The following is a 54,692-nucleotide window of genomic DNA, read 5'->3' as shown; positions in this document are numbered from 1 at the left end:
TTCGTCGATATCCAGAATCATCACTTCCACTTCGTCGCCAACTTGTACGACTTTAGAGGGGTGGATGTTCTTGTTGGTCCAATCCATTTCGGAAACGTGTACCAGACCTTCAACACCTTCTTCGATCTCAGCGAAGCAGCCGTAGTCAGTCAGGTTAGTCACTTTGGCTTTTACGCGGCTGTTCTCGGGGTAACGGGTTTTGATTGCCACCCAGGGATCTTCGCCCAGTTGCTTCAGGCCCAGTGAAACACGGTTGCGCTCACGGTCGAACTTCAGAATGCGAACGTCGATTTCGTCGCCAACATTCACAATTTCGCTCGGGTGCTTGATGCGCTTCCACGCCATGTCAGTGATGTGCAGCAGGCCGTCGATGCCACCCAGGTCTACGAATGCACCGTAGTCGGTCAGGTTCTTAACGATACCTTTAACAGACTGACCTTCCTGCAGGTTAGCCAGCAGTTCTTCGCGTTCCTGGCTGTTAGCAGCTTCCAGAACGGCACGACGGGAAACCACAACGTTGTTACGTTTGGCATCCAGTTTGATAACTTTAAATTCCAGCTCTTTACCTTCCAGGTGAGCGGTATCACGTACAGGACGTACGTCAACCAGAGAACCTGGCAGGAAGGCACGGATGTTTTTCAGATCAACAGTGAAGCCACCTTTGACTTTACCGTTGATGATACCCATAACCATTTCATCAGCTTCGAAAGCTTTTTCCAGCTCTTTCCAGCTTTCAGCGCGCTTGGCTTTTTCACGGGACAGCTTGGTTTCACCGAAACCGTCTTCTACAGCTTCCAGAGACACCTGAGTCTCGTCGCCTACGGCTACTTCCAGCTCACCTTTTTCGTTCAGGAACTGGCTGCGTGGGATAACAGCTTCTGATTTCAGACCAGCGTTTACGGTTACCCAGTCACTGTCTATATCAACAACGATACCAGACACGATGGAACCGGTTTGCATATCCAGTTCTTTAAGGGATTCTTCAAAGAGGGCTTCAAAGCTTTCGCTCATGCGTATTTCCTGTGGTTACGGCGGGTCTCCGGGGTTGATTAAGTGGAGACGCACACCTGCCAGATGGCCAGACATCTGGGGTTAGTCAGTTTTAAAAGTGGCCGTTCCCTCCCCTCGTAAGGAGCTGACGGAAACGCCGCTTTGATCTCAGATCAGTCCTGCTTCACGGACGAGACTCAGTACCTGATCGCACACTTCGTCAATGTTCATTGACGTGCTGTCGATCAGCACAGCATCCTCTGCCGGCTTCAACGGAGCCACTGCACGGTTGCTGTCCCGCTCATCACGAGCGCGGATGTCTTCGATAAGGGCGGGCAAACTAGCACTTATGCCTTTATCAGTCAACTGTTTGTATCGTCTGCGACCACGTTCCTCAGCACTGGCGGTAAGAAACACTTTCACCGGTGCATCGGTGAACACCACTGTGCCCATATCGCGGCCATCGGCAATCAGTCCCGGAGCAGCACGAAAATCACGCTGGCGCTGCAGAAGCGCTTCACGCACGGCCGGCAAGGCAGCGACCTGTGACGCCAGACTGCCGACGTCTTCAGTGCGTATTGTGGTAGTGACGTCATCACCTTCCAGGATCACCTGCACACCGACAGATGTTGGTTCAAAACGCACATCCAGAGCCGCAGCAACCGCTGCGACTTCAGCTTCGTTATCCAGTGCGATCTTTTTACGGTCAGCAGCCAGTCCGGTAATACGGTATAAGGCGCCGCTGTCGAGCAGCTGCCAGCCCAGAGTTTCAGCCAGACGGGCACATACGGTGCCCTTACCGGCACCGGACGGTCCATCAATGGTGATAACAGCTGCTGTGGAAGTCGTCATAAGCTTACCCTTCACTGACTTCAATATTCAGACCAGCGTTATTCGCCAGCTCAACGAAGCCTGGGAAAGAGGTGGCTACGTTAGCGCAGTCAAGAATACGGATGGTGCCACTGCCACGCAGAGAGGCCATGGCAAAACTCATGGCGATGCGATGATCGTGATGGGTCACAATATCGCCTTCACCAAACTTACCGTCTTTACCCATCCCTTTGATAACAGCACCATCTTCAGTACCTTTCGCATCCACACCCAGTGTTACCAGACCATCAACCATGGCCTGAATGCGGTCACTTTCTTTTACACGCAGCTCTTCAGCACCGGTCAGAACGGTTTCACCTTCAGCACAGGCCGCAGCCACAAACAGCGCCGGAAATTCATCAATCGCCAGCGGCACCTGATCTTCCGGAATATGAATACCCTTCAGCTGCGCGCTGCGCACGCGAATGTCGGCCACCGGCTCACCACCGACTTCACGTTCATTCAGAATTTCAATATTACCGCCCATGGCTTTGAGAATATTGATCACACCAACACGGGTTGGGTTAATGCCGACGTGCTCCAGAGTGATATCCGAACCTTCGGCGATACTGGCACCAACCATGTAAAAGGCCGCAGAAGAAATGTCCGACGGCACATCAATACTGGTTGCTGTCAACTCACCACCGGATTGAATACGCACGGTGCTGCCGTCGACCTCAACGTTATAACCAAAACCTTTCAGCATACGCTCGGTATGGTCGCGGGTCGGTGCAGGCTCAGTTACCGAGGTTTCGCCTTCGGCATACAGCCCTGCCAGCAGAACACAGCTCTTAACCTGAGCACTGGCCATCGGCAGATCGTAATGAATGCCTTTCAGTTTATTGGCACCGTAGACTTTCATCGGCGGACGACCACCTTCCGCAGTATCCACTTTGGCGCCCATTAAACGCAGTGGATCGGCTACACGGCCCATCGGACGCTTGGACAGAGACTCATCGCCACTCATTTCCACGTCGAAGCTCTGTCCGGCCATCAGGCCCGCCAGCAGACGCATGGAGGTACCGGAGTTACCTACATACAGCGTATTTGGTGGAGCCTGCAGACCATGCAGCCCTACCCCATGAATGGTCACCCGGCCCCGGTGCGGGCCTTCGATAACAACGCCCATATCACGGAAGGCCTGCAGTGTAGCCAGGCTGTCTTCCCCTTCCAGGAAACCACTGACTTCCGTGGTGCCGTTGGCCAGCGAGCCAAGCATGATGGAACGGTGAGAAATGGATTTATCTCCCGGAACACGGAAGCTGCCGGACAGCGCACCACCCGGTGCGGCCAGATAATTAACGGAGGCTGTTTTCATAGAATCAACATAGGCCCTGCGGGCGAGAATTTTAGAAAAATGGTCGCGCGCCACTTTAGCACGGGTTAACACGCCCATCACCGTGGTTGTGTCGTCCTGTTCAATGGCTGAGCGCAGAAAAGCAAGGTCATGCGTAAACAGATCCAGCGTACGCAGAATCTGCTCTTTATTGGCGGAAAAAATATCCCGCCACATCACCGGGCTGCTGGCTGCAATACGGGTAAAATCGCGGAAGCCGCCGGCAGCATAGTTAAAAATTTCTTTATTTTCGTGACGATTGGCCAGCGTATCCACCAGAGAATAGGCCAGCAAGTGTGGCAGGTGGCTGGTTGCTGACAGAACCTCGTCGTGAAAGCTGACGGACATTTCTTCAACGTCCGCTTCCACCGCCAACCAGGCGTTTTTCACCAGCTCAATAGCTTGCGGCGATGTGTTGTCGGTTGGTGTCAGAATCACTTTATGATGAACATAAAGATTTTCATCGGCAGCGGTAACGCCGCTGCGTTCTGAGCCGGCAATCGGATGCCCCAGTACAAAACGCTCAAAATGTTCGCCAAATACCGCTTTTACATCGCGCTCAACCGACCCTTTTACCGAGCCAACATCGGTCAGCACAGTATGGTCAGACAAGCCAGGTTTCAGATCTTCCAGCACCTGACGCACAGACAGGATCGGCACTGAAATAATCACCAGATCGGCGTCTTTCACCACGCTGGCAATGTCGGTGCTGAAATCATCAACCAGTCCGACTCTCAGCGCTTCCTGCATGGAGTCAAGGTTGCGGTCATAGCCAACGACGGTCCGCAGGCAGTTTCTTGCCCGCAGGCCTTTCACCCAGGAGCAGCCGATCAGACCCAGTCCGATCACTGCAATTCTGGCAATATGAAAAGATTTACCGGCGCTCAAGACAGTACCGTTTTCAGTGCTTCAATGAATTTAGCATTCTGCGGTTCAGTACCCACAGTAACGCGCAGGTATCCCGGCATATCGTAATTACCAACCGGACGGATAATAACGCCCTGCTGCAGCATGCTCTGGTAAACGGTATTTTCATCGGTATTTTCCGGCACTTTGAATGCAATAAAGTTACCGACGGATGGAATAAAGCTCAGACCAAGTTCTTTAAAGGCCGCTTCCAGCTGCATCAGACCTGCGCGGTTTACGGCCAGAGTGCTGGCAACATAATCATCGTCCGTTAATGCGGCTGCAGCCGCTGCCAGCGCCTGAGAATTCACGTTAAACGGAGGACGTACACGATTCAGCAGGTCCGCAATCTGTGGACCTGATACAGAATATCCGACACGCAGTGCCGCCAGTCCGTACGCTTTTGAGAAAGTACGGGCAACGACCAGGTTCGGATAATCTGCGAGCAGAGAAATACCGTCCGGGTACTCTTCTTCAGCAACAAACTCGAAATACGCTTCGTCCAGTAAGACCAGCACATGCTCAGGCACGCTATTCAGGAAGGACACCAGTTCACTGCGCGTCAGCCAGGTACCGGTTGGATTATTTGGATTGGTAATGAAAACGATTTTAGTGCGCTCATTAATAGCAGCAGCCATTGCTTTCAGATCATGGCCAAAATCCACAGCCGGCACCTGAATGCAGTCAGCGCCCACCATTTTGGCAACCAATCCATAAATCGCAAACGAATGCTGAGAGACAACAATGTTATCGCCGTCATTCACAAACACCCGCACAATAAAATCCAGAATATCGCTGGAACCATTGCCCAGAGTGATCTGCTCAGGTTTGATACCGAGTTTTTCGCACAAGGCTTTTTTCAGCTCAAAACCGGCTCCATCCGGATACAGAGTTACGTCCTGCAGCGACGCCTCAATGGCGGCCAGCGCCTTAGGCCCCGGACCCATCGGGTTTTCGTTACTTGCGAGCTTAACGATATCAGATTCATTGAGACCCAGCTCACGGGCCAGCTCATCAATAGGCTTGCCCGGCTGATAAGGACGCAGCGCCTGAACACCAGGTACCGCCAGTTGCAGAAAATCGACTGCCATGTGTTGCCTCTATATTCCCCTCAGGGAAGAATGCGTTGTCAGAGCACTGCTCTGGGATAGGAGCCAAGCCATTTAAAATCCAGCGCCACTTTACGCAACTCATCCATCACAGGCGCAATATGCTGGTCTTTAATATGACCTTCAAAATCAATAAAAAATACGTAATTCCAGGTGCCACTGCGCGCTGGCCGTGTCTCAATGCGCGTCAGACTGATCCCTGCCTGATGGAATGGTTCCAATACCTCGTAAAGCGCACCCGGTTTATCGCGGTTAGCGACCAGAATTGATGTTTTATCGTTCGCCGAAGGTTCGGTTTCTTCGCGCCCGATTATCAGAAAACGCGTGGTATTATCCGGACGATCTTCGATATTGGCAGAGCGGATAGTCAGTGCATACAGATCCGCTGCAACATCACCGGCAATGGCCGCAGAATCCGTTTCCTGACTGGCACGTCTTGCCGCTTCAGCGTTTGAGCTGACAGCGATGCGTTCAATGCCCGGATAATGCTGATCCAGCCATAAACGGCACTGCCCCAATGACTGGGCGTGAGAATAAATCCGGTTGACCGCCTGCGCGGGATCTTTTACCAGCAGATGGTGATGAATGCGCAGCGTCACCTCACCACAGACTTTCAGGTTTGAATCAAAAAAGCTGTCATGGGTATGTGTTACTACACCTTCCGTGGAGTTTTCTACCGGCACGACGCCATAATTGGCCGCGCCACTTTCAACTTCACGGAATACATCGGCAATAGAAACCTCGCCACGACAATGCACGGCATGGCCAAAATGCTTAACCGCTGCCTGCTGAGTGAAGGTGCCTTCCGGGCCGAGATAAGCCACTTCCAGTGGCTCTTCCAGCGCCAGACACTGCGACATGATTTCACGGAACAGTCGCGCCATGGATTCATCAGGCAATGGTCCTTCATTGCGATCCATGACTTTACGCAGCACCTGCGCTTCGCGCTCGGGGCGGTAGAAAGAAACCTTATTACCCGGCGCAGCATAGCGTTGCTTAACTTCTGCAACATCCTGAGCACAGCGGGCTCTCTGGTTGATCAATAACTGAATCTGCTGATCCAGCGAATCAATCTGCTGTCTCAGTTCATCCAGTTCCTGTGCTTCTGTGCGCCCGTCAGCCATAGTGCCTGATGCCTTCTGTAACCTGAATATTTACCTGATTAATTGCCTGAGCATCAGCCATATTTTTTAGCAAAATCGCTCATAAACGCGATCAATGCATCAACGGCTTCTTCTGAGACAGCGTTGTAGATGGATGCACGCATACCACCGACACTGCGATGACCAGCCAGATTCAACAGGCCAGCTTCTTCGCTTTCAGTCAGGAAGAGTTTATCCAGGGATGCGTCTGCCAACGTAAACGGCACATTCATTTTTGAACGGTTATTAATGGCAACCGGGTTGGCGTAAAAATCATTGCCGTCGATAAAACCGTACAGCTTATTGGCTTTGCGCTGATTCAGCTCCGCCATCGCCTTAACACCACCCTGCTCTTTCAGCCATTCAAACACCAGACCCGCCAGATACCAGCTATAGGTCGGTGGCGTGTTGTACATAGAGGCGTTATCAGCAGCAACCTTGTAATCAAACATGGTTGGCGTGCCCGGAATCGTCTGACCAAGCAAATCTTCACGCACAATCACCACACACAGGCCGGCTGGACCGATATTCTTCTGCGCACCCGCATAGATCAGACCAAATTTTGAAACATCCAACGGCTCTGACAGAATGCAGGAAGAAAAATCGGCCGCTAATGGCTTATCACCCACATCAGGAATGTAATCGAATGCCACGCCACCGATGGTTTCGTTCGGGGTATAGTGCACATAGGATGCTTCTGCCGATAACTTCAGATCACCTTGTGCTGGCGCCGAGGTAAAATTATCAGCCTCGGTTGATGCAGCGACATTGACCTTACCGAATCGTTTCGCTTCGGCGATCGCTTTTTTCGACCATTGTCCGGTGTTGATGTAATCCGCACAGAACTGATCAGCAGAGCCACGGAACAGGTTCATAGGCACCATAGTGAACTGACTGCTGGCACCGCCCTGCATAAAAAGAACTTTGTAATTTGCCGGAATATCCAGCAGATCGCGTAAGTCCTGCTCTGCTTTTTCTGCAACCGATACATATTCCTTACTGCGGTGGCTCATCTCCATAATGGACAGGCCCTTACCGTGCCAGTCAGCCATTTCCGCACGTGCGCGCTCCAGAACTGCAGTTGGTAAAGCAGCTGGACCGGCACAGAAATTAAAAATTCGACTCATGATTTTTCCAGGTAATACAGATAATTATGCGCGTTCAGAGCGTCTGCGGTGACGACTGGAAGCAGCAGCCAGCAATGCGGCCAGAACACCAAGCACCAAACCACCAACGCCACCTGCGGCAACGATCAAAGCTTTACGCGGTTTAACCGGCTTCAGTGGTAATAAAGCAGCCTGGTCAATCTCAACCAGATCCACACCTGACCAGTCCACGGAGACACCCTCGAGGGCAGCAATGTAATTGTTGATAGCGGACAGTCCTGCAACGAACACATCTTCCGATGTTTTTCCGGAGCGGCTTTTCAACAGCTCAGCCTCACGCCGTAACGCAGTTTCGCCCATCATATACAGCGGTGGCTCACTGCTGACGACGATATCGTTAGAATTATAGAAAGGACGGGTCTGGCCAATACTTTTGGCGATATCCGCCGCTTCTTCCAGTGTCGCTATTCGTCTGGCTTTATCCGCTTCATACTCGGTACGGAAGTTCTGCGCCCAGGTTCTGGTCAGATCCAGCTCGGCATTTACCTTCTGATCAAACTCGCCATGTACACGCTTTTTGTTCAGAGCCAGCGCAAAATCGACGTATTTATTCAGTACATCCCGCGCCAGCTGAGAGCTGCTCTCCAGCTCAAAACGTATAGAGAGATACGTATCTGCACCGTCGTTTTTACCTGGATCGGTAAAACTGAAGCGCTGAAGAAAATAGGCCAGATTCTGTTCTTCTGTAAGATCAGCCGAAAAAATAAGCGCCATCAGCTCGGGAGCATTCTCCTTCAGCAATTCACTGTAGAAAGCCTTGCGCGTTGATGCGGAGCGTATCACTGAGCGGGCACTGCTGAATGCTGTTTCCGGATCCAGCTGGAACACCGCCTCGTCTGTCAACATGACCGACTTATCGTCATTACCACTAACCGCTTTATCCTGCACCGAACCCGTCAGACTGAGCGTGCTGCGCAAAGCCGGCTGATTAAATGCCAGCAATTTCGACGGCGGTACATCGGTGATAATGGCTTCCGTCTGATAAACAGGTGTAGCGACGTATGCGTAAACAACGGCAAGCACTAAAGTGATCAGAAAAGCACCAAGCGCCCAATACCACTTATCCTGCAAGTCATCCAGCAAATCAAACAGATCAACTTCGTCAGCCGCAGCAACCGCGCGCTCCGGCGCGTTATTTTCTAAAGGACTCATTACTCTTCCGTTTCCTGACCATCTTCACCATCATCGACACTGGTATCGGCATCCATATTTGCATCAGCTGCTGCATCGGTATCTGCCTCCAGACCTTCAGACACAACCGCTTCCAGGCTTTCGTCATCGTCTTCACAAATACGCTCAACACCGACCAGTTTTTCTTTCTCAGCCACTTTAATCAGCGTAACGCCCTGAGTATTACGTCCCAGTACCGATACGCCTTTCACCGGTGTACGGACCAGTGTGCCCTGATCGCTGATCAGCATCACTTCGTCTTCTTCGAATACCTGTACGGCACCGACCAACGGCCCATTACGCTCACTGGTCACCATGGCAATAACGCCCTGAGTACCACGACCTTTGGTCGGGAATTCAGTCACTTCGGTACGCTTACCAAAACCACGCTGTGATGCAGTCAGTACAGTACCGCCCTCAGCAGGGATAATCAGCGAGATAACCTTCTGACCTTCGCCCAGTTTGATACCACGCACACCGCGGGCTGTACGGCCCATAGCACGCACATCGGACTCTTTAAAGCGTACCGCTTTACCGGCATCCGACAGCATCAGAATGTCCTGGCTGCCATCAGTAATAGCAACGCCTACCAGCCAATCGCCTTCATCCAGCTCACAGGCAATCAGGCCTGAAGAACGCGGACGACTGAACTGATCCAGAGTGGTTTTCTTCACGGTACCGTTGGCAGTCGCCATAAAGACAAACTGATCTTCGCGGTATTCATCCACTGGCAGAATACTGGTGATGCGCTCACCTTCCGACAGGTTCAGCACGTTCACAATCGGACGGCCTTTAGCGTTACGGCCAGCCTGCGGAATATCGTAAACCGTCAGCCAGTAAACCTTACCGGCATCGGTGAAACACAGTACGGTATCGTGGCTGTTCACCACCAGCATACGTTCAACGAAATCTTCGTCTTTAACGGCGGTCGCGGATTTACCCTTACCACCACGGCGCTGGGCCTGATAGGTATCCATCGGCTGGGTCTTGGCGTAACCGCCGTGACTCAGTGTCAGCACCAGAGTTTCTTCCGGAATCAGGTCGGCCATGGTCAGGTCGCGTTTCTGCGCGATGATTTCAGTACGACGCTCATCACCGTACTCTTCACGGATGGCTTCCAGCTCTTCACGGATCACCTGCATCAGGCGCTCGGAACTGCCCAGGATTTCCAGGTATTCAGCAATTTCTTCCAGCTTCAGCTGATATTCTTCAATCAGCTTTTCATGCTCCAGACCGGTCAGCTTCTGCAGACGCAGATCCAGAATGGCCTGCGCCTGCGCAGGAGACAGATGGTAAATACCATCACGGAATCCATACTCTTCCGGCAGATCGTCCGGACGGCAGGCATCTTCGCCAGCACGCTCCAGCATATCCAGCACATCGCCCGGCGCCCAAGGTGTAGCGACTAAGCGCTCTTTCGCTTCGGCAGCAGTCGGAGATTTTTTAATCAGTTCAATAACCGGGTCGATATTGGCCAGCGCCAGCGCCAGACCTTCCAGAATGTGGCCACGCTCACGGGCTTTACGCAGATCGTAAATGGTACGACGGGTCACAACTTCACGACGGTGCGTGACAAAGGCTTCGAGCAGCTGCTTGAGGTTCAGAATCTTAGGCTGGCCATCGACCAATGCCACAGTATTGATACCGAACACACCCTGCAACTGGGTTTGTGCGAACAGATTGTTCAGAATAACTTCCGGCACTTCACCGCGACGCAGGTCGACAACGATACGCATACCGTCTTTATCGGATTCATCACGCAGCTCGCTGATGCCTTCCAGTTTTTTCTCTTTTACCAGCTCAGCAATTTTTTCAATCAGGCGGGCCTTGTTCACCATGTATGGGATTTCGGTGAACACGATACTGACACGGCCGGTCTTTTCATGCTCTTCGAAAATATGACGGGCACGCAGATAAATACGGCCACGACCGGTACGGTAAGCCTCAATAATGCCTTCACGGCCATTGATGAACGCGCCGGTCGGGAAATCCGGACCCGGGATATATTCCATCAGTGCATCGACATCCAGATCGGGATTATCGATCAGCGCCAGACAGCCGGTCAGTACTTCGCGCAGGTTGTGCGGCGGAATGTTGGTCGCCATACCCACGGCAATACCGGAGGAGCCGTTGACCAACAGGTTCGGTACACGGGTTGGCAGAACTTCCGGAATCTGTTCCGTGCCATCGTAGTTAGGCACCCAGTCGACGGTTTCTTTGTCGATATCCGCCAGCATCTCATGGGCGATCTTTTCCATGCGCACTTCGGTGTAACGCATCGCTGCGGCGGAGTCACCGTCAATGGAACCGAAGTTACCCTGACCGTCCACCAGCGTGTAACGCATGGAGAAGTCCTGCGCCATACGCACGATGGTGTCGTATACCGCGGAGTCACCGTGCGGGTGATATTTACCGATCACGTCACCGACCACACGGGCAGACTTTTTATAGGCCTTGTTCCAGTCATTGCCAAGCACGTTCATCGCGTGCAGAACCCGGCGGTGAACCGGCTTCAGACCGTCGCGAACGTCTGGCAGCGCCCGCCCCACGATTACGCTCATGGCGTAGTCGAGATACGATTGCTGCAGTTCGTCTTCAATATTAATCGGAAGAACTTCTTTGGCTAACTCACCCATAGATTTTCGGCCTGTACTGTACGGATCACCCGGTTATTTTGGGGCACGGATGATTCTGTCCTTGTGATTGTCGGGCCGGCCACAACCAGCCCCTGAATAAACCGCCGAATCATACCATAAATCAACAAGATACCTAACAGGCCTGAACAGACTCTGCGGGATGATTGATCCGGGACACCAGCACCCCGTGCGTTTATAATCCCAGCCAAAGCAATCGCACAGGAATACGACGAATGCAGGCAGACCTGAGGCTCAATGCACGCTGGGTCATTCCCATGACAGACGACACCGCGTCTGTACTGGAACATCAGTCCGTCTATATCCGGGACGGCAGGATTCTGGCCATTCAGCCCGCTGACGAACCCGGCCCGGACGCCGCTCAGACACTGGAATTGCCTGATCAGGTGGTGTTGCCCGGCTACATCAATGCCCATGGTCATGCCGCCATGTCACTGTTCCGGGGCATGGCTGACGATCTGGCCCTGATGACCTGGCTGCAGGAGCATATCTGGCCGGCGGAAGGCCGCTGGGTAGATGAAGCTTTCGCGGCTGCCGGCACCCGCCTGGCGATCAGTGAAATGCTGAAATGTGGTACCACAACCTACGCTGACATGTATTTTTACCCGGCCCCGGCGGCAGACGTTGCCCTGCAAGCTGCCATCCGTCACGTCAGCTTTACGCCGATTCTGGACTTCCCGACCAATTTTGCTCAGAACGCCGACGAGTACATCAAGAAGGCGCTGTCTGTACACGACCGCTACAAGCATCACGACCTGCTGACCTTCGGTCTCGGTCCCCACGCGCCTTATACAGTTTCCAACGGCCCGCTGCGGCAAATCAAAACCTTAGCTGACCAGCTCAATATGCCGGTACAGATTCACCTTCACGAAACGGCCTTTGAAGTAGCGGAAAGCATGGATAAATTCGGCTGCCGCCCGGTCAAACGCCTCGCTGACCTTGGCTTTATGACGGATAACCTGAGCTGCGTGCATATGACGCAAATCAACGAGGAAGATATCGCCATACTGCAACATAGCGGCGCCTCGGTTGTCCACTGCCCGGAATCCAACCTGAAACTGGCCAGTGGCTTCTGCCCCGCGCACCAGCTGCTGAGCAGCGATATCAACGTCGCACTGGGTACCGACGGCGCTGCCAGCAACAACGACCTCAATATTCAGGGCGAAATGAAAACCGCCGCCATGCTGGCTAAAGCCGTCGCCGCAGATGCCGCAGCAGTGCCAGCGGCCAAAGCACTTTATATGGCGACCATGGGTGGCGCCCGGGCACTGTGCCTGGAAGATCAGACCGGCTCACTGGAGCCGGGCAAATGGGCCGATATTCAGGCAGTATCGCTGAGCGATATCGCCCAACAGCCGCTCTACGATCCGGTGTCCCAGCTGGTTTATACCGACAGCAGCCGCCACGTAAGCCATGTATGGGTCGCGGGTAAACTGCTGCTGAAAGATGGCCAGCTGACCACATTGAATGAAGCTGAGATCCGCGCTGAAGCCGGTATCTGGGCAACCAAAATCAAAGCAGGCTGAAGCCCGCTGTTTATACGAAACGATTCAGGAAACACTATGCAACAGAATCACAGCACCAACGTTGACCAGGCAGAAATCGCCAAGTTCGAGAGCGCTGCAACCCGTTGGTGGGATACTGAAAGCGAGTTTAAGCCGCTGCACGAAATCAACCCGCTGCGTACCAACTACGTCGACAGCATTGCTCCTCTGGCAGGCAAAAAAGTGCTCGATGTTGGCTGTGGCGGCGGCATTCTCAGTGAAGGTATGGCTCAGCGCGGCGCCGACGTCACCGGCATCGATATGGGCGAAGCCAACCTCACCACCGCTAAACTGCATGCGCTGGAATCCGGCGTTAAAGTGGATTACCGCCACATTACTGTGGAACAGCTGGCCAGCGAACAGCCGCAGAGCTATGACGTGGTCACCTGCCTGGAAATGCTCGAACATGTGCCGGATCCGGAATCCATCATCCGCGCCTGCTATCAGCTGGTGAAACCAGGCGGCCACATATTCTTCTCGACCATCAACCGCAATCCAAAGGCCTATGCCTTTGCCATTATCGGCGCGGAATATCTGATGAAGATGCTGACCCCGGGCACCCACGACTATCACAAATTCATCAAACCAAGCGAGCTGACCCGCTGGTGTCGTGGCGCTGGCCTGCAGGTTACCGATATGACCGGCATGGTGTACAACCCGCTGACCAAAATCTACAGTCTGAAAGACCACGACGTCAGCGTGAACTACCTGATGGCCACAGTTAAACCGGCTGAGTAAGCGGATATTTTCATGCAAAAACCTGCAGCGATTCTGTTTGATCTCGACGGCACCCTGGCTGATACCGCTCCGGACTTTATCGATGTGGTAAACAGCCTGCGTCAGGACGACGACCTGCCACCACTCACTGATGATGCCATCCGCCAACAGGTCAGCAACGGTGGACTCGCCCTTGCCTGCCTGACATGGAACGTAGCCAGCGATGACCCGCAGGCCTGGCCACTGCGCCAACGTCTGCTTGACCGTTATGAACAGCTGATCGGTCAGCGCGCCCGCCTGTTTCCGGGCTTTGAAACCCTGCTGCCAGCTCTCGAACAACAACAGATCCGCTGGGCCATCGTCACCAACAAACCGCGTCTCTATACCGACCTGTTACTGCCTCGTATCAGCGTTCACTGCGATGTTGTTGTCTGCCCGGAAGACGTAGAACACCGTAAGCCGGCACCGGACGCCCTGCTGAAAGCTGCCCATGATCTCGGCCTGAGCGCAGAACAATGCTGGTATGTTGGTGATCATATTCGCGATATCGAAGCCGCCCGTGCAGCCGGCATGCTAAGTATCGCAGCCACCTTCGGCTACATAGAAGACGGTGATGATCCGGCCAGCTGGCAGGCTGACCGTTATATTGCCACGCCCCAGGCGTTATTATCCCTGCTGCCCGAATAACCCGGCGGCAAAGCGGCAACCAGAGTTTGCCGCTTTGCCGTTCAGCCATTGCAAACCCGTGCCTGAAATGGCCGGATTCTGTCAGACAAAAGGTAACAACATGGTAGAAAACACCCAGCAACTCCAGGAACGCGTCATTTTAGTGACAGGTGCCGGTTACGGCATCGGACGCACCGCCGCCCTGACCTATGCCCGCGCCGGTGCCACAGTGATTCTGCTGGGCCGTACCCAGGAAGCCCTGAATGACACCTACGATCTGATCGAAGCCGAAAACCTGCCGCAGCCTGCTGTGCTGCCGTTTGATCTGGAAGAAACCGACGAAGAAAAATTCCGCCAACTGGCACAGGCCATTGAAGAGAATTTTGGTCATCTGGACGGTGTTCTGCTCAATGCCGGTGTTCTGGGTCAACGCGCACCGCTGCAGACATACCACTGGGATACCTGGCAGAAAGTTATGCAGATCAACGTCAACGGCCAGTTCTGCCTGATGAAACACCTGCTGCCGCTGTTACAGGCTGCACCGGCGGATGCTTCTGTTATCTTCACCAGCAGCTCAGTGGGCCGTGAAGGCCGTGCTTACTGGGGCGCTTACTCAGTTTCGAAATTCGCCACCGAAGGCCTGATGCAGGTTCTGGCTGATGAGCTGGAGAACACCAGCCAGGTGCGTGTGAACAGTCTCAATCCGGGTGGCACCCGCACCAGCATGCGTGCCATGGCCTATCCGGCAGAAGATCCGGCCAGTGTGCCTGAAGCGGAAAGCATCATGCCGGCCTATCTGTATCTGATGAGCCCTGCTTCCATTGGCACCACAGGTCAGGCGCTGAATGCCAGAGATCTGGCAGAAACCGTCAGCAAATAACAGTCAGCACTCACTGAACAGCCCCTCGACGCTCAGTTAGCTGTCAGCAGCCCGTCTGCTGACAGCCACTTCCAAGCCATTTTCTTGGCGATTTCAAAAAACAGTCGTTCGTCAAATAGTCAACAAACTGCTCCCCAGCCCGTATGAATCCCACTAACTAATTGATTTAAATAGACTTTTTAATAAATTAAACTCTGGCACAGAAATCGCTTATTACCCGTCAGGTAATGTTTTCGCAGGACGAGGTAAGCCATGGTCAGTCCGTTACACAGCAACGGTCGTGCAGAACTGCAGGACGATAAGGTCGTTACATCCTTTGGTGAGATGGCGACAAGGCCGGATATCCGGCCCGAGCTACTGCTGCGTCTGGCAGGTAAGCTGCAAACAACGCTGGAACTGTCGCAACTGCTGGAAATCTTCTTCAATGAGATTCAGCAGGCGGTACTGGTGGACGGTATGAGTTTCACCCACACCGGTAACAATCTGCTGATCAGCTTTGGCCGTACCAGCGTGCACAGCGCCAGCTACCGATTACAGACCCATCAGGATTATATGGGCGATCTGGTTTTCCATCGTTCGACCCGCTTCCGCGAGCATGAGCTGGCCAACATAGAGGGGCTGCTGTCGACATTGGTGTATCCGATGCGCAATGCCCTGCGTTACCACGAAGCTCTGGCTGCATCCTTCCGCGATCCGCTGACCGGCGCCGGTAACCGGGTTGCCCTGGACCGCACCCTGAACCGCGAGCTGGAACTGGCCAAACGCCATTCTCAAAACCTGTCGATCCTGATGCTGGACCTTGACCATTTTAAACTGGTCAACGATGAATACGGCCACAGCATGGGCGATCAGGTACTGAAAGAAGCAGCCATGTGCATGACCAATTGCATCCGTCAGACCGACATGTGCTTCCGCTATGGCGGCGAAGAATTTCTGATTCTGCTCAGTAACGCTGAAAGTGCCGGCGCCCTGCGTATTGCCGAACGTATCCGTAAAAGCATCGGCGCACTGGAATTCAGCAACAGCAAAGGGACACTGCAGATCAGCTGCAGCATTGGTTGTGCTACCATGAATCTAGATGACAACACCGACACTCTGATACAGCGCGCAGATGACGCCCTCTATCTGGCAAAACGCAACGGCCGTAACCGCGTGGTGTGTGACACTGATGAGTTTGAGTTGCCGCCACAGCCAACGGCCAAAAACCTGCGCTGAGCGTTGATTTTCATCCGCAACACATTACCCATAAAAAAACACCGGCAGTAGCCGGTGTTTTTGTTTGCGTCTGTTATCTGCAAAGCCTGTTTTTCAAAGCCCGGTTTCTGCAAAGCCTCTTTTCTGCAAAACCAGTCCTGATGACCCGTGCCAAAGGATGGGCAGAGAAAGATCAGATTTTCTTTTTCTGTCTTTCTTTTGGCTTGGTCGTGCGTTTCGCCGTTACGCTCTGACGCACTTTCTGACGCTTGGCCACACGCTGGAACTGTTCCTTTTCGCGGCCAACCATGCGCTTGGTTTTCTTGCGTTCCATACCAACCAGATCCGACAGGTCGTTCACTTCACGCTGGCTCAGTTCAACCCAGGTTCCGACCGGCACATTGGATGGCAGGAAAATACAACCATAACGCACGCGCTTCAGACGACTTACCGCAACGTTCTGGCTTTCCCACAAGCGACGCACTTCGCGGTTTTTGCCTTCCATCAGTACCACGTGATACCACTTATTCTGACCTTCGCCATCAAAGAAGCGCACATCGGTAAATTTGGCCAGACCGTCTTCCAGCAGCACGCCTTCTTTCAGACGTTCAATCATGGCTTCATCCACATCGCCACGGATACGCACTGCGTATTCACGGTCGACGCCAGAGGATGGGTGCATCAGCTTGTTAGCCAGATCACCGTCGGTGGTGAACAACAGCAGACCACTGGTGTTGATGTCCAGACGGCCGATGTTAATCCAGCGCTCACCTTTGGTTTTTGGCAGGTGGTCAAACACCGTTGGACGACCTTCCGGGTCGTTACGGGTACAGACTTCACCGACTGGCTTGTTGTACACCAGCACGCGGCGGCTGGTGCCGGCATCTTCCAGATTGATAACGCGGCCTTCCACACGGATCTCATCGAAACGCGTAGCGCGGTCGCCCAGCTGAGCTTTTTTACCATTAACGGTAACAAGGCCGTCAGCAATCCAGCGTTCCACTTCCCGACGGGAAGCCACACCAGCTACGGCCAGTAATTTTTGAATACGTTCGTTCATCAGGTTCGTTCTTCCTCACCTGTCTCTGCGTCGTCATCTTCCGACGATGCGGCACCAGAGCTCTGGTTACTGTCTTCCGTACCCGACATAACATCGTCAGCGGTACGGGATTCTTCATTGGGCGCGACACTGCCAAACATGGATGGCGCTGTGCCTGCCACACTGTAACCGGACGTACGATCATCATCCGCACTGCCCGATAATTCTGTTTCGGGTTCCATACCCACGGTTTCTGGACCGGTTTCTGGGCTTCCTTCCGGGCTGCTTTCACTGTCTTCGTCGGAATCCTCTACAGATTCCTGCTCAGACTCGGCCCCCGACTCTCCCCCAAACCCAGGCCCGAAGCCCGGTTCTGACTCAATACCCGATATTTCAGTCAGCCTGGAATCAGAAGGGGCGCCATCATACGCTTCAGCATCGTCATCCGACAGTACAGATTCGTTGTGCAGCGATTTTTCATCATCAGCCGGCGCAACATCCTCAGACTCTGACGCCTGCTCAGTTTCACTGCCAGCTTGCTGATCATCCTGCGAATCAGCTGTCGCATCTGGAAGAGAATCAGCCACCTCACCGGACTCATCCTTGTATTGAGGTGGATTGTCTTGTGGCGGATTTTCAGCAGCCTCTTCCTGAGCGGACTTTTCCAGTCTTGCCAGCAGATCACCAATGCTGCGGCCAGCGCGTTTTTCGCCGCCTTCACCAGCCCCGGCATCCTCTTCATCGTCATCGCGATGAAACAGGTTTTTCTCCACCCGGTCGACCATGGATTTGGCCGCTGCCAGATCGTCTTCGGTTTCCGCCAGTACGTCCGCACCACGTTGTGCGACTTCTTCGTCCGTGCGGAATTCGTATTCCTTATCCGGTTCTTTACGCGCCTCCGCGTCGTCGCCAAGCTCCAGTTTACGGTTAGCGTCGTCCAGCTCGCGGATTTCCATTAAGGATGGCAGATCTTCCAGACTTTTCAGGCCGAAATAATCGAGAAATTCTTTGGTGGTGGCATACATGGCCGGGCGTCCGGGTACATCACGATGGCCGACCACCCGTACCCATTCACGTTCCAGCAGAGTTTTCATAATACCTGAGCTGACAACAACGCCACGGACGTCTTCGATATCGCCCCGGGTGATCGGCTGGCGATAGGCAATCAGCGCCAGCGTTTCCAGCAATGCCCGGGAATAACGCTGCGGACGCTCATCCCACAGTTTCGCCACCCAGGGAGCGACCTCGGTACGCACCTGAAAACGAAAGCCGGAGGCGACTTCCGTCAGTTCAATACCGCGCCCCAGCAGGTCATTTTTCAGTTCGGTCAGAGCGTCACGGATTGCCTGCGGCGCCGGAATGTCATCCTCTTCGAACAATGACTGCATGCGTTCGAGGGATAATGGCCCACCAGCAGCCATCAGAGCGGCTTCAAGAATATTTTTTAACGGTTGCGTCATTCCTTCACTCCGCCTTCTTCCACATCCTGGCCATTGCCCTGGCCGTCGCTGCTGTGAGTCATAAATTCGTTATAGGACGGGCCATCTGCTGTCTTGGTGTCACGGGCTCTGACATGAATAAGGCCAAAGGTTTCCTGCTGCACAATATCAATCAGCTGTTCTTTCACCAGCTCAAGAATGGCCAGGAAAGTCACCACTACGCCCAGTTTGCCTTCAGACGGATCAAACAAGGCGCGGAAAGCCATAAAATTACCGCCCTTCAGGCGCTCCAGCACATCGCTCATACGCTCACGCGTGGACAGCTGTTCGCGCTGAATTTCGTGGTGCTCAAAACGCTCAGCGCGGCGCAATACGGCAGCGAATGCCAGCATGAGTTCTTTCATTTCCACTTCCGGATGTACCCGTTCCTGAATACGGTCAGGTGCATCCACATCCGCCAGCCAGGTATCACGTTCCAGCCGCGGCATAGAGTCGATGTCTTCCGCCGCAGTTTTAAAGCGCTCGTATTCCTGCAGGCGACGGATCAGTTCTGCGCGTGGATCTTCTTCTTCGCCCTCTTCCCCGTCTTCGCGGTTACGTGGCAGCAGAACGCGGCTTTTGATCTCCGCCAGCATGGCAGCCATCACCAGATACTCACCCGCCAGCTCCAGCTGCATGGCCTGCATCATATTGATGTATTCCATGTACTGATCGACGATTTCCGAGACGTTCACCTCAAGAATGTCGAGGTTCTGTTTACGGATCAGGTACAACAACAGATCAAGCGGTCCTTCGAACTGCTCGAGAATCACTTCCAGCGCATCCGGCGGAATATAAAGATCCAGTGGCAGCTGCGTCATCGGCTGCCCTTGCACCAGGGCAAATGGCATTTCCTGCTGACCGCTTAACCCGGACATACGCGCAAACGCCGCCGCGGCCTGAGCTTTTTCAGCATCAGCCTGGGTCTCTTCTGGCTGAGCCTCTTCTGGCTGAGTCTCTTCCGCCTGAACCGCTTGTACTGCAGCATCTTCCGCCTGCTGCGGACTGTTGTCGTCGCGCTGATCCGTCATATCAGATTCCTGTCAGCCCCATGGCTTCACGCACTTCCCTGAGAGTGGCACGTACTTCATCGCGGGCCTGTTCTGTCCCTTCGCTGAGAATACGCTGCAGCAGCTCCGGGTTTTCTTCGTACTGAGCAGCACGCTCATGAATCGGCGCCTGCTCAGCAATAATGGCTTCCGCCACCGGCTGCTTACATTCCACACAGCCCCAGCCGGCATTACGACATTTGTTCTGTACCTGCTGCTGTGCATCGTCATCCGAATACAACAGGTGCAGCTCCCACACAGGGCAACGCTCCGGTTCACCCGGGTCCGACAGACGGATACGCGCCGGGTCGGTCTGCATGGTACGGATTTTACGTTCGACTTCGGCCGGGTCTTCACGCAGACGGATAATATTGTTGCCGGAGTTGGACATCTTTTCGCCATCCAGACCCGGCATGCGCGCGGTATCCGTGAGGATAGAATGCGGCTCCGTCAGAATGGTTTTGCCCAATCCTTCCAGATAGCCCAGCAGACGTTCTTTCTCCGCCAGTGTCAGACGGCCCCGTTCACGTACAAGCGCTCTTGCTGTTTCCAGCGCGTCTTCATCGCCGTGAGTCTGATGAGCATCCAGCAACTGGCGATACAGCGCACTGCTCTTCTTGCCCAGCTTGTGGATGGCGGCTTCTGCCTGAGCTTCAAAGCCTTCGTCACGGCCGTAGAGGTAGTTGAAGCGACGGGCAACTTCCCGCGCCATTTCTACGTGCGGCTCCTGATCAGCTCCAACCGGCACGACACCGGCACGGAAGGCCATAATATCGGCACCCTGCAACAGCGGATAACCGAGGAAGCCGTAAGTGCCCTGGCTGCGGTCGTGCAGTTTATCCTGCATTTCCTTATAGCCCGGCACCCGTTCCAGCCAGGCGGTCGGCGTTACCATGGAAAGCAGCAGATGCAGCTCAGCCAGCTCCGGAATCTGACTTTGTACAAACAACGTGGCTGAGCCCGGATTAACCCCGGCCGCCAGCCAGTCAATCAGCATGCGCCGTGATGATTCACGGATATTGCCAACGTCTTCGTAGTCCGTGGTCAGCGCATGCCAGTCAGCGATAAAGAAGTAACACTCGTACTCATATTGCATGCGCACCCAGTTTTTCAGTACGCCGTGATAATGACCAAGGTGAATACTGCCGGTCGGGCGCATGCCCGACACTACCCGTCTGTGTGGTTCCACTTATCGGCTCCGCATCAGGCCAGTTTGAAAATGCCAACGGCTTCGCGTACCTGCTCCAGCAAAGGCTTGCTGATGGCACGGGCTTTTTCAGCGCCTTTCTGCAGCTCGGCTTCAATATCCGCCGGACGCGCCAGCAGATCGTTGTAGCGCTCACGGGCTTCGCCGATTTCTTCGTTGATCAGGGCAAACAGTTTTTTCTTGGCATCGCCCCAGCCAATGCCGTCAGCAAATGCCTGACGCATTTCCGCCGTCTGTTCTGCATTGGCAAATGCTTTCCAGATCTGGAACACCACGGAATCGTCCGGATCTTTCGGCTCGCCGGGTTCCAGCAGGTTGGTTTTGATCTTGTTAATGTGCTTCTGCAGCTGCTTTTCCGTCAGAAACAGCGGAATGGTATTGCCGTAACTCTTACTCATCTTACGGCCGTCCAGCCCCTGCAGAACGGCGACGTTATCGTCGACCTGATAATCCGGCAGAGTCAGCAGCGGCTGTTTTTTGCAGAAAATATGGTTAAAGCGCTGAGCGATGTCACGGGCCATTTCCACGTGCTGGATCTGATCCTTGCCGACCGGCACCACGTTGGCACCAAACATCAGGATGTCAGCAGCCATCAGTACCGGGTAGCTGAACAGCCCCATGGTGATTGCTTTATCGGCATCTTCGCCTTCAGCAAGGTTGGCATCCACTGAGGCTTTGTAAGCGTGCGCGCGGTTCATCAGACCTTTGGCACAGACACAGTTGAGTATCCAGGTCAGTTCCGGAATTTCGTGGACATCCGACTGACGATAAAAGGTGGAGTTATCGGTATCCAGTCCGAGTGCCAGCCAGGTAGCAGCGATTTCTTTGCCGGACTGGTGCACAGCGGCAGGATCCTGACTCTTGATCAGAGCATGGTAATCGGCGAGGAAATAAAAGGTTTCGTTGCTGGTATCACGGCTGGCTTCGATGGCCGGGCGAATGGCACCAACATAGTTACCGAGATGGGGGGTGCCTGTGGTTGTGATCCCGGTTAAAACGCGCTTCTTGCTCATACTGGTTACTACTCGTAGATCGTAAAGCGCGAATAATACCGTTTTTGGCCTCAGGTTTCAGTCCTGGGTGGGAATCAGGGGCAAATTTCCTGCCCCTGAAAGCTGCCTTTGGCAGAAGAATGTTTGCCGGTTATGCTCTGAACCGGCACACGACTCAGAGAAAGGCCGAAGCGTCGCCTACGCCCTGACGCGTCACCAGCGGCACTTCATCGGTCATATCAACCACGGTTGTGGCTTCAAAACCGCAGTAACCGCCATCAATCACCAGATCCACATGGTGCTCCAGCGTATCGCGGATATCGTAAGGGTCCGACAGTGGCATATCGTCACCGGGCATAATCAGCGAGCTGGTCATCAGCGGCTCGTTCATTTCTTCCAGCAGAGCCATGGCGATGGCATTTTCCGGCACACGGATACCGATAGTGCGCTTCTTCGGATGCATCAGCAGACGTGGCACTTCACGGGTGGCCGGCAGAATAAAGGTGAAAGCACCCGGCGTGTGCGCTTTCAGCAGGCGATACTGAGTGTTATCGACTTTGGCAAAGGTGGACAACTCCGACAGGTCACGACACAGCAGAGTAAAGTTGTGCTTCGGCCCTAACTGACGCAGGCGCTGAACACGCTCAGTAGCGCTTTTATCGCCAATGCGGCAGGCCAGCGCATAAGCGCAATCGGTGGGAACAACACCCAGCCCACCCTGACGGATGATGTCGGCTGCCTGTTTGATCAGACGGCTTTGCGGGGTTTCGGGGTGAATCTGAAAAAACTGGCTCACAATAGCTCCTTACACCGCTCATCAGTGAACGGCAGATATCCGGCACACAGCAGAATCAGACGGCGTCCTGCCAGCTGTGCCAGACGGGGGTAATCTCTTTCGGGAATGACGGCATCACGCCCAGATCCAGACCAAAACGGTTGGGGCCGTGAAAATCACTGCCACAGGAACCCATCAGCCCGAATTCTTTCGCCAGCTGGCTCATCTGGCCACGCTGGTTATTATCCATCTGACCATAGGCGACTTCGATCGCCCGCCCGCCGGCGTCGATAAAGTCAGTCAGACAGTGACGTAATTTGGTACGCGTCATTTTATACAGATGCGCATGGGCAACAACAGGAATACCGCCAGCCTGAACAATCCATTCCACCGCATCCGCCAGTTCCGGCCAGCCGGTCTTAACATCACCTGGTTTGCCAGCGCCCAGATACTTACTGAAGGCGATGTTCATGGATGGCACTAATTCGCGGTCAATCAGATATTGGGCAAAATGTGGGCGTCCGACCTGGTCACCACCGGCATAAGCCTGCACGTCAGCCAGATTGATCTCATGCTTCAGTCGCTTACTCAGACGTTCAGTAATCACTTCAGAGCGTTTAGCGCGGGCATCAGCCTGAATCGCTTCGGCTTTTTGCATCGCCTCACTGTCCGGATCGAAATTCAGCCCGACCAGATGCACAGTAATACCACCCCAGACGCAGGACAATTCGATGCCAGGTATGAGACGAACATCAAGTTCTCTGGCTTTGCTTTGTGCGCGGCGGAACCCCTCGGCGGTATCGTGGTCGGTAATCGCCAGAGTGCGGATGCCACGCTCGGCTGCACGCGCTACCAGATCTTCCGGCGCTAATTTGCCGTCAGATGCGGTGGAATGGCAATGCAGATCAATATCGGATATCACGTGGACGCTATCTCCCGGTTACGCCATAATCTCTCACCATTGTAATAAGAGTGAAGCCACTAAGCGAATGAAGTTACTCATTGATTTTCTGCCTATTGTTATCTTTTTCCTTGTCTACAAATGGGCACCTGAATTGATCAGCGCTGTCTCGCCACTGCTGTCACCTGAGATGGTGGCAACACTGGAAGCGACCAAACCCATTGTTATCGCCACGGGCGTGCTTATTCCGGCGACCATTATTCAGGTGATTTATCTGCGTGTTACCACCGGCAAAGTGGAAAAAATGCACCTTGTTACCCTGGCACTGGTGGTTATTCTGGGTGGCGCCACCCTGATATCCCAGAACGCAGAATTTCTGATGTGGAAACCAACCATCGTTAACTGGCTGTTTGCTGCGGCATTTCTTGGCACGCAATGGTTCACAGAAAAATCGCTTATCCAGCGTATGATGGAACAGGCTATGACCTTACCTGATCACGTCTGGACACGCCTCAGCTATGCCTGGGTTGCCTTCTTTGTGGTCAGTGGTCTGGCCAATCTGTACGTTGCCTATACTTTTTCAGAAGAATTATGGGTCGATTTCAAACTCTTTGGTTTGCTCGGACTGACCATCCTTTTTATTATCGGCCAGTCTTTATTTTTGTACCGCTATATGAATCATGAGGAGCAGTAAGCATGTGGTATGCGATTATCAGCCAGGACGTTCCCGGCTCTCTTGAACAACGTAAATCAGCACGCCCTGCGCACCTTGAACGCCTGCAGATTTTATCCGATGCCGGCCGCCTGCTGTTGGCCGGGCCACACCCGGCCATTGATTCAGAAGATCCGGGCGAAGCCGGATTTACCGGCAGCCTGGTCGTTGCCGAATTTGCCTCACTGCAGGAAGCACAGAGCTGGGCTGACGAAGATCCGTATGTCGCTGCCGGTGTTTACCAGCAGGTCATCGTGAAGCCGTTCAAAAAAGTATTCTGAGGGAGTTTATCGTGAAAAAACTGTTCATTGTTTTCGCCCTGGTACTCACCTCTGCTGCCGCTCAGGCGGTGGAAAAACGCTATGTCACCGATACTCTGTGGCTGCAGCTGCGCTCTGGCCCAAGTCAGGAATACCGTATCCTTAAAGCCCTGCAAAGCGGCGAGCATCTGATTTTTATTTCTGAAGATGAAGCCACCGGTTACACCAAAGTGAAAACCGATAAAGGCATCGAAGGCTGGGTTCTGACCCGTTTCCTGGAAACTGAACCGGTGGCAAAAGAAAAACTGATTCTGGCCAACCGTGAACTGGAAAAGCTGCAGGCTGAACTGGAAACCGCGCAGAATCAGAAAGCAGAATTTCAGGCCGAAGTGGAACGCCTGAAAAGCGAACGCTCTGGTCTTGGTCGTGAGAACTCAGATCTGGAACAGCAACTGGAACGCATCACCAACATTTCTGAAAATGCCCTGACCCTGGATGAGAAGGTGAAAAAACTCACTCAGCGCAATCAGGATCTGGAAATCCGTCTGGAAACACTGACCGCAGAAAACGAAAGCCTGTCCGATCACCGTCAGCGCACTTTCCTGCTGTATGGTGGCGGCCTTGTGGTGCTGGGTATTATTGCCGGCCTGATTCTGCCTTCCATCCGCGGACGTAAAAACAGCGGCTGGTCCTGAGTATCAGCGATTGAATACGGGGGAGCATAGCTCCCCTTTTTACTGGCCGCAAACCCTGCTGTAATCACTCAGGATTACCAGCGCGGCCAACATAATGAACGGAGAACAGCATGCTCGGTAAAACCTTAAAATCTGTCGCTATCACCATTGCCACCAGCGTTGCCATCGCATTATCGATGCTGCCATCGGCACAGGCTGAAGACGCCGACACAGTGACCATTCTGATGGACACCAGCGCCGGTGACATTGAACTGCAGCTGGATCGCAGCAAAGCCCCCATCACCGTCGACAACTTCCTGACCTATGTCGAAAGCAAACACTATGACGGCACGATATTTCACCGGGTAATTAAAGACTTTATGATTCAGGGCGGTGGTTTTACCCCGGACATGCGTCAGAAAGCTACCCTACCACCGATTAAAAACGAAGCCGACAATGGCCTGAAGAATCTGCGCGGCACCATTTCCATGGCCCGTACCCGCAGCGTTGACAGCGCCACCAGCCAGTTTTTTATTAACGTAAAAGACAACCGTTTCCTGGACAATGGCGTGCGTGACTTTGGTTACGCGGTGTTCGGTAAGGTGACCAAAGGCATGGACGTTGTCGACGCGATCGCCACCACGGCCACCGGCCCGCGCGATCAACCTATGGAAGATATCGTTATTAACGCCGTGACCGTCGTTGAACCTGCCGAATAATCACCACGGACACAAATAAGAACAAAAACGCTTTAAGCGCTTACAACGGTTCAAAGAAGATACAGTAACAAAAGCGGAACCGTGGCAAACGACATCAGCGTCGACATCACTACCATGCCTGCCACGGCTTCCGGCTGACGCTGATAACGCTCGGCAAACAGGTAATTAAATACCGCCACCGGCATGGATGCCTGAATCAGCACAATACCGCGGCCTACGCCCTGCATATCCAGCAACCACACCACAAACAAGCCCACCAACAGACCGCCACCGATTCGCAGCACACTGTACGCCAGCGCCTGTTTCCATTGTTTGACCTGCAGCCTTTGCAAAGACACGCCCAGCGTAATCAACATCAGCGGAATGGTCATACCACCGATCAGCCTGACCGAATTTTCAATCGGTGGCGGCAAACGCCAGCCCTGCCACAACAGAAGCAGGCCGATAAAAATGGCATACAGCACCGGCATTTTAAACAGGCCCGCCACCCCACCAGCCGAACGCCCGCCCGCCAATAATATTCCGGCAGGAAAATGCGCAATCGACAGCACCATAAAAAATGCCAGTGCCAGCGCCAGACCTTCATCACCAAACGCCAGCATACAAACCGGCAGGCCCATATTACCGACGTTAGGAAAAACAAAAGATGGCAGATATGCCCGCACGTCGTGACCCGCCATACGGGGAATCACAACACCAAGCAGGGCCATCATCAGCGCCACCAGAACGCAGGCCAGCGCCGTTTGACGGAAGGCAGTAAGGTCAATTTCCACCGAGCTTAACACCGACAGCATAAGAGCCGGGGCGCCGACATTCAGCACTAAGCGGGAAATAAATTCGGCATCAAAGCCATGGCCGCGACGGGCCCAGAAAAAACCAATGCAGGCACAGACCAACACCGGCGCCATAATGGCAAAAATTTCGGTTATCATGCGCTCATCATACATGCAGCTGCCGGAGTTTACCTTGCCCGACCCGCTTTCTTTCCCCCAGGCACCCGAGCTGAGCTGGCGCGACGATGGCCAGCCGGTTTCGGTTGAATTTGACGATCCCTATTTTTCTGTCGAAAACGGACTGGAAGAAAGCCGTTACGTCTTTCTGCAGCATAATGGTTTGCCTGAACGCTGGGCTGATTGGCAAGGCAGCTTCTGTATCACTGAAACCGGATTCGGCACCGGGCTGAATTTCCTCATGACCTGGCAAAGCTGGCGCCAACATCAGAACCACAAAGATGAGCACCGCTGGCTGCACTTCACCAGCATTGAAAAATTCCCCATGACCCGGGAACAGCTGCAACAGGCGCTGGCGCTCTGGCCTGAACTGCAGGAACTGAGCAGCAAACTGGCCGAACAATATCCGTTACCGGTCGCAGGATTTCATGTACTGCAATGGCCGGAAGAACGCATCAGCCTGACTCTGATCTTCGATGACGTAAAAAGCGCCCTGGCACAACTCACCGGCCCGGTTCACGCCTGGTATCTGGATGGCTTTGCCCCATCCAAAAACCCAACGATGTGGAATGAAGAGCTGTTCGCGGGCATGCGCCGCCTGAGCCTGTTAACAAGCCCGGCCGCGCACAGACATGATCCGCTGACACTGACCAGCGTCGCCACCTTCACCGCTGCCGGTCTGGTGCGCCGTGGTCTGCTGGGCGCAGGCTTTGGTGTAAAACGGGTAAAAGGGTATGGGCGTAAACGCGAAATGGTGTGTGGCTATTACAATCGCCGCAATGGGCCGGAACAGCCGGCCGAAGCCGTTATTCGCCCATGGCAACTCGCGCCGGCGATTCAGCGCGGGCATCGTATTGCGGTTATTGGCGCGGGTCTGGCGGGCGCTACGACCGCGCGCGCTCTGGCTGACCGTGGCTTTGAGGTGACCGTGTTTGATCAGCGCGGCATTGCTCAGGCGGCGTCCGGTAACCCCCAGGGCGGTCTTTACGTCAAACTGGCGGCCAATGATCAGGCCATTCATACCGATTTTTATCTGCAGGCATTTCAGCTGGCGGTGAATACCATGAGCCGCATTCTTGGTCGTGGCGATAGTAATAACCCATACTGGCAGCAATGCGGTGTGCTGCAGCTGGCGTACGACGACAAAGAACAGCAGCGCCAACAGAAATTCAGTACTGCCCGGGCCATGCCGCAAGAGCTGGTTTATGCCCTTGATCAGCAGCAGGCATCAAAGCTGGCCGGCAGCGAACAGAAGCGCGGCGGTCTCTTCTTTCCACAGGCCGGCTGGGTCAGCCCCGCAGACCTTTGCCAAACCCTGCTGCAGCACAGCGGTATCCGTTTTGTGCAGGGCCAGGTATCCGGCCTGAAAAAAGCTGAACACGGCTGGCAGTTTGCAGCGGCAGCAGAAGCCTCTGATGACCGCACGGTCACAGAGCGAAGCCAACAATGGACCTTTGATCAACTGGTTATCTGTACCGCCGCAGATGCGCAGTCACTTTTACCTGACGCCTACCTGCCGGTGAAAACTATTCGCGGCCAGCTGAGCTATCTCAGACCAGAGCTGACCCCTGCTCTGAATACCGTCTTGTGTGGCCGCAGTTATATGGCCCCGGCGCAAAACGGCCGGCTGGTTCTCGGAGCAACCTATAACCTGCGCGATGATGAAAACAGCCTGCGTGACACGGATCATCAGACCAATCTGAATCACCTGAGTGATTTCGGTCCGCAATGGCAGCAATTGGCTGACAATTCCCGGCTGGATGCCGTTCAGGGCGGCCGCGTTGGCTTCCGCTGTACCACGCCGGACTATCTGCCCATGACAGGTCCAGTGCCCGATACCCGGGCCTTTATCCGCACCTATTCGCCCATGGTGCAGAACGCCAAACGTATTCCGGCGAAGCCTGTTCCGAATCTCAATGGCTTATGGCTGAATATCGGGCACGGCTCCCGCGGACTGGCATCAGGCCCTCTGTGTGCGGCACTGCTGGCAGCTCAGATCAGCGGTGACAGCCTGCCGGTATCAGCTGGCGTGGCTGAAGCCCTGTGGCCCGGAAGATTTCTGTTGCGGGATATGGTGCGACGGAAACTGCCGCCGCAACTGACAGAATAAAAGCAGCACTCAGCGCAGGCGCGCTGAAGCACCGACATATCATTCCATTGCGAGCAGTCAGCCCTGGAAATAAAAGATGGGTTGGGATTGTTTGGGGTGGAATGACGGGGTCAGACGACGCGTTTCATCTGCCTTTTACGCTCCGCCAGTTCACGTTCTTTGACCACCTTCTGACGGGCGTTCTCTGATTCTTCCCGAATCTGGCGCATGGTACCGGCCAGCGCTTCACAACAGCGGCGGATCTCTGCCAACTGTGCTTTCATTGCATCAATATCACCAACGGCCTGACGTATTCTGCGCTTAATCTGTTGATGCTGAATATCATTCATCGGAACCACCAGCCCAGCCATGACGGCGAAGTACCTGTACCATTTCAATGTGGCAGGTCTGGCTGGCGGGGTCAAATAAAAGTGTCGCCTCTGATCGTTCCAGCTGGCGCAGGACATGGGCCTTTTTATCGGCCAGAGAATAGCTGTAATCCCCGTAATCCGTGCCCTCGCGGGTCACAAATTCTTCCAGAATGGCATCCAGCGCCTCGCTGCTTAGACGCTGGTACGGTACTTCAATCACGCCATCCTGAGGGCTTTCGTCCTCCGGTGGCTGACCAAATTCCGTGGTCGGGCGGAAATCATCAGACGGCAAAGCCGGCCTCCCGTTCCCATTCACAGTTCATACGCAGTTCGGCATCGGATGGCGCATGGCCCAGCTCCGCGTGCCAGTTAAAGGTATGCTTACCCGATAACTCGGTTTCCAGATGAATCGTGGCTGAAACCCAGTACATACTCTTCAGCAGAGTTTCAAACTGGCGCAGCCAATGTTCCCATTCATACTCCACGGCCTTGTACGAGGCCGCGAACTGAATCAACTGGGTATGGTAAGTACCGCTGAAAATATCATCGCCAGGCATGGAGAACATTTCCCGGCACAGCAGTGACCAGTCGTCATCAACACCGGAAGGCAAAGCCTGTATCGCACTCAGATTAGAGCGACGCTGCAGCCGGGCGGTAAACTCGTCGGCGGCGGGGGCATGGCGGATCACCCCATAAACTATGGATTCCTGATCAAACGCAGACACGAAAAATCCTTACAACTGAATGCAGTCAGCATCATAACCGAAAGTGACAAAAACAAAAACGGCGCATTATGCGCCGTTAGGAGTATTGCAGAATCTGCTGTTTAAGGATTGAGAGCAGCGTCACTTATGCAACACATCGATGATCCGCTGGCGCACAAATTTGCCCGGCGCATCTTCAATAACCTCCAGCTCCCCACTGCCCGGCTGGCGCGCAGGAATTTCGTCCATATCCCCCTGGGTAAGTACCCACTTCTGCCAGTCAGACCACCACGAGCCATCATGCCGCTCACTGTCCTGATACCATTCATCCGGATCAGCCGGCAATTTGTCGTTGGTCCAGAAGCCGTATTTATTTTTAACCGGTGGGTTAACAATCCCGGCAATGTGCCCGGAGCCACCCAGAACGAAGCGGGTATTCTTCGCGCCACCAAGTACCTGCGCACCTTTGTACGTCGCCTTCCACAGCGCAATATGATCCTGGGCTGCAGAGACGAAATAAGCCGGTGCTTTGATGGCGCTGATATCTATCTTCACGCCGTCCAGCTCAATCACATTTTTTTCGACCAGCTCATTGTACAGATACATATGACGCAGATAGTAACCGTGCATACGCGCCGGCAGGTTCGTGCTGTCAGTATTCCAGTACAACAGATCAAAGGCTGCCGGACGCTCACCCATCAGGTAATTATTGATAAAGAATGACCAGAACAGATCATTCTCGCGCAGGGTATTAAAACTGAACGACATCTGTCGGCCATCGTAGTAGCCCAGCATATTCATCTGTTTTTCCAGCGCGGAGATAGCCGTTTCATTAATGAAAACGCCGATTTCACCCGGCATGGAAAAATCTATAAGCGTCGCCATAAAGGTCGCGGACTTAATACAGTCACGGCGCTTTTTCTGCAAATAAGACAGGGTCGTTGCAAGCAAGGTACCACCGACGCAGTAACCAATGGCGTTAACTTCTTTTTCACCGGTGGCTTTTTCAATCGCATCAATGGCAGCGACCGGGCCTTCCAGCACATAATTATCAAAGCCCTTATCTTTCAGAGAAGGACCAGCGTTAACCCAGGAAATACAGAATACTGTGTGTCCCTGATCGGTCAGCCACTTAAGGAAGGAATTTTCCTCACGCAGATCGAGAATATAATATTTATTAATAAATGGCGGCACGACCAGCAACGGTCGCTTAAACGTTTTTTCTGTGGTTGGCGTATACTGAATCAGCTGCATAATATCGTTCTGATAAACCACCTTACCCGGGGTTACCGCGATATTGCGCCCAACCTGAAAAGCACTGGTATCTGTCATGGCGACGTTCAGTGCACCCTGCACGCTGTCGTCCATATCTTTCATCAGCTGTGCCATCCCATTGAGCAGATTAGCACCACCGGTTTCCATGGTTTTACGGATAACTTCCGGGTTCAGTCCCGGGAAATTATTCGGTGCCAGCGCATTAACATACTGGCGCACCAGGTATTCCACTTTCTGCCTGGCATGCTCGCTGATGCCATCAGTATTTTTAATAATGTCCATCAGGGAGTTCGACTGCAGCAGGTAGAGCTGCTTGATATAGTCGAAGACCGGATTCTCCGTCCATTCACCGTCTTTAAAGCGCTTGTCACCCTGCTCAGGACAAACAACATCTTCGCTTTGCTTACCCAAAAATCTGAGCACTGTCGTCTGGTATATTTCCTGTTGTTTTTTCAGCATTCCCATCTGGGTCGCCATCACCCTGCCAGGGTCTTTCGCCAGTGCATCACCAAACTCACGCATGGCTTCTGAGAAATCAGTCAGTACTGAGGCGGCAGGATCCTCGGCGGAAGTCGGACGGCTGATGGCTTTGGTCAAAACATTTCCGTAATGTTCGGCCATGTGGCCTGCCATATCATAAAAATCACTGACTGCCTTTTCGATGTTTTCTATGGATTCCTTTGGCGCGGTCATAATCTACCTGTAAAAATAAAGCCGGTTGAATTAAAAAAGGCCACCGGGTGGTGGCCTTTGATATCAGACAATATCAGGCTGCAGACTTGGCTTTGGCTGCCGGTTTGGTACTGGCAGTGGCAGCAGCAGAAGAGCGGGCCTCTTCCATAACGCCTTCTACCTGAGTTTTGAACTCCATGGCCATATCGGACAGCGCCTTGGCGTCATCCATAATTTTTTTATTCATAGCCGACATGCTTTCTGCCTGAGCGGCAGTGTAGGACTGCATTGAGTCAACGTCTTTCACTTCAGACGCTTTCTTCATCTGATCGATGCTCATCTCCGCATAAGACTTAATCGCATTCAGTTGAAATTCGGTCAACTTCTCCATATTGCTGACAAACAAACTATTAAACTTCGCCATTGGCTCGTACATAGTTTTAGCCTGTTCGGTAAATGCATTCAGAATGTTCTCTTGCATAGTCTTGCTCCTTCAAAAGTCCAGTACCGGTATCGGCGACACATGAAGTGTAAGACGTAACGTCTTACAATAGAATGACAATAAACAATCTCTTTCAGTATTTTTCCAGTAAATTAAGTATTTCTTCGTACGTTAAAAAACCAGACTGAACAATGCGGCCAATAGTGTCCTTTATTGACCTATTTCTTCTCACTCCCTCCCTGCCCGGCCATCAGTTTGAACATCATGTTCTGAAACTGTGAAACTGCATTCATGCTTTCATTAAACATTGGCTGATAGAGGCTGACAGGATCATAACCTTCCTCTCCGGATTTCATTTTCTCCAGCACGGTGTTAAAAAATTCCTGCTGAAATTCATGCACTTCCGGCAATCCGAGTACTTTACGGAACTCTTCTGGCGTCATATCGAACGTGACATTAATTTTCATATCAATTTCCTTCCTGCTTAAAGCGTAGCACCAATATAATATTCTGCTTGTTTTTTGTTTCAATTTGTTTCAGACCTGAAGATAAACGTAACTAAAAGTAAAGCAACGACCGATACCAGGCCCGCAAGAACAAATACCTCACTGCCGCCGAGTACATTCCACAGTGATCCACTCAGCCAGGCGCCAATGGCGGAGCCCATACCAAAGCCGATACTGGAATAAAGAGCCTGCCCCTGTCCCTGCATAGCCGCCGGGAAAAACATCTGCACATAGCGCATGGCGACAACATGCATAGCACCGAAACTGAATGCATGCATCAGCTGAGCCATCACCAGAACAACAACACTGCCCGGTACCAACGCAATCAGCAACCAGCGGATACTGGTCAGCAGCAGACTGACTACACACCAGTTCTTCAGCGACAGCCGCTCCGCAAGGTGACGGAATTGCCAGAACAGAATCACCTCAGCGGCAACACCGACGGCCCACAACAAACCGATCTGCCAGCTCTGATAACTGAGACTTTCCAGATAAATACTGAAGAAAGTGTAATAAGGTCCGTGGCTGATCTGCAGCAGTACAGTCATCAGAATAAACAGCACAACCGGACCCTGCCCGGCAATACGTAAAAAACCGTCGCCTTCGTGAAATTCCCGGACATGCCCTGTGCTTGCAGGCATCAGCCAGCTGTTCAGCACGATGCCGCTCATCAGCAGCAACATAATGAAGGGCAGCAAGGCCACGGAGAACAGATCAAAAAGGTAGCCAGCCAGCAGCACCAGAACGATAAAGCCCACGGAGCCCCAGACCCGAATACGACTGTACAGTCCGATCTGATTCCCCAGCGCGCGCATGGTGATGGCTTCGTATTGCGGCAACATGGCGGCCCAGAAAAAACCATAGCCGAGCATCACCAGCAATACAGAGCTGAAACTGTCCGCCTGCCAGATAAAAACAAAGCACAACAACGTCAGACTGCCAGCCAGACGCACCATATGGACCGGGGAAGGAAAAAGCGGACCCAGCGCTGCCCAGAGATTCGGGGCCGCAACCCGCACCAGGCCAAAGCCGGCCATCAGCAGACCGATATCTTCAGCGGCAAAATCCCGGTTCTGCAGGTACAGCCCCCAGTAAGGCGCGATACAGCCGAGCAGCGCAAAATAGAGAACATAAAACAGCGACAGGCGCGCCATGGGAGGGTTCTGCACTTCCACAGTTTTTCCGGAAACAGGCGTTGGTTGAGCCGGCACTTAGTCTCTCCGTGTAAACGCAGGCCAAAAAAAGCCACCCATGAGGGTGGCATTTTTCATTATATCTGGCCGGGTAACACCGGTGTTTCGCAATGCACATCGGCGTTCTGACCACGATGCCGGATCAGATGGTCGGCCAGTACCATGGCCAGCATGGCTTCTGCAATCGGTGTCGCACGGATGCCCACACAAGGGTCATGACGACCTTTAGTGACCACTTCTATCGGATTGCCGTCAGAGTCCACGGACTGTCCAGGAATCACCAGACTGGAAGTCGGCTTCAGCGCCAGATGGGCAATGATGTCCTGACCGGTGGAAATACCGCCAAGAATGCCGCCGGCATGATTGCTGAGAAAACCCTGCGGAGACATTTCATCGCGGTGCTCGGTGCCTTTCTGCTCAACGCAGGCAAAACCATCACCGATTTCCACGCCTTTGACCGCGTTGATACTCATCAGTGCGTGGGCAATTTCAGCATCCAGACGATCAAAGATAGGCTCACCCAGACCCGGCATCAGGCCACTGGCAACCACAGTAATTTTAGCGCCAACCGAGTTGCCTTCTTTACGCAGCGCGGTCATGTATTCTTCCATTTCCGCCACCTTACCGGCATCCGGACAGAAGAACGGATTCTGTTCTACCTGATCCCAATCAAACTGCTCCGCCTTAATCGGACCCAGCTGAGACAGATAACCACGTACCTGAATGCCTTTGGCCGCCAGCACTTTTTTGGCGACAGCACCGGCCGCTACGCGCATGGCTGTTTCACGGGCAGACGAACGGCCACCACCACGGTAATCACGGAAGCCGTACTTCTGGGTGTAAGCATAATCGGCGTGGGCCGGACGGAAAGTTTTGGCAATATTGGAATAATCTTTGGAGCGCTGATCGGTGTTTTCGATCAACAGGCCAATCGCGGTACCCGTGGTTTTACCCTCAAATACGCCGGACAGAATTTTTACTTCATCCGCTTCACGACGCTGAGTGGTATAACGCGAGGTACCCGGTTTGCGGCGGTCGAGATCAATCTGCAGATCCGCTTCACTCAGTTCAATGCCCGGAGGACAACCGTCGATAATGGCACCCAATGCCAGGCCATGACTTTCACCAAAAGTGGTGACAGTAAAATTCTTGCCAAAAGTATTTCCGGACATAACCTATCCCGTCGTTATCGTAATTCGCTGTTTTGTTCTGCGCTGTTCTTCACTCAGGCACATCATTATGGAGGGTCATCTGCATTCAGCAGAAACCGTCCAGATCTTTTGCCTGCAGTACAAATACCCCGTGGCCACCGCGTTCAAACTCCGGCCATACAAAAGGCAATTGCGGATAAGCCGCCGCCAGTGCCGGCCAGCTGTTACCCACTTCAACCACCAGAAGTCCGTCATCATGCAGATACTGACGGGCTTCTTTTAACATAATTCTGACCAGATCCAGACCATCGTCCCCGGCCGCCAGTGCCAGTTCCGGCTCATGGTGATACTCATCCGGCAAGCTGTTCATATCATCAGCGTCCACGTACGGTGGATTGGAGACGATGAGATCGTACTTACCGGATGCGGCGGCAAACAGATCCGACTGCAGTGCCATCACCCGGTCAGACACCTGATGGCCCATGATATTTTCGTCGGCCACTTCCAGCGCATCAAAGGAAATATCCAGTAACTCGACCTCGGCCTGCTCAAACTGATGCGCACAGGCAATACCGATACAACCACTGCCGGTACAGAGATCCAGAATGCGTTGCGGTGCCGGCTTACCGTCCGCTACAGCGCCCTGCCACCAGGGCGCAAAGCTTTGTTCAATCATCTGGCCGATCGGTGAACGTGGAATCAGTACGCGTTCATCAACCACATAAGGCTGACCACAGAACCAGGCAACGCCCAGCAGGTAAGGCGCTGGCACGCGCTGCTCAATGCGGATCAGCAGGAGTTCAATAACCGCCAGACGTTCGCTGCGGGTAAGGTGGGCGCTGTGCCACTGGGGCTGAAGATTCCACGGAAGATTGAGCGCGTGGGTAACCAACAGCGCGGCTTCGTCCCAGGGATTATCTGTGCCGTGGCCGAAGTAGATGCCGGCCTCATTCATACGGCTGACCGACCAGCGGATCATATCGGCAATGGTGTGCAGTTCGTCGGCGGCTTCTTCAGCCATCTGGCGAATGTCGATCATAGTCTGTGGACAGCCCTGTTAAAAGCGCGCAGTTTACCTTTTTTACGCGCTCAGAGCATCTGCTTTCCCGCTCAGGCGGCGGGATGCGTCAGGCGTTGCAGCAAAAAAGCCTTCGGCGGTCATCCCATAATGCGGCCGTAACGGCTGGAGTTGCCCTGTTCGAATTCACTCAACGCTTCATCGGCAATATGCCGCCCGGTTTCGATGATCTCTTCGGCACGGTAAAACTCGTAGACTTCACTGACTTTCACCGGCATGCGGATCAGCAGATCCGGTGGGTAGCCTGCAACTTTGTACTGCGTCAGGGAGGACGACATCACCTCAAAAACCTGATTGAGAATATCCAGTTTACCGAGGTTTTCGTCCGCCTGTTTACGTGCGTTACTTTTGTTTTCCAGCCATTGACTGGCCTTGTCGAGCAACGAGTTCATCCACAGCAGACGACGCCCCTCGTTTTTATCTTTCTCTTCTTCCGGCATCAGATCCTGCGGCAACGGCAGATCACTGTTGAGGTCTACAGCGATGATGTAATCCGCATGGGCAGACATGCACGGAGTAATCGGTAATGGATTCAGAACCGCACCGTCCACCAGGGTGCGCCCGGCATCATCACACACAGGCGCAAAAACACTGGGAATCGCTGCCGACGCCCGGATCGCCTGATTCAGCGGACCGTTCTGAAACCAGACTTCCTTTTTGCTCTTGAGATCAACGGAAACGGCGGTAAAGGGAATATTCAGATCTTCGATCAGCTGACCATTAAGCATCTCTTCCATGCGGTTGTAGAGCTTATCGCCACGGATAACACCGTTGGACAGCAGGGTCACATCCACCAGCTTAAGCACATCCATATAGTTCAGAGTGCACACCCAGTCACGGTACTGCTGCAGTTTGCCAGCGGCGTAAAAACCACCGATCACCGCTCCCATGGAGCAGCCGGAAATAGCTACAATCTCATACCCCCGGGCTTCCAGTGCTTCAATCACCCCGATGTGGGTATAACCACGGGCTGCGCCACTGCCCAATGCCAGCGCGACGGTTTTACCGTTACTCACCTTTATCTCCCTGGCCAGAAAATGAAACGCAGTGCCGGTTTGAGACTGTCATCCGGTGCCGGCGTCAGTGCGCCCTGCCCTATGATATTCAGTTCGTACTGGCCATCGAAAGAGGCCACTCTAAGCTGCTCTGCGAGACGCTCCGAACACTGCACGTTGTCTGTCATATGGCTGGCTTCATAGCAATGCACCAGCAGATACAGACGGCGTTTGAGACTGGGGGTCAGGGATTTAAGTTCACCAATTAAGGCGCTGGAACGCTGTATATCAAGGCGGCCATCATCCGTTTCAAAACCCGGTAACCAGCCCGCCGAGCTCTTCAGCGCTTCACGGATCTGAGTTTCGGTAACTTCCACCGCTTTGACCTGATCCTTAGTGGTAAATTCGTCGAGATTAATCATTACCTGACGCGTACCACGCTGAACCACATACAACACATACAGGGTTTTGGTGCCGTCTGCGGCGGTGCTCATCGACACCTGATAAAACTGATTCTGATCGCGCCCGACCAGGCGGGCATTATCAAAGATCTCGTTGGCCCAGAAATTATTACTGCCACAATCCAGACCTTCACACTGATACAGCACATCAGCACCGTTAGTCTGATCAGCAAAATGGCGTGCCACTACAGCCCAGGGGAAGCGCTCAGCCACCGACCATACACGGCGCCACAGCTGGCCATTAAGCAACCGCTCCTGTTCGCCATACGTCGTCGCCTGGGTACGCTTCAGCTCCGACAGCACCAGACGATAGCCTGCCACCTGCTGCTTTTTTTCATCCTGCAACTGACTTTGTGGAAAGGCATCCAGAGCACGGACCACGGCGCCTGACATCACAGCGGTCAGCGCCACCAGCAACGGCAGTAATACCTTCAGTAACCGGCCTGCAGAAACCCTGCGGGCCGGTCGTGTGCCAGCCTCACTCTGATATTCGGGCGAACCATTAAACATGCGCATGCACCACTCCTTAATTACCGCCACCCATTGTTATACCTCGCCCGGCGCGAGACAAGAGCCATACCGACATTTACCCACCACTCATATACGCCCCTGACGTTTATAGCTGCGGCTGTTACACTGCGCGCTGTTTTTTGTGTCATCGCCATGTGAGCCTTTATGCCAAGCCCAGCCGCTGTCGTTATCTCTCCATCCGCTACCTGCTCCTCATTCACTAAACTGAAAAAAGTTCCTCTTCTGCTGCTTTTTTTCAGCGTGGGATTCACTGCACTGATGTCCGGTTGCGCTCAGATGCCAGCCAGCGGTGATGCGGATGAAGCCGCAACAGCACCGGTAACCGCCGATGAAAAACACACTGCCGCCGAGACCGTCAGTGCGCTGTTTGATGAGTTTTACCAGTCTGAACTGGACGACAGTCCGGTACTGCGCAGCCAGCTGGGTTACAGCGGTCAGTTTGAATGGGATGATATTTCCGCTGAAGCAGACGAAGCCCGCGTCCGCCGCTATCAGGAATTTCTGACCCGGCTGAAACAGATCCGCGAAGAAGCACTCGAATACCCACAACGCTGGCACTATAGGGTGCTGTTAAATGAGCTGGAACAGCGACTGCTGTTAGCACCCTACCGCTCCTATGATTATGCCTACAGTCAGCTGGGCGGCTGGCATACTGAAGTGGTGGATATTCTGATTAACCATCACATGGTGTCATCTATCCCGGACATCCACGATTACATCAGCCGCCTGAAAGCCATTCCACAACTGTTCAACCGCTGGGAAGAAAACATCCGCGCGGCAGAAGCAGAAGGCATTATTCCGCCGGCATTTGTTTATCCGGCGGTCAAACAAAGCATTGCCAATATTCTGCGGGGCGCTCCTTTCAATCAGGGAAACAGCAGCCAGGAAAACAGCAGCGAAGGCGATTCCCCTTTGTGGGCCGACTTTAACCGCAAACTCGATCAGCTCTCGCTGTATCCATCCACCCACGATCTGTTGCAACGTCAGGCTCAGGCAGCGCTGCTGACGCAGGTAAAACCTGCTTATGAAAAACTGCTTGGAATCATCGAACAACAGGAAAGAAAAGCACCGCAGCATATTGCCGCCAGTGGCCGTGCAGATGGCGACCATTACTATCAGTTATTACTGAGCCACTACACCAGCAGCCAAACCGATGCCGACACCATTTATCAGCTCGGACTGGCAGAGGTTTCACGCATCCAGCAGCAGATACGCACGCTGGCACCGGCACTGGGATACACAGGCGCCAGTGATGCACCGATGAAAACCATTTTTGCCGCCATTAACCGTAACGATGCCAGCTACCCGAATACCGCCCAGGGCCGCGATGAATTTATTGGCTTCCAGAAATTACGTTTGCACGAAATTGCTGCCCGCCTGCCGTACTATTTTACCGATATTCCAACAACCCCGGTGGCGATTCAGCTGGTCGAAGATTACCGTGCGGTTAATTCCCCGGTGGCATTTTATGAACCACCCTCCAGTGATGGTCAGCGTCCGGGAATTTATTACATTAATCCGCTGCGCATGACCGATATTGCCCGCAGCCGCCTGCCGGCACTGCTCTATCACGAAGCATTACCGGGCCACCATATGCAGGTTGCACTGACACAGGAAAACAGCAACCTGCCGGATTTTCTGCGTACGATCCGGTATCCGGCCTTCAGTGAAGGCTGGGCACTGTATGCAGAAAAACTAGCGGCGGAAATCGGTGCTTATAAAACGCCGCAGGAACATTACGGCCAGCTGGTGATGGAATTATGGCGCGCCGTTCGTCTGGTACTGGATACCGGACTGAATGCCAAAGGCTGGAGCCGTGAACAGGCCATTAATTACCGCATGGAAAATACGCCGTTTTCCCGTGCCGATTCAGAAGCAGCCATTAACCGCTATCTGGTGATGCCTGGTCAGGCGGTGGCGTATAAAACCGGTGAACTGAAAATTCAGGAAATCCGTCAGCGCGCAGAAGATGAACTGGGCAGCCATTTTGATCTGGCCGCGTTTCATTCTGCCCTGCTGAGTCATGGACCGCTGCCACTCGATATTCTTGCCGATATCATGCAGCAGTGGTCGGAAAATGGCGCGCTGCAACATGAAGCTGCAGCCACAGCAAACGCTCAGTAACGCAACGAAATACCGGTCTGCCAGTAACTGTCCTGCGCCGGCGTGGCCACCACGCTGGCGCCGGTATCATCGGTGGACCAGATACGGCGATTACGCATCTGACCAACTTCGGCGTTCAGCCAGAAGGCCCCCTGCCAGTGAAAATCCACGCCTAAACCCATCTTCCAGTTAGTATAAGCCGTACGGAACGTACCGGTCTGGCCGGTGATTTCTTCTTCCCACACACCACCTTCCGGTGCAACGCGGAAATACGTGGCTAATGATTCATTCCATGAGGTCTGAATGCGTGTACGCGGAAAGCCGAGCAGCACTTCCGTTGAGCGCGTTGGTTTAAATGCCGCACCGACCACCGGGCGTGGATTAAAATCACCAAACACACGATCAACCGTGACACCGAATTGCCAGAAGCTGCCGTCGCGGCGATGCAGACGTCCGATCAGATCCACATTCATGGCAATATTATCGGATTCCAGCGCTTCAAAATCCGTCATCAGACCCGGTTCGGCACGCACGATAAATTCCGCTGAACGGCCACGTTTCTGCCGGTATTCCAGTGGCACAGACACCCAGTAATATTCGCTCTGAGCTGCCGTCGTTCCCTTCCAGCGAAATTCGGTAATATCGAAATGAAAAGAGCTTTTCACCGCTTCGGAGCCGACCGAACGCTGACTCAAGGGCGTGGTAAAACTCAGCAGGCTGCGGCCAAATTCTGTACCTGTCCCACTCTCCGGTGTTGAAGGCCCTTCGGTGGACCAGAACAGGCCATCGGCCAGCGCAAGCGGTGACAACATGACAGCAGGCAGAAAACCCAGCAGAAAAACCAGCGCCTGGGCAGGACGCTTAACTGTTTTTGAATAAATCGTCATAAGCTTCCTGAACACTCGCATAGCTGGTCAGAGCACCTGTGCTCTGTTCGGTTTTACGCACGGCATCCAGAGCGCCGAGCACATCCATGACATTTTTAAAGCCGTCAATGACGGACGCCGGCGCCCCGGCCTCCTCCAGTAAGTCGGTATAATTGGCTACAAACTCATAGGCTTCAGTTTCTTTTCTGCGACCCAGCGCGCTGCTGGTCTGGTCAATACCATCAATGACTTCAATCACATTAATCAGAGAGCGTGCCGCTTCAGAATCTCCGTCAACGGCTTCACCCATAACAAACTGGCTGAGAAAACCGGCAGCTTCGGTAATGGCTGACACACTCTGAGCGTCACCGCCCAGATCGCGATAGTCATCGTTTGTCAGAAAACCGTCTTCATACAGGCGATTGACCAGATCGGGAATCTGCTGCGAATTAATGGTGCCGGAAAAAAACTCGGAAGAAATTCGGCTGAGCTTTTCCGCCCGCAGGGAAACGGATACGCGATCGGTATCCACACTACTGTAATCCGCTTTCTGTGATGCTGATGCCGCCTGTTCAGTATCTGTTGCCGTCACATTCTGACTGCCCAGTGAACGCATCAGGTTCTGATATGAGGTCGAATTGTTGATATCCACGTCATGTCCTCTGCTTGTACCCTGATTAAAGGGCCTTTGGCGGACATTCAGCAATTACCAAGCCAGAGAGGAAAATTATATAAAAATCAAAAGGTTAGGAATTAAAATCAGTACTACCAAGGGGAATTCGTCAGAATCCCGCCGCTTTTTCAGCAAATGATTGCCGCTTTTCCTCAGCTATTGCCGCTTAGCTGTCAGACCTTGCCGCTCCTTTGCTTACGACTCATTCACCCAGCCTTAATTCAGGGTAGCCACCGCTTTCAGCTCAGCCAGCGGTCGGCTCTACCTGACGTAACTCGCGGATAATGCTGACCATGGCCTGGGCAGCGAACGATAACGGCGCTTCACGGCGCCAGATCAGTGACAGCTGCCAGCGCAGTGAGGAACTTTGCAGAGGGCGCAGTTCTACGCCGCGCACATGCAGACGTTCGGCCACCAGTTTGGGCAACAGCATGGCACCGGAACCGGCGGCGACCAGTGCCAGACCAAAATCCGCCTGAGTTACATGGGTCACTTCCTGAGCTTCAAAACCGCTGGCAAGACAGGCTTCCTGAATCATGCTGTTGAGTACAAAGGTGGTTTCGAACGTCACCAGCGGCGTCTGCGCCAGCTGCGGCAAACGTATACCCGGCTCGGCGGCTAAGGGATGACTGGACGGCAGCGCCACCATCATGGGGTCATCCCGTACCAGCAGCCAGTCGAAATCCTTGTCAGCGCGGACGATGGTGGTCGCCAGCTCAATCTCGCCATTACGTAACGCCTGCTCCAGTTCTGTCCCGCCCCGCTCCAGCAGGTGAATACGGATATGCGGATAGCGGCTGCGGAAACGCGCGATGGCGGGAGCGAACAGGTCAGCACTGCCCAGGGGCGCCAGCCCCATATACAGGTCACCACTCTGCAGATTTTTCATAGCGTCCAGTTCTTCCAGCATACGCTTGCGGCCGCTCAGCAGTTCCAGCGCATGCCGGTAGACAACCTCCCCGGCAGCCGTCAGTCGCGGACTGCCGCCACGCCGCCCGCGCTCCAGCAGCTGTACGTCCAGCTCGTCTTCCAGCCCACGGATCGCCTTACTCAGCGCTGGTTGAGTCAGATGGACTTTTTCTGCCGCTTTACCAAAGCCGCCATGATCGACGATATCGACCAGATAACGCATCACGCGCAAATCCATTTACATAACCTTTTTTCACTAAATACATATTTAACATTCATTATAATTATCTATTGAAGCGATTTACACTGACCCTGTTAAATCATCCAGAACAGAATGCTTCACAGCACAACGCCGGTCACCATGATCAATAAAACCTTTCTTGCTATTCAGGTCTGCTTTCAACTGGCCGGACTTTGCCTGCTGTTCTGGCTGTGTACTCTGATTGCTGATGCCGAACACTGGGTGATCCCAGGCAGCATCGTCGGCCTGGCGGTGGTTCTGACCCTGCTGGCCTGCAAAATTCTGCCGGAAAAAGCCGTCGCCGCCGGTGCGCACTGGCTGTTGGCAGAACTGCTGCTGTTTTTTATTCCGCCGGTTGTCTCCATCATCAGTTACTGGTCTGAGATCCGTCATGATCTGCTGGCGATTCTGTCAGCCGTTATTGTCGGTACCGTCGTTGTGCTGCTGGCTACCGCACTGGTTGTCGACCGCGTATTCCGCATGGAAAAACGTGCCCACTTACATCAGGCACACACCCATCGGGCGCATAAGCACATGCCGGGAGAAAGCAGTCATGCCTGATACGTTAGCCGCCATCGTAAGCCTGGCTGCAACCATTGGTATTTATTACCTGGCCAAGGCGTTGTACCGTCGCAAACCCATCTTTATTTTCACGCCTATCCTGTTCACGCCGATTGCGGTGATTGCACTGGTGCTGGGGATGAAAATCCCTCTCAACGATTATTTTGCGCTGAACCATTACCTGGTACTGATGCTCGGCCCGGCAACTATTGCCTTTGCCCTGCCAATTTATCAGCAGCGTAAAATCATCACCCGCTACCCGGTTACGCTCGCTGCAGGTGTGATTTTTGGCCTGTTCGCCGGCGTACTGTCTTCGTGGATTCTGGTGCAGTTATTTCCGATGCCGGAAGAGATTGCCCACAGCATGCTGACCCGTTCGGTATCAACGCCGTTTGCGATGCAGGCAACGCTGGCTTTTGGTGGTGTGCCGGATATGGCCGCTATTCTGGTGCTGATTACCGGTATTACCGGCATGCTGCTCTGTGACCCTGTGTTCCGTATGGCAGGCATCAGAACGTCTCATGCCCGTGGCGCAGCGCTGGGCGCTGCTTCCCACGGAGCCGGTACTGCCAAAGCCCATCAGCTGGGCAGTGAAGAAGGCGTGATCGCCAGTCTCACTATGACTTTCACCGGCGTCGCCATGGTGCTGAGCGCACCCTGGCTGTCATCGCTGCTGGGCTGAGAAACCAGCCCGGTCAATGACTCCGACGCCGCTTGTTAACGATGTATTTTCGTCGTCAGTCTCCTGCTGGATGGGAGCGCTGAGTAATGTGTTTACGCAGGCTGTGAACGCCCCAGTAAACAACACCGAGCACCACAGGCATGGCGATCGCTTTCGCCAGGTCTGTATTCAATGGCAGCCCTGCTGCCTTTAATCCAACGAAGCCGATCTCCAACAATGAAAGCACATAGTAACCGATGGCAACCACGGAAAGCCCTTCAACAGTTTGCTGAAGGCGCAACTGCAACTGACTCCTCCGGTTCATCGACGACAGCAAATGCTGGTTCTGTTCCTGTATGGACAAATCCACACGCGTTCTCAAAAGACTCGTCGTCCGGTGAATCCGGCGCGACAGATCCTCTAACCGGTCGCGCACGGAATTACAGGTTTTAATACCCGGCGTCAGCCGCCGTTCAAGGAATTCACGTAACGACTGCATTCCTTCTATGGGCTCTTCCCGCAGTTGGTTCAGCCGGTCACGAACCAGATCGTGATAGGCGACCGCTGCGGAGAAGCGGTAGTTGGTGTCTGAGCGGTAGCGTTCAACATCAGCCGCCAGCTGCGACAGCTCCTGCAGCAGAACGCGCTCATCTTTATCCGCGGCAATATCCGAAATACTCTGATTCAGAGTGGCCAGATTCTCTTCCACATCGCCCAGCTGATTGCTCATTTTGCGTGCAATCGGTAACGCCATCAGCGACATTAAACGATAGGTTTCCAGTTCAAACAGCCTCTGTACCAGGCGCCCGCACTGATACGGCGTAAGACCTTTATTGCAGGTCACCATGCGGCCGAACCCATCACTGTGTAATTTAAACGCCGTCCACACCTGGGATTTTTTATCCGCAATCCAGGCCCCGGACACACGCTGACCTTCAAACCACTGATAGAGTTTTTTCTCATCCGGCTCTTCGTCGGTCACCACCAGATTCACCGCTACGACCAGCTCCCCCGGCATGGCAGCGAGCCAGTCTTTGGGGACAAAATTCAGCGCTTCAGAAGAGAAGGCTTCCACATCCGGACAGATGAAGGTGAAGTTGGCAAATTCGGTATGGCGCTCCCAGCGCAGCTCAAACCCACCAAAATCCTGATACAGACAGGACGAATCCGGCGATGGCTCAGGCACACTGAAGCGCTTACAAAGATCAACGATATGGCGGTAAAGCTCTTCGCGGTTGTTATCCAGCAGCACGGTAAAATGCGAAACCTGACAAGGCCCTTCGATCACTGGCGAGGGCCGGTTGTGCAGCTCTTCATACAGAGCCGATCGCCATTGATGTACTTTCAGCGATACTGCTGAACTGGGGATGTCGGGTGCAGCATCCTGCAGTGCATTTTTCATATCAGCGCGTTCCAAACGTTCCATAAATAAGCCCGAGTGTAGGTGAGTGGGGTCAGCTTTTCGATTGTCCTTCAGCACAGGGTTTTGTCATCATTTCAGCTAATGGCATGGTAAGACTCTGGTGCCACTGGTGTTGTGTCTGCAGCCAGTTCTGCCAGCGGCTACGTAATTCCGCATCCAGATCGAGTACATCCGGCACCGGGCGCCGGAGTTCGTCCAGCGATAAATCACCAAGCAGCTGCTGCAGCTGCTGAGTATGGACATCTTTCAGCCACAGCCACTGCTGTTCCTGACTGACCGTCAGCCAGCCATGGGCATGTCCGCAGGCCAATACCTCGTTAATTTCAGTACCGCGCAGATCACTCAGTGCTTCCGCCAGACTGGCCTCATCCGTTGGCAAAGACGCCTGTTGCCGCGCCCACAGCACGTCCACCAGTCTCAGCCTGAGCCACAGCACCGGTAAATTTCTCGGCGTCGTGGAAATATAATGACTGAGACTGAAGGTCAGTTCGGCACCCAGCAGAATCAGCATCCACGAGATATACATCCAGGTGAGAAACAAAGGCACGGCGGCAAAGGCGCCATAAATCAGCTGATAAGACGGGAACAGACCGACAACTTCCGCAAACAGCAGTTTGCTCAGCTCGAACACCGCCGCGACCAGAAATCCCGCCAGCAGTGCATGACGCCAGGGCACCCGGCAATTAGGCACCAGCATATACAAAGCGGTAATCGCGCCACTGCTCAACAGCCACGGAATCAACTGCGCCAGCGCCGGCGCCTGACCAAAGCTGCTCCACAAAGAAGATGAAGCAATCAATGAGCTGGTAGCCAGCGCTGCACCAAACAATAACGGACCAAGACTGAGCACTGCCCAATAGCGGAAAAACGTCTGTAATCTGGAGCGCGGTTTTTCCACATTCCAGATTTTGTTGAACTGCATTTCGATGGTACGCAGCAGCATAAACGCCGTGACGAACAGAAACAGCACACCGATCCAGGTGAGCTTGCGCGCCTGCTGGCTGAACTGCTTAAGATAATCCGAGACCGCATCACTGCCCTGTGGCATCAGATACCCCAGCAGCTGATCATTGACCTGCCCGCCCCAGCTCTGCAGTGAAGGAATGCCACTGAGAATGGCGTAAATCACAGTGATCACCGGCACCAGTGCAAACAGCGTGGTGTAAGTCAGCGCCGCAGCATCGCGCCGGCGCTCTTCCCCTTCAAAGCGTTTGATGGTGTGCCAGAGAATTTTCAGCGTCCGGCGACTGCGCGATAACGGAACGTCAGAATCCAATGCGTTTCCCCCAATATCCTTCTGCAGGCCCGGCTGCAGTTAAAGATCTTAATTAAAGAGCTTGGTTACCGGCCCGGCTGGTTTATTTACTGCGTCATTCAACAGCACAATTTGTTAGAATGGCGGTGCAATCAGCACCTCATTCAGACATTGTCATTCAAACAACATGGATATAAGCATGAGCGAAATTCAGATTTACCACAATCCACGCTGTTCCAAATCCCGTGAAACTCTGGCGTTGCTGCAGGAAAAAGGCATCGAGCCGGAAGTGATCGAGTATCTGAAAGACACACCATCGGCTGCTGAACTGAAAAGTGTTCTGAAAAAACTGGGCATCAGTGCCCGCGACCTGCTGCGCAAAAAAGAAGCTGAATACAAAGAAGCCGGACTGGATGACGAATCCCTGAGCGACGATGCCATCATCAACGCCATGATCGAATATCCGAAGCTGATTGAACGCCCGATCGTAATCAACGGTGAAAAAGCCCGTATCGGCCGCCCACCTGAGCAGGTGCTGGAGATCGTTTAATGAGCCAGCCTTATATTCTGGTGCTCTATTACAGCCGCCACGGCAAAACGGCGGCCATGGCCCGCCAGATTGCCCGCGGCGTGGAAAAAGCCTCTGGCTATGAAGCCCGTCTGCGCACCGTTCCACCCGTGTCTGCCGATACCGAAGCAACCTTACCGGCAGTACCCGAAGATGGCGCACTGTACTGTACCGCCGACGATCTGAAGCACTGCAGCGGCCTGCTGCTGGGCAGCCCGGTACGCTTTGGCAATATGGCCGCGCCGCTGAAATATTTTATCGATTCCACCAGTGCCATGTGGCTGACCGGTGCCTTGATTAATAAACCGGCCGGCGTGTTCACCTCAGGCTCCTCCATGCATGGCGGTCAGGAATCCACGCTGTTGAGCATGGCTCTGCCTCTGCTGCACCACGGCATGGTGTTTGCCGGCATTCCTTACAGTGAGGCCGGCCTGTTGAAAACCCACGGGGGTGGTACACCGTATGGTGCCAGCCATGTCAGCGGCGGTGATGGCGAAAACGCCCTGAGTGAAGAAGAAATCCAGCTGTGTCAGGCCCAGGGTGAACGCCTTGCCCGTATGGCCGGTGCTCTGAGTGTAATGATGAAAGGAGAACCGGCATGAGCGAACAATCTTCAGGCCAGAGCAAAGCAACCCGCACGGCCTACCGGCTGATGGTGCTGTGCTATCTGGCAGCGGTATTAACCCTGCTGTTTTCAACCTATGCCAGCGCGCCGGATGATATTGAATCCGGCCTGTTGTATGTGCTCTCAGGCCTTGGTATCTGGTTGTTTAAAATCCTGCCACTGCTGTTATTCGTACCGGGTCTGATTAAACGTAAGCACTCAACCTCGGCATGGCTTTCTTATATGTCGATGCTGTACTTTGTGCTCGGTGTATTGCTGGCCTTTACTCCGGGTGCGGCCTTGTGGGGCTGGTTGCTGACCGTCAGTTCTTTCCTGATGTTCCTCTCCAGCATGCTGTATACGCGCTGGGCGAAAGCGGACATCGCCCGTCAGAGTTAAGGGGTCAGGGGTTAGAGGTCAGAGTTAAGAGGTCAGAGTTGAAGCTGAGCTGATGTAAAAGCGCAGACACAAAAAAACGGGTATAACCCGTTTTTTTGTGTTCGGCTTTTCAGCGTGACTCCGGCTGCAACAACTTATTCGTCGTCGCCATCGCCCCAGTCGCCGTCGGTGCTGTCATCGGCAATCTCAGTGACCATAACGTCGCCACACTTAGAGCATTTACCTTCAACATAAACCACACCATCAAGCTCATACTCGACCGGTTCAACCATGCCCAGATCGGCTTCCATACACTGGTTACACCAGGTCTGACTGAGAAAAGCCTGCTGATCTTCTTCATCACGGGCGAAGAAGTCCCGCTCAATACGTTCCATAACCACTGACACCTGTCTTGCTTGTTAAGTGAATCAGCCAACCACAACTGCCGTCAAAGGCAGGTCTGTAGGCCAGACTGATCTGTGCAGGCATTGTAATCGCTATCCTGCAGGAATTGGACTGTTTTTGCGGGCCGCTGAGGTTGTACGGTGACGGTATGCGCAGACCCCAGGCAAAAAACGCCCCTGATCCGATTGGCACAAACAGCACTCGTTCTCAGTTACACCTTTATGCATCATGCTGACATTAAGATTGTTACTCTGTCATACACACTGAAAGGGACTATCCATGATTACTCTCCACCACCTGAACAATTCACGCTCACAACGCATTATCTGGCTGCTTGAAGAACTCGGTGTCGACTACGACATCAAGCGCTACGACCGCGACCCGAAAACCTCTCTGGCACCGGCTGAACTGAAAGCGGTACACCCGTTGGGCAAATCGCCAGTGATTACCGACGGTGACAACACCATCGCCGAATCCGGCCTGATTATCGAATATCTGCTCGACCGCTACGATCAGGGGCGTTTTTTACCCGCCCGGGAAAGTGCCACCTACTGGCAGTATCTTTATTGGCTGCATTACGCCGAAGGCAGCCTGATGCCGTTACTGGTCATGACACTGGTTTTTAACAAAATCAAAGAAGCGCCGATGCCATTTTTTGTGCGCCCGATTGCCCGTGCTATCGCCGATAAAGCCATCAGTGCCTATTCCGGTCCGAACCTGAAAAACAACCTGAAATACGTCGAAGAACACCTGAGCAACAACACCTGGTTTGCCGGTGAGCAGATGACCGGTGCTGACTTTCAGATGATATTTCCGCTGGAAGCTGCGATGCACCGCGGCATCAATTCTGCGGATTATCCCGCCATTAAACGCTTTATCGATAAGGTACACGCCATGGACACTTACCGCACAGCCTTGCAGAAAGGCGGCCCATACGATTACGCCTGAGCATCCTTTTCCGCACTGGCAAAAAACACACGACTGTTCCGCTAATGGAGCAGTCTGTCCGGGCTCTCCGGTGTCGTTTTTATCTGGCCATCACTCACACCACAGCTATAATCGCGCTGTAATTCTCAGACCGGAAGCTGATATGAAATTCTCAGGTGCGCTGCCACGCCGTTTAAAAATTATACTCGCCTCCCTGCTGCTGGCTGGCTGTGCGACTGCCGGCTTTATCGGCATGAACGAAGATGAGCTGTTCGGTAAAACGCAGATTTTTGACCACAAACTGTCAGCCGACAGCCATGGGGCAGCGTATTACCATCAGGAAGTTCAACCAATTCTGGAAAACCGCTGCGTCGTCTGCCATGGCTGTTACGATGCTCCTTGTCAGCTGAAACTCTCATCCGCCGACGGCATTATGCGTGGTGCCAGCAAGCAGGTGGTCTACAACGGTACCCGTCTGCTGGCCAGTGAACCGACCCGTCTGGGCATTGACGCCACCACCATTGAAGAGTGGCGCGCGAAAGATTTTTTCCCGGTCATTAACGAGCGCAACCAGACATCGGCTATCAACATGGCCAACAGCGTGCTGTATCGCATGCTGGCACTGAAAGCCAATAATCCGCTGCCAGCAGACGACATTCTCGATGAAGATGATTTCAGTCTGGGCCTGAACCGCCCGCAGGAATGTCCGACCAGCAGCGAAATGCATGCCTACGAAGAAGATCACCCGCTGTGGGGCATGCCTTACGCCCTGCCGGCGCTGTCAGCTAATGAATACAGCACACTGTCAGGCTGGATCAAAGGTGGCGCGCCGATGGCGGCCAGCCCAAAACTGCCGAAAGACATTCAGCAGCAGGTGGATGACTGGGAAAGCTTCCTCAACGAGACTGACAACAAACATCGCCTGACCGCGCGTTATGTTTATGAACACTGGTTCCTGGCCAGCCTGTATTTTGCCGATACTCCTCTGTTCAACAAAGACAGCTACGGCACTGCCAACACAGAACGTCCACGTTTCTGGTTCAAGCTGGTACGTTCTGCAACACCACCGGGTTTTCCGATCAAACCGATTCCGACACGTCGCCCGTATGACGATCCACAACTGGGGATCAGTGGTCAGTTCTATTATCGGCTGATGCCGGACGACTCAAGCGTCGTGGCAAAAACCCACATGCCCTACCAGCTGAGCAGCGAACGCATGGAATGGATCCGCTCGATGTTTATTGAGCCGGATTACGAAGTGAAGGAACTGCCGGGTTACGACACCGATATTTCTGCCAACCCGTTTGTTGCGTTTGAAGATATCCCGATTTCCGCGCGCTACCGTTTTATGCTGGAAGAAGCGGAATACACCATTACCGGTTTTATTAAAGGTCCGGTATGCCGGGGTCAGGTTGCGTTAAACGTAATCGACGATCATTTCTGGGTATTTTTTGTCGAACCAAAACATCTCAGCGGCAGCAGTTATTCTGAATTTCTTAAATCCCAAAGTGACAATCTGAAACTACCGGGTACGGAAGAAAGCGCCACCGGGATTGTTACCAACTGGATCAAATACTCCTGGCTGCACGATAAATATCTGGACGCGCTGAATGCCTGGCTGATAGACCGTTTCCCAGGCGAACGCCGTCAGTCACTCTCCATGCTATGGCGTGGTGACGATCACAACCCGAATGCTGCACTGACAATCTTCCGCCATTTTGACAGCTCGACTGTAGTCAAAGGAACGGTTGGCCAACCACCCAAAACGGCCTGGTTGGTAGACTATTCCCTGCTGGAGCGTATCCACTACCTGCTGGTGGCGGAATTTGATGTATTCGGCAATATTGGCCATCAGCTGAATACCCGTCTGTACATGGACTTCCTGCGCATGGAAGGTGAGCACAATTTCCTCACCCTGCTGCCGCATGATGAACGCGTACGGCTGGCCAATTACTGGTACCGCGATACCAGTGAACGGGTGCGTAAACACCTGGTCAACTACGAAGAACACGTGCTGGCCGATCCGGCCATTGAATACAAGACCGATCATCCGAAACTGGAACTGTTTGGTAAAATTCAGACGCTGCTGAAAGATGAACTGGACAATAAATACACACTGGCGGATCACGTACTGCCAGGTGAACTCAGTGTATTGAACCGTCTGAACAGTGTGCGCGGCCGGGCCGCTACAGAAATGCCGGAGATTTCCATTCTGACGCTGGACAATATGAACGGCAGTTCCCAAGTATTTACCATTCTGCGTAACAGTGGCCACAGCAACCTGACCGGCCTGCTGTACGAAGAAAATAACCGCTTGCCGGCGGAAGACTATCTGACCATTGTGCCTGGTATTCTTGGCTCTTATCCATCGGCGTTTTACCGTCTCACATCATTCCGCGCAGAAGAATTCGTCAATGCCATTGTGAATATGCAGGATGATGACGACTATGAAAAAATGATGGACCGCTTTGGTGTGCGCCGCACCAGCGAACGTTTCTGGCAGAACAGCGATGATATCCGTCATTGGTACAGCCAGCATGATCCGCTGAATGCCGGCATTCTCGATTATAACCGTCTGGAAAACCGCTGATGCGGTTAAAGCAGAGCGCTGTCCGGCATCAGTAAAAACTGCTGCCGGCTGTCGCTTGGCGTCAGCCCCGTCCAGCGCTTGAATGCGCGGCGGAAATTAGTGATGTCGTTAAAGTGCAGGTGCGCTGCCACCTGCTCATTATTCATGCCTTTCACATGCAGCAGATACAGACAGATATGCAGTCTGGCCAGGTCCTGCAGGGCCTGAAACTGGGTGTTGTGTTTCTTCAGTTTGCGCTTGAACGTGGCCGGGCTCATGTGAAATGCCTCGGAGGCTTCAGGCAGTGAACAGCCGCTCTCCAGATGGCGTATCAGCCAGTGATATACCGCTTCGCAGAAACCATCTTCAGCTTCTCCACGACGGGCGGCATCTGCTCTTTGCCATTCCGCCTGAAATGCCGTGGCTGAACCGCGCGGCCAGCGCACATCCAGCCATTTTTTCTCGATAATCATAACGTCCGCACCCAGTCCGAACTGCAGCGCAGACGAGCCAAAACGTACGCTGTATTCTTCACTGTGCTCCGGACGTTCATAACTGAATCCATAGCGCCACGGCAGCGAATGCCCTGCCAGCCAGCGCGCCATGGATGTCAGCCCCATCATCACAGTTTCTGTCATAAAGCGGTGCTGATCCTGCAGGCCGGATGAGTCCAGCCACTGCACATAGCAATAGCGCTCATCTTCAAACACCCGCGGTGCCAGCAAGGGGCTGAGACTGCGACGGAAATGCACCAGTGCTTTCAGTGCATGCCGCAGATCCGGTGCGTTGCTGAGCAACTGACTGCCGGGGCCGTAATGTCCCGGCCATAGGTTTTCGCCCCAGCGAAAGCTGAGATCCGGTTCCGGCAATAATTTTTGCCCGCTGGCAATTAACAGCCGCAGCTGATTGGGTGACACCTTCTGCTCACCGGCGATAATATCGTCGTAAAAAAGTCCGGTTCCGCGCAGTACTTTGTGGCTGCTGATATCGCGCGCTAACAACAGATCAAGCAGCAATGCCGGCTGATAATGCGCCGGCAAATACTTTTCATCACATTCGTACCAGAGAGGCTGCATCATCAGGCGACCTGAAAACAGCCGTTGTGCTCACCGGCTTTTTCCATTGCCTGGTTCGCGCTGAGGATAATCTGCTCTGCTCCCTCATTCTGATGGGAAGTATAAACGCCGGTCAGTAAGCGCTGATAATGGCTGTCGCCAGAGTCAGATTTAAAAGCGAAATTCGCTACCGCGCGTGATACCTCGAGGGCAATATTCAGCGCCCGCTGTGCATTGGTATCCGGCAGCACCAGGGCAAAACGATCGCCGGCATAGCGGCAGATAACGTCCTGGCGACGCAGATTCAGAGTAATGACTTCGGCCACTTCCCGCAGCAGGCGGTCCGCATTGCGATGTCCGAGCTGGCGCACGATATCCGGGTAATATTCAATACCTGCCATCACCACAGAGATGGGTGCCTGAGGTTGCGTCTGCAGCTGACGCTCAAGTTGCTGGCGCAGATAATCAATGCGTCCGAGCTGAGTCAGACCATCAATAAAGCGGTGTTCGCGGAAAAGTTGCTCACGTTTTTCCAGCTGGCGATTGATCGCCAGCTGCTCGCTGTGCCAATGAAATAAACCATAGGTCAGCATGGCAATACCAATCGGCATCGCCCCGGATTCCAGCCAGTGATCCCACCACTGTTCTGCAGGAATGCGCAGAAATTCGTCGAGGTTATCCTGCCACATGGCAATAAACATAAAGCCCAGCCCCAGTGTCAGCAAATCAGTGACGCGCCCCGCTGGTCTGCTGCCCAGTACCAGAATGACCCACACGGCCAGCGCCATGGCGCTGCCGCCCTCACCCAGCACATCCAGCCAGTCAATTTCCTGCCAGTGCTTGGGTTCACTGACACCTATGCTGGCCAGCAGTGAAAGCAGTGCCAGACCAAAAATCAGTATCGGTAGATTCAACCGGTCAATGCA

The 54,692-nt window shown here is 53.6% G+C and carries 53 protein-coding genes; 18 read left to right on the top strand and 35 right to left on the bottom strand.

Annotation, left to right across the window (positions count from 1 at the left end; translation table 11 throughout):
* The 8 genes from B2Z72_RS10460 to gyrA all read right to left on the bottom strand — a co-directional run.
* Positions 1-1,011 (bottom strand): 30S ribosomal protein S1 (locus B2Z72_RS10460; RefSeq protein WP_297004754.1); only part of this gene is annotated, 1,011 nt, incomplete at its 3' end.
* Between the two features lie 147 nt (positions 1,012-1,158).
* A complete protein-coding gene (gene cmk / locus B2Z72_RS10455; RefSeq protein WP_296981844.1) occupies positions 1,159-1,842 on the bottom strand; it encodes a (d)CMP kinase in 684 nt (227 codons plus the stop codon).
* A 4-nt stretch (positions 1,843-1,846) separates the two neighbouring features.
* Complete coding sequence (locus B2Z72_RS10450; protein ID WP_296981842.1) at positions 1,847-4,084, bottom strand: bifunctional prephenate dehydrogenase/3-phosphoshikimate 1-carboxyvinyltransferase; 2,238 nt, start codon at positions 4,082-4,084, stop codon at positions 1,847-1,849.
* Positions 4,081-5,193 (bottom strand): histidinol-phosphate transaminase, encoded by a 1,113-nt coding sequence (gene hisC, locus B2Z72_RS10445; RefSeq protein WP_296981840.1) that lies wholly within the window; start codon positions 5,191-5,193, stop codon positions 4,081-4,083. The genes B2Z72_RS10450 and hisC overlap by 4 nt, the downstream gene beginning before the upstream one ends.
* A 38-nt stretch (positions 5,194-5,231) precedes the next feature.
* On the bottom strand, positions 5,232-6,335 hold the full coding sequence (gene pheA / locus B2Z72_RS10440; RefSeq protein ID WP_296981839.1) for a prephenate dehydratase: 1,104 nt from the start codon (positions 6,333-6,335) through the stop codon (positions 5,232-5,234).
* Positions 6,336-6,388: 53 nt separating this feature from the next.
* Complete coding sequence (gene serC, locus B2Z72_RS10435; protein ID WP_296981837.1) at positions 6,389-7,480, bottom strand: 3-phosphoserine/phosphohydroxythreonine transaminase; 1,092 nt, start codon at positions 7,478-7,480, stop codon at positions 6,389-6,391.
* 24 nt (positions 7,481-7,504) lie between these two features.
* A complete protein-coding gene (locus B2Z72_RS10430; protein ID WP_296981835.1) occupies positions 7,505-8,671 on the bottom strand; it encodes a Wzz/FepE/Etk N-terminal domain-containing protein in 1,167 nt (388 codons plus the stop codon).
* Positions 8,671-11,325 carry a DNA gyrase subunit A gene (gene gyrA / locus B2Z72_RS10425; protein ID WP_297004752.1) on the bottom strand — a complete coding sequence of 885 codons (2,655 nt, stop codon included), beginning with the start codon at positions 11,323-11,325 and terminating at the stop codon, positions 8,671-8,673. Before gyrA ends, B2Z72_RS10430 begins: the two co-directional genes overlap by 1 nt.
* Positions 11,326-11,558: 233 nt before the next feature.
* Between gyrA and B2Z72_RS10420 the strand changes: the two genes are divergently transcribed.
* The 5 genes from B2Z72_RS10420 to B2Z72_RS10400 all read left to right on the top strand — a co-directional run bounded on the left by B2Z72_RS10420 (position 11,559) and on the right by B2Z72_RS10400 (position 16,365).
* A complete protein-coding gene (locus B2Z72_RS10420) occupies positions 11,559-12,869 on the top strand; it encodes a TRZ/ATZ family hydrolase (protein WP_296982645.1) in 1,311 nt (436 codons plus the stop codon).
* A gap of 36 nt (positions 12,870-12,905) precedes the next feature.
* Positions 12,906-13,625, top strand: a complete 720-nt coding sequence (gene ubiG, locus B2Z72_RS10415; protein WP_297004749.1) for a bifunctional 2-polyprenyl-6-hydroxyphenol methylase/3-demethylubiquinol 3-O-methyltransferase UbiG — start codon at positions 12,906-12,908, stop codon at positions 13,623-13,625.
* Positions 13,626-13,637: 12 nt separating this feature from the next.
* On the top strand, positions 13,638-14,291 hold the full coding sequence (locus tag B2Z72_RS10410) for an HAD family hydrolase (RefSeq protein ID WP_297004747.1): 654 nt from the start codon (positions 13,638-13,640) through the stop codon (positions 14,289-14,291).
* A 100-nt stretch (positions 14,292-14,391) separates the two neighbouring features.
* Positions 14,392-15,150 (top strand): YciK family oxidoreductase, encoded by a 759-nt coding sequence (locus tag B2Z72_RS10405; RefSeq protein WP_297004743.1) that lies wholly within the window; start codon positions 14,392-14,394, stop codon positions 15,148-15,150.
* A gap of 252 nt (positions 15,151-15,402) precedes the next feature.
* Positions 15,403-16,365, top strand: a complete 963-nt coding sequence (locus B2Z72_RS10400) for a GGDEF domain-containing protein (protein ID WP_296983450.1) — start codon at positions 15,403-15,405, stop codon at positions 16,363-16,365.
* Between the two features lie 172 nt (positions 16,366-16,537).
* On the opposite strand, the gene rluB is transcribed toward B2Z72_RS10400, so the two are convergent.
* The 7 genes from rluB to B2Z72_RS10365 all read right to left on the bottom strand — a co-directional run bounded on the left by rluB (position 16,538) and on the right by B2Z72_RS10365 (position 23,806).
* Complete coding sequence (gene rluB / locus B2Z72_RS10395) at positions 16,538-17,404, bottom strand: 23S rRNA pseudouridine(2605) synthase RluB (RefSeq protein ID WP_296983451.1); 867 nt, start codon at positions 17,402-17,404, stop codon at positions 16,538-16,540.
* Positions 17,404-18,843: an SMC-Scp complex subunit ScpB gene (gene scpB, locus B2Z72_RS19265; RefSeq protein WP_349681247.1), complete on the bottom strand. Its 1,440-nt coding sequence runs from the start codon at positions 18,841-18,843 to the stop codon at positions 17,404-17,406. Before scpB ends, rluB begins: the two co-directional genes overlap by 1 nt.
* Positions 18,840-19,739, bottom strand: a complete 900-nt coding sequence (locus B2Z72_RS10385) for a segregation and condensation protein A (protein WP_296985871.1) — start codon at positions 19,737-19,739, stop codon at positions 18,840-18,842. The genes scpB and B2Z72_RS10385 overlap by 4 nt, the downstream gene beginning before the upstream one ends.
* 154 nt (positions 19,740-19,893) lie before the next feature.
* On the bottom strand, positions 19,894-21,099 hold the full coding sequence (locus B2Z72_RS10380) for a tryptophan--tRNA ligase (protein ID WP_296985863.1): 1,206 nt from the start codon (positions 21,097-21,099) through the stop codon (positions 19,894-19,896).
* Between the two features lie 14 nt (positions 21,100-21,113).
* Complete coding sequence (trpS, locus tag B2Z72_RS10375) at positions 21,114-22,130, bottom strand: tryptophan--tRNA ligase (RefSeq protein WP_296985861.1); 1,017 nt, start codon at positions 22,128-22,130, stop codon at positions 21,114-21,116.
* A 154-nt stretch (positions 22,131-22,284) separates the two neighbouring features.
* Entirely contained in the window at positions 22,285-22,905 is a 621-nt protein-coding gene (locus tag B2Z72_RS10370; protein ID WP_296985859.1) for an L-threonylcarbamoyladenylate synthase, read from the bottom strand.
* A 55-nt stretch (positions 22,906-22,960) separates the two neighbouring features.
* Positions 22,961-23,806, bottom strand: a complete 846-nt coding sequence (locus B2Z72_RS10365) for a PHP domain-containing protein (protein ID WP_296985858.1) — start codon at positions 23,804-23,806, stop codon at positions 22,961-22,963.
* A 67-nt stretch (positions 23,807-23,873) separates the two neighbouring features.
* On the opposite strand from B2Z72_RS10365, the gene B2Z72_RS10360 reads away from it, so the two are divergent.
* From B2Z72_RS10360 to B2Z72_RS10345, 4 genes are all read left to right on the top strand, one after another.
* On the top strand, positions 23,874-24,479 hold the full coding sequence (locus B2Z72_RS10360) for a septation protein A (protein WP_296985856.1): 606 nt from the start codon (positions 23,874-23,876) through the stop codon (positions 24,477-24,479).
* Positions 24,480-24,481: 2 nt separating this feature from the next.
* The gene (locus tag B2Z72_RS10355) at positions 24,482-24,778 is read left to right on the top strand and encodes a YciI family protein (RefSeq protein WP_296985854.1); all 297 of its coding nucleotides are present in this window, start codon (positions 24,482-24,484) and stop codon (positions 24,776-24,778) included.
* An 11-nt stretch (positions 24,779-24,789) separates the two neighbouring features.
* Positions 24,790-25,452 carry a TIGR04211 family SH3 domain-containing protein gene (locus B2Z72_RS10350; RefSeq protein ID WP_296985852.1) on the top strand — a complete coding sequence of 221 codons (663 nt, stop codon included), beginning with the start codon at positions 24,790-24,792 and terminating at the stop codon, positions 25,450-25,452.
* A gap of 110 nt (positions 25,453-25,562) precedes the next feature.
* The gene (locus B2Z72_RS10345) at positions 25,563-26,150 is read left to right on the top strand and encodes a peptidylprolyl isomerase (protein WP_349676760.1); all 588 of its coding nucleotides are present in this window, start codon (positions 25,563-25,565) and stop codon (positions 26,148-26,150) included.
* 50 nt (positions 26,151-26,200) lie between these two features.
* On the opposite strand, the gene B2Z72_RS10340 is transcribed toward B2Z72_RS10345, so the two are convergent.
* Positions 26,201-27,082, bottom strand: a complete 882-nt coding sequence (locus B2Z72_RS10340) for an AEC family transporter (RefSeq protein WP_297004740.1) — start codon at positions 27,080-27,082, stop codon at positions 26,201-26,203.
* On the opposite strand from B2Z72_RS10340, the gene mnmC reads away from it, so the two are divergent.
* On the top strand, positions 27,060-29,210 hold the full coding sequence (gene mnmC, locus B2Z72_RS10335; RefSeq protein WP_297004737.1) for a bifunctional tRNA (5-methylaminomethyl-2-thiouridine)(34)-methyltransferase MnmD/FAD-dependent 5-carboxymethylaminomethyl-2-thiouridine(34) oxidoreductase MnmC: 2,151 nt from the start codon (positions 27,060-27,062) through the stop codon (positions 29,208-29,210). The two genes, B2Z72_RS10340 and mnmC, sit on opposite strands and share 23 nt — an antisense overlap.
* 110 nt (positions 29,211-29,320) lie before the next feature.
* On the opposite strand, the gene B2Z72_RS10330 is transcribed toward mnmC, so the two are convergent.
* The 11 genes from B2Z72_RS10330 to B2Z72_RS10280 all read right to left on the bottom strand — a co-directional run bounded on the left by B2Z72_RS10330 (position 29,321) and on the right by B2Z72_RS10280 (position 38,553).
* Positions 29,321-29,539 carry a hypothetical protein gene (locus B2Z72_RS10330; protein ID WP_296983411.1) on the bottom strand — a complete coding sequence of 73 codons (219 nt, stop codon included), beginning with the start codon at positions 29,537-29,539 and terminating at the stop codon, positions 29,321-29,323.
* Positions 29,532-29,852, bottom strand: coding sequence for a YheU family protein (locus B2Z72_RS10325; protein WP_296983412.1), 321 nt, complete (start codon positions 29,850-29,852; stop codon positions 29,532-29,534). The genes B2Z72_RS10330 and B2Z72_RS10325 overlap by 8 nt, the downstream gene beginning before the upstream one ends.
* Complete coding sequence (locus B2Z72_RS10320; RefSeq protein WP_296983413.1) at positions 29,842-30,285, bottom strand: hypothetical protein; 444 nt, start codon at positions 30,283-30,285, stop codon at positions 29,842-29,844. The genes B2Z72_RS10325 and B2Z72_RS10320 overlap by 11 nt, the downstream gene beginning before the upstream one ends.
* Before the next feature lie 120 nt (positions 30,286-30,405).
* Positions 30,406-32,232, bottom strand: a complete 1,827-nt coding sequence (gene phaC, locus B2Z72_RS10315; RefSeq protein ID WP_296983415.1) for a class I poly(R)-hydroxyalkanoic acid synthase — start codon at positions 32,230-32,232, stop codon at positions 30,406-30,408.
* Between the two features lie 73 nt (positions 32,233-32,305).
* Positions 32,306-32,692: a phasin family protein gene (locus tag B2Z72_RS10310; RefSeq protein WP_296983416.1), complete on the bottom strand. Its 387-nt coding sequence runs from the start codon at positions 32,690-32,692 to the stop codon at positions 32,306-32,308.
* A 179-nt stretch (positions 32,693-32,871) separates the two neighbouring features.
* Complete coding sequence (locus B2Z72_RS10305; protein WP_296983417.1) at positions 32,872-33,120, bottom strand: hypothetical protein; 249 nt, start codon at positions 33,118-33,120, stop codon at positions 32,872-32,874.
* A gap of 59 nt (positions 33,121-33,179) precedes the next feature.
* Positions 33,180-34,334 carry an MFS transporter gene (locus tag B2Z72_RS10300; protein WP_296983418.1) on the bottom strand — a complete coding sequence of 385 codons (1,155 nt, stop codon included), beginning with the start codon at positions 34,332-34,334 and terminating at the stop codon, positions 33,180-33,182.
* A gap of 95 nt (positions 34,335-34,429) precedes the next feature.
* Complete coding sequence (gene aroC / locus B2Z72_RS10295; RefSeq protein ID WP_296983420.1) at positions 34,430-35,524, bottom strand: chorismate synthase; 1,095 nt, start codon at positions 35,522-35,524, stop codon at positions 34,430-34,432.
* An 85-nt stretch (positions 35,525-35,609) separates the two neighbouring features.
* A complete protein-coding gene (gene prmB / locus B2Z72_RS10290) occupies positions 35,610-36,542 on the bottom strand; it encodes a 50S ribosomal protein L3 N(5)-glutamine methyltransferase (protein WP_296983422.1) in 933 nt (310 codons plus the stop codon).
* A 119-nt stretch (positions 36,543-36,661) separates the two neighbouring features.
* The gene (locus tag B2Z72_RS10285; RefSeq protein WP_296983423.1) at positions 36,662-37,597 is read right to left on the bottom strand and encodes a patatin-like phospholipase family protein; all 936 of its coding nucleotides are present in this window, start codon (positions 37,595-37,597) and stop codon (positions 36,662-36,664) included.
* Between the two features lie 2 nt (positions 37,598-37,599).
* Positions 37,600-38,553, bottom strand: a complete 954-nt coding sequence (locus B2Z72_RS10280) for a DUF4892 domain-containing protein (RefSeq protein ID WP_296983424.1) — start codon at positions 38,551-38,553, stop codon at positions 37,600-37,602.
* 291 nt (positions 38,554-38,844) lie between these two features.
* Between B2Z72_RS10280 and B2Z72_RS10275 the strand changes: the two genes are divergently transcribed.
* Positions 38,845-40,692, top strand: a complete 1,848-nt coding sequence (locus B2Z72_RS10275) for a DUF885 domain-containing protein (protein WP_296983425.1) — start codon at positions 38,845-38,847, stop codon at positions 40,690-40,692.
* On the opposite strand, the gene B2Z72_RS10270 is transcribed toward B2Z72_RS10275, so the two are convergent.
* The 3 genes from B2Z72_RS10270 to B2Z72_RS10260 all read right to left on the bottom strand — a co-directional run bounded on the left by B2Z72_RS10270 (position 40,686) and on the right by B2Z72_RS10260 (position 43,357).
* The gene (locus B2Z72_RS10270) at positions 40,686-41,558 is read right to left on the bottom strand and encodes a hypothetical protein (RefSeq protein WP_296983426.1); all 873 of its coding nucleotides are present in this window, start codon (positions 41,556-41,558) and stop codon (positions 40,686-40,688) included. The two genes, B2Z72_RS10275 and B2Z72_RS10270, sit on opposite strands and share 7 nt — an antisense overlap.
* Positions 41,533-42,189: a hypothetical protein gene (locus B2Z72_RS10265; RefSeq protein ID WP_296983427.1), complete on the bottom strand. Its 657-nt coding sequence runs from the start codon at positions 42,187-42,189 to the stop codon at positions 41,533-41,535. The genes B2Z72_RS10270 and B2Z72_RS10265 overlap by 26 nt, the downstream gene beginning before the upstream one ends.
* Positions 42,190-42,454: 265 nt before the next feature.
* Positions 42,455-43,357: a LysR family transcriptional regulator gene (locus tag B2Z72_RS10260; RefSeq protein ID WP_297004732.1), complete on the bottom strand. Its 903-nt coding sequence runs from the start codon at positions 43,355-43,357 to the stop codon at positions 42,455-42,457.
* Positions 43,358-43,453: 96 nt separating this feature from the next.
* On the opposite strand from B2Z72_RS10260, the gene B2Z72_RS10255 reads away from it, so the two are divergent.
* Positions 43,454-43,921 carry a CidA/LrgA family protein gene (locus tag B2Z72_RS10255; protein WP_296985542.1) on the top strand — a complete coding sequence of 156 codons (468 nt, stop codon included), beginning with the start codon at positions 43,454-43,456 and terminating at the stop codon, positions 43,919-43,921.
* On the top strand, positions 43,914-44,603 hold the full coding sequence (locus B2Z72_RS10250; RefSeq protein ID WP_296985540.1) for an LrgB family protein: 690 nt from the start codon (positions 43,914-43,916) through the stop codon (positions 44,601-44,603). The genes B2Z72_RS10255 and B2Z72_RS10250 overlap by 8 nt, the downstream gene beginning before the upstream one ends.
* A gap of 55 nt (positions 44,604-44,658) precedes the next feature.
* On the opposite strand, the gene B2Z72_RS10245 is transcribed toward B2Z72_RS10250, so the two are convergent.
* Both B2Z72_RS10245 and B2Z72_RS10240 read right to left on the bottom strand, forming a co-directional pair.
* Positions 44,659-46,008, bottom strand: a complete 1,350-nt coding sequence (locus B2Z72_RS10245; RefSeq protein WP_296985537.1) for a DUF3422 family protein — start codon at positions 46,006-46,008, stop codon at positions 44,659-44,661.
* A 28-nt stretch (positions 46,009-46,036) separates the two neighbouring features.
* Positions 46,037-47,281 (bottom strand): YihY family inner membrane protein, encoded by a 1,245-nt coding sequence (locus B2Z72_RS10240; protein ID WP_296985535.1) that lies wholly within the window; start codon positions 47,279-47,281, stop codon positions 46,037-46,039.
* A 178-nt stretch (positions 47,282-47,459) separates the two neighbouring features.
* On the opposite strand from B2Z72_RS10240, the gene arsC reads away from it, so the two are divergent.
* Genes arsC through B2Z72_RS10225 form a run of 3 tightly spaced genes read left to right on the top strand, consistent with a single transcriptional unit; the run spans position 47,460 to position 48,831 of the window.
* On the top strand, positions 47,460-47,810 hold the full coding sequence (arsC, locus tag B2Z72_RS10235; protein WP_296985533.1) for an arsenate reductase (glutaredoxin): 351 nt from the start codon (positions 47,460-47,462) through the stop codon (positions 47,808-47,810).
* Positions 47,810-48,430 (top strand): NAD(P)H:quinone oxidoreductase, encoded by a 621-nt coding sequence (wrbA, locus tag B2Z72_RS10230; protein ID WP_296985530.1) that lies wholly within the window; start codon positions 47,810-47,812, stop codon positions 48,428-48,430. Before arsC ends, wrbA begins: the two co-directional genes overlap by 1 nt.
* Positions 48,427-48,831, top strand: a complete 405-nt coding sequence (locus B2Z72_RS10225; protein ID WP_296985528.1) for a DUF2069 domain-containing protein — start codon at positions 48,427-48,429, stop codon at positions 48,829-48,831. Before wrbA ends, B2Z72_RS10225 begins: the two co-directional genes overlap by 4 nt.
* A gap of 134 nt (positions 48,832-48,965) precedes the next feature.
* Here B2Z72_RS10225 and B2Z72_RS10220 read toward each other — a convergent pair whose 3' ends face one another.
* Positions 48,966-49,205 carry a hypothetical protein gene (locus B2Z72_RS10220; RefSeq protein WP_296985526.1) on the bottom strand — a complete coding sequence of 80 codons (240 nt, stop codon included), beginning with the start codon at positions 49,203-49,205 and terminating at the stop codon, positions 48,966-48,968.
* Between the two features lie 289 nt (positions 49,206-49,494).
* Between B2Z72_RS10220 and B2Z72_RS10215 the strand changes: the two genes are divergently transcribed.
* Together B2Z72_RS10215 and B2Z72_RS10210 are read left to right on the top strand one after the other, a co-directional pair.
* Positions 49,495-50,163 carry a glutathione S-transferase gene (locus tag B2Z72_RS10215; RefSeq protein WP_296985525.1) on the top strand — a complete coding sequence of 223 codons (669 nt, stop codon included), beginning with the start codon at positions 49,495-49,497 and terminating at the stop codon, positions 50,161-50,163.
* 142 nt (positions 50,164-50,305) lie between these two features.
* Complete coding sequence (locus B2Z72_RS10210; protein WP_297004730.1) at positions 50,306-52,732, top strand: fatty acid cis/trans isomerase; 2,427 nt, start codon at positions 50,306-50,308, stop codon at positions 52,730-52,732.
* A gap of 5 nt (positions 52,733-52,737) precedes the next feature.
* On the opposite strand, the gene B2Z72_RS10205 is transcribed toward B2Z72_RS10210, so the two are convergent.
* Together B2Z72_RS10205 and B2Z72_RS10200 are read right to left on the bottom strand one after the other, a co-directional pair.
* Positions 52,738-53,790 carry an AraC family transcriptional regulator gene (locus B2Z72_RS10205; RefSeq protein WP_296985523.1) on the bottom strand — a complete coding sequence of 351 codons (1,053 nt, stop codon included), beginning with the start codon at positions 53,788-53,790 and terminating at the stop codon, positions 52,738-52,740.
* On the bottom strand, positions 53,790-54,692 hold a 903-nt coding region (locus B2Z72_RS10200), incomplete at its 5' end, for a GGDEF domain-containing protein (protein WP_296985520.1). The genes B2Z72_RS10200 and B2Z72_RS10205, both read right to left, overlap by 1 nt.

It is taken from the genome of Thalassolituus sp. UBA6592 (assembly GCF_002433655.1).
Taxonomy (GTDB): domain Bacteria; phylum Pseudomonadota; class Gammaproteobacteria; order Pseudomonadales; family Oceanobacteraceae; genus Venatoribacter.
Note: the sequence above shows the minus strand (reverse complement) of the source record. Positions and strands in the feature narration are given on the sequence as shown.

Bases quoted from the DNA above. Each gene is read 5' to 3' on its own strand.
- cmk (WP_296981844.1), bottom strand. From the start codon at position 1,842: ATGACGACTTCCACAGCAGCTGTTATCACCATTGATGGACCGTCCGGT.
- hisC (WP_296981840.1), bottom strand. From the start codon at position 5,193: ATGGCAGTCGATTTTCTGCAACTGGCGGTACCTGGTGTTCAGGCGCTG.
- pheA (WP_296981839.1), bottom strand. From the start codon at position 6,335: ATGGCTGACGGGCGCACAGAAGCACAGGAACTGGATGAACTGAGACAG.
- serC (WP_296981837.1), bottom strand. From the start codon at position 7,480: ATGAGTCGAATTTTTAATTTCTGTGCCGGTCCAGCTGCTTTACCAACT.
- B2Z72_RS10430 (WP_296981835.1), bottom strand. From the start codon at position 8,671: ATGAGTCCTTTAGAAAATAACGCGCCGGAGCGCGCGGTTGCTGCGGCT.
- gyrA (WP_297004752.1), bottom strand. From the start codon at position 11,325: ATGGGTGAGTTAGCCAAAGAAGTTCTTCCGATTAATATTGAAGACGAA.
- B2Z72_RS10420 (WP_296982645.1), top strand. From the start codon at position 11,559: ATGCAGGCAGACCTGAGGCTCAATGCACGCTGGGTCATTCCCATGACA.
- ubiG (WP_297004749.1), top strand. From the start codon at position 12,906: ATGCAACAGAATCACAGCACCAACGTTGACCAGGCAGAAATCGCCAAG.
- B2Z72_RS10410 (WP_297004747.1), top strand. From the start codon at position 13,638: ATGCAAAAACCTGCAGCGATTCTGTTTGATCTCGACGGCACCCTGGCT.
- B2Z72_RS10405 (WP_297004743.1), top strand. From the start codon at position 14,392: ATGGTAGAAAACACCCAGCAACTCCAGGAACGCGTCATTTTAGTGACA.
- B2Z72_RS10400 (WP_296983450.1), top strand. From the start codon at position 15,403: ATGGTCAGTCCGTTACACAGCAACGGTCGTGCAGAACTGCAGGACGAT.
- rluB (WP_296983451.1), bottom strand. From the start codon at position 17,404: ATGAACGAACGTATTCAAAAATTACTGGCCGTAGCTGGTGTGGCTTCC.
- scpB (WP_349681247.1), bottom strand. From the start codon at position 18,843: ATGACGCAACCGTTAAAAAATATTCTTGAAGCCGCTCTGATGGCTGCT.
- B2Z72_RS10385 (WP_296985871.1), bottom strand. From the start codon at position 19,739: ATGTCCGGGTTAAGCGGTCAGCAGGAAATGCCATTTGCCCTGGTGCAA.
- trpS (WP_296985861.1), bottom strand. From the start codon at position 22,130: ATGAGCAAGAAGCGCGTTTTAACCGGGATCACAACCACAGGCACCCCC.
- B2Z72_RS10360 (WP_296985856.1), top strand. From the start codon at position 23,874: ATGAAGTTACTCATTGATTTTCTGCCTATTGTTATCTTTTTCCTTGTC.
- B2Z72_RS10355 (WP_296985854.1), top strand. From the start codon at position 24,482: ATGTGGTATGCGATTATCAGCCAGGACGTTCCCGGCTCTCTTGAACAA.
- B2Z72_RS10345 (WP_349676760.1), top strand. From the start codon at position 25,563: ATGCTCGGTAAAACCTTAAAATCTGTCGCTATCACCATTGCCACCAGC.
- mnmC (WP_297004737.1), top strand. From the start codon at position 27,060: ATGGCAAAAATTTCGGTTATCATGCGCTCATCATACATGCAGCTGCCG.
- B2Z72_RS10340 (WP_297004740.1), bottom strand. From the start codon at position 27,082: ATGATAACCGAAATTTTTGCCATTATGGCGCCGGTGTTGGTCTGTGCC.
- B2Z72_RS10330 (WP_296983411.1), bottom strand. From the start codon at position 29,539: ATGAATGATATTCAGCATCAACAGATTAAGCGCAGAATACGTCAGGCC.
- phaC (WP_296983415.1), bottom strand. From the start codon at position 32,232: ATGACCGCGCCAAAGGAATCCATAGAAAACATCGAAAAGGCAGTCAGT.
- B2Z72_RS10310 (WP_296983416.1), bottom strand. From the start codon at position 32,692: ATGCAAGAGAACATTCTGAATGCATTTACCGAACAGGCTAAAACTATG.
- B2Z72_RS10305 (WP_296983417.1), bottom strand. From the start codon at position 33,120: ATGAAAATTAATGTCACGTTCGATATGACGCCAGAAGAGTTCCGTAAA.
- aroC (WP_296983420.1), bottom strand. From the start codon at position 35,524: ATGTCCGGAAATACTTTTGGCAAGAATTTTACTGTCACCACTTTTGGT.
- prmB (WP_296983422.1), bottom strand. From the start codon at position 36,542: ATGATCGACATTCGCCAGATGGCTGAAGAAGCCGCCGACGAACTGCAC.
- B2Z72_RS10280 (WP_296983424.1), bottom strand. From the start codon at position 38,553: ATGCGCATGTTTAATGGTTCGCCCGAATATCAGAGTGAGGCTGGCACA.
- B2Z72_RS10275 (WP_296983425.1), top strand. From the start codon at position 38,845: ATGCCAGCCAGCGGTGATGCGGATGAAGCCGCAACAGCACCGGTAACC.
- B2Z72_RS10270 (WP_296983426.1), bottom strand. From the start codon at position 41,558: ATGACGATTTATTCAAAAACAGTTAAGCGTCCTGCCCAGGCGCTGGTT.
- B2Z72_RS10260 (WP_297004732.1), bottom strand. From the start codon at position 43,357: ATGGATTTGCGCGTGATGCGTTATCTGGTCGATATCGTCGATCATGGC.
- B2Z72_RS10255 (WP_296985542.1), top strand. From the start codon at position 43,454: ATGCTTCACAGCACAACGCCGGTCACCATGATCAATAAAACCTTTCTT.
- B2Z72_RS10250 (WP_296985540.1), top strand. From the start codon at position 43,914: ATGCCTGATACGTTAGCCGCCATCGTAAGCCTGGCTGCAACCATTGGT.
- B2Z72_RS10245 (WP_296985537.1), bottom strand. From the start codon at position 46,008: ATGGAACGTTTGGAACGCGCTGATATGAAAAATGCACTGCAGGATGCT.
- arsC (WP_296985533.1), top strand. From the start codon at position 47,460: ATGAGCGAAATTCAGATTTACCACAATCCACGCTGTTCCAAATCCCGT.
- wrbA (WP_296985530.1), top strand. From the start codon at position 47,810: ATGAGCCAGCCTTATATTCTGGTGCTCTATTACAGCCGCCACGGCAAA.
- B2Z72_RS10225 (WP_296985528.1), top strand. From the start codon at position 48,427: ATGAGCGAACAATCTTCAGGCCAGAGCAAAGCAACCCGCACGGCCTAC.
- B2Z72_RS10220 (WP_296985526.1), bottom strand. From the start codon at position 49,205: ATGGAACGTATTGAGCGGGACTTCTTCGCCCGTGATGAAGAAGATCAG.
- B2Z72_RS10215 (WP_296985525.1), top strand. From the start codon at position 49,495: ATGATTACTCTCCACCACCTGAACAATTCACGCTCACAACGCATTATC.
- B2Z72_RS10210 (WP_297004730.1), top strand. From the start codon at position 50,306: ATGAAATTCTCAGGTGCGCTGCCACGCCGTTTAAAAATTATACTCGCC.
- B2Z72_RS10205 (WP_296985523.1), bottom strand. From the start codon at position 53,790: ATGATGCAGCCTCTCTGGTACGAATGTGATGAAAAGTATTTGCCGGCG.